This is a genomic window from Bacillus sp. OTU530 (assembly GCF_038440375.1).
Genome location: NZ_JASATP010000049.1, coordinates 1 through 42,251 on the forward strand (window position 1 = coordinate 1; position 42,251 = coordinate 42,251).

Sequence of the window (42,251 nt, forward strand, 5' to 3'; positions counted from 1 at the left end):
GTATAATAGTATATTTTTTGATAAAAAATAAGCTTGTACATTTTGACTATTCAATTATGTTTAAACGTACAATTTATCAAAAGGTTTCAATATCTAAAGTAGATATTAGACGACTACCGATAACACCGATTGTGTGAACATGAAAGCCCTCCATCTAAGCGCAATCTGGAGGGCTTTTTTATAGGTTACTAAATACAGTGACTACCGGTAATAAGGGATTATGTTAACTTGACATGTATATGATATACAATAATTTATCCCCAACTTAATAAGCTAAATGACAGCTAAAGTTAGGGGATAAGTTTTATTTACTGAAACAAAAAAACAGTTTCGAGTTATCTTTTAATCCGAAAGAATACATTCACAAGGTATTATTCTTTATATCGAATCAGTCTGAATAAATTGCAGCATTAAAGCTTTCTGGACCTACTCGTGTAGTTCCTACTACACTAGCACTTATAAATACTGTGTAAACTACTTGGTTACTAGCCGGAATAGGAACATTGAAATCAGAAGCAGCAAATGATAATACTTGAGGTCCTGCAACAGATACGTCAAGAGATTCACGTACTGAATAAATACTTAGATCAGATAAAGTAGTTCCTCTTACAATAGTCACGGTAATAGACGTAGCAACTGGTATACCAGGTAATTGAACAGCTACTGTTCCAACCATTTCAGTACGTACAAGTCCTGTAGCACCCCCTGCACTAAGAGTAAGCTGTGCAAAAAGTACTGGCGTAGTCGATACAGGAATAGAAATAGAGTTTGCATAACTCGCATTTTGTGAAGTTCTAGCATCGAGTAACTTAACCATCGTTTATTCCCCCTTTCTTAAAAAATTAAGATAGTTGTCCAATTTTTTGAATAAAAGAGTAATAACAGCAAAATAACCAAAAACTCAAAGAATTCTTAGCTTCCTTAACAGTACCCTTTCCATAAAAAAGACACTTCATTGATAAATTATGAAATATAAATTTAAAATGCTTGTCCTATTGTCTATAAAAACAAAAAAATTACTAGATTTTGGTTTAACTATCGATAATTTATGTCATGTATAAAAAACATCAGGAGGGATCTCAATCCTCCTGATGTAGACTCAAATTACTAGATGCTCTATAAAATATTCATACTATGTAGGAAACGATTGGACGATTTACTATCAATAACAGGAATTATGTGAACAAGTAAAGCTCTCCAGATCACATTAGATGGAGGGCTTTTTTATAGGCTTCTAGATACATTGAATTCCGATAGCGCGGGATTATGTTAACTTCACATGTATATACATAAATTTTTATAGTTTTTAGAAAATTCGGAACAAGCATGGAATCCAAACTACTAATCTTTAATATAATGTTATAAAAAATAAAATGGGGATGTTGCTTTCATGGCTTTAACAACTGGCATGATTACGAATACGGGAACCACTCCTGCATCGAACGTTGTAATTAACATTGACAATACTAATCTTAGTTTTTCATCTAACGTTCTTTATCATATATACGTATGGAATAGCTTGGTGAGTAAGTCACTGATTTATGCCAATTCAGTGAATATCAATGCGAACACAAGCCAAATTCTTAATTTCAGCATCACAGGTAATACTTCTTACGAGGTTCAATTTCTAGTTACAGGAACGGTTCCAACAGATACAGTCATCAATGTATTCGGAACTGATGCATCCGGAAACGTAATTCATTATCAAAAAGTGTTGCAACAAGAACTCACTCAGATTACGCAAATTAACCCATAAGTTGAGGTGAAACAAACATGGTAAACATACAAATCTCACCAAGTGCTAGTACTCAGTTCGAACCAACCATCGCGGTAAACTGGCTAAATCCCTCCGTTATGGTTGTAGTGGCTGTAGATTTCAGGACAGGAGTACCAAATATTGGCGTGTACAGGTCAACCGATGCAGGCGCAACATGGAGTACGAAGTTACTCCCGTTACCAACCGGGTTCGTTTCCTCAGAGTCACCAAAAATAGATTATATATTTCCCACTTCATTCGTGATAGCAGTACACGCCTTTGATGCCAACGGTCTCAGTGGTTCGGTAGTGAGCTATACATCCACAGACAACGGGTCTTCGTTCGGACCGCCTGTCATTGTGAACCAAGGGTTTGGACAGTTTGTCAATGACGATCAGGTGACTGTTATCAGTGATAAGGCCGGATCCAGCCCGTTTTTTGGAAACATTTACACTGCTTATACACACGATTACAATACGCAATTTAGACCAGGAAATACAATATTCAACAATCGTTCCCAAGATGGAGGAAAGACATTCTCTGATCAAAATCTCCTCTCCTCCGTCCATGAATTTGAAGAATTCCCCGGAATCGCAATCACATTAAATGGAATTCTTATCGTAGGATGGATTACCCAACCTCCCGGTATAACCTCACTCACTACTAGTACATCACAAGACGGAGGGAAAACATTCGGAAGTGAAGCCAAGGTTGCATCGGTTGTTGTTCCACCTTCGCCACTACCAGGATACCAATTCAGGTGCCTAACATACCCCTCCATGGCAGGGGACATCTCAAACACACCCACAACGCGAGGACATGTCTACGCAGTATGGCAAGACTTTCGAAATGGTTATTCCGAGATCTTTCTCTCTATCTCCACAAACTTTGGCATAGATTGGGGTCCAGCGAAACCCATTGTAACCAGTCCGGTGGGATCCCAGAACTTTTTCCCTGCCATCACCGTTTCCCCAGCGGATGGAGCGGTGTTTGTTTCCTATTACACCAATCGAGTAAATCCACCTAATATTGACGTTTTTCTTGCTACATCCAGAGATGGAGGACAAACGTTTACAAACAAACGCATTACGACGACTTCGTTTAGTGTCGCAGGCATTGATGTAATTGGGGACTACATTGGAAATGCAATTGTCCCTCAGACAGGCCGGCTTGTAACCGTTTGGACAGACACTCGGACAGGAGTTCAAAACATCTGGTTTGGCGATAACCAATAAACTCCTACATGGTCGATGACGAAAAAGTGTATAGATGGGCTCTCAGCAACATTTTAAAATGTTGCTGAGAGCCCATGTCCATTTAAACATTCAAGTAGGCTGTTCTTAAAATTAAAAGCACGTTGTATAAGAGATGATTGGACTATTGTCTATGAAAACAAAAAAATCCATAAATTTTTAACTACCGATAACACTGATTATGTGAACACAAAAGCCCTCCAGATCAACTGGAGGGCTTTTAGTAGTCTCCTAAAGACATTGAATTCCGATAATGTGGGATTATGTAAACATCGCATGTATACGATATGTATTGGGATTTTTTTGGGAAAATAGGGACAAACATGGAACAAAACTATTAAATTTTAATATAATGTTATAAAAATTAAAAGGGAGGTGCTGCTTTCATGGCTTTAACAACTGGCATAATTGCGAATACGGGACCCAATCCAGCCCGTTTCATTCTAATGAACATTGACAATGATAATCTTAGTTTTTCATCTACCGTTATTTATCATATCTACGTATGGAATAGCTTGGTGAGTAAGTCACTGATTTATGCCGATTCACTGAATATCAATGCGAACACAAGCCTAATTCTTAATTTCAACATCACAGGTAATACTTTTTACGAGGTTCAATTTCTAGTTACAGGACAGGTTCCAACAGATACAATCATCAATGTATTCGGAATTGAGTTATCCGGAAACGTAATTCCTCATCAAAGAGTGTTGGACCAAGAACTCACTCAAATTTCGCAAATTAACCCATAAGTTGGTAAAAGAATGATAGTTTGATTTAAATCAGTACTTTTCACTTCCGAGATTGGAAGGGTGGGGTTGGTTGATCTTTTTTATTGCGATCCAACGGGCTGCCGTTGGTCGTGGGGTGGTGGGGGAGCGAAATCCCCCGCGGTCTTGCCATGCGTGCATGGCTCGGCGGAAGCCGAAAAGCCCCGCGGGGCACACGTAACTTTGCGTGCAAAGTGTAGTGTGAATACACTTTCTAAATAAAGCCTTCCCTCCAGCCATGGATAGAGGGGTGCCGTTTTGGGGGTGGTTCTGATGAGTTTTGCGATTATCCGTATGCAAAAATTTAAAGCGCCAGACGTTAAGGGAATGCAAATACATAATTACCGAGAGAAAGAGAGTCGTACGAATCCGGACATCGATGAAGACAGAACGCAATTGAACTATGATTTACTCAATGATTCACGGATTGATTTTAAACAAGTTATTCAGAGCGAAATTGATGAACGATACACAGGGAACAAGGTGATTCGAAAAGATGCTGTCATGTTATGCGAGTTTGTCGTGACGTCTGATAAAGATTTCTTTGATAGGTTGGATCCGGACCAGGAGAAACGATTCTTTGAGGAAAGTCTTTCGTTTCTTCAGGAACGCTATGGAAAGGAAAATATCTTGTATGGCATTGTCCATAAAGACGAGAAAACTCCCCATATGCATGTCGGGATGGTGCCGATCACGGATGATGGAAAACTAGCAGCGAAACAGTTTTTCGGAAAAAAAACCGAATTGCAGCAGCTGCAGGATAAATTCTATGAACATGTGACAGAAAAAGGGTTCAGCTTGGAACGTGGAGTTTCTAGCGATCGAAAGCACATCACGACTCAACGCCTGAAAGCAATGACTGTAAAAGAAGAAATTAAGAAGCTAGAACAAGAAAAGAAAGAGATTGATAGCCGCTTAAATGATTTAAAGGAGTCTCTGGACAAGGTTAAAAGCGTGGATGGGATTGAAGTGAAAGAGCGAGGGGGTCTTATGCGTCCTAAAACGGTCGAGATTGCGTTGGAAGACTTCGAGAGTATTAAATACTGGCAAGGGCCTCAGAAACGCTCAGAGACGAAAATAAGAGCCTTAGAAATGAATTTGAGAAATTGAAAGACGAGAAACATGATTTGGTGATTCAAAGTGAAGTGTTAAAAATTGAGAATAACGATTTGAAGAAAGAGAAGGATGAACTGAAAAAGGAAAATGACTTTTTGAAAAGAACGGTGGAAAAGGTTAAGGAATTTTACAAGGAAAAAGTTCCTGAACTTGCTTTCGCGTTTGGCTATCTCAAGGCTCGTATTCTAGATAAAGCAAAAGAAAAGCCGTTAACAAAGTATTTTGATAAAGATGAAATTGAGGGTGCTCAAAGATTCTTGGCAAGTAAACAAAAACAAATTGAAAAAGAGAAACTAGAAAAGCAACAAACTAGAAAGAGAGAGTGAGACCATGGACCAGAGCTTTAGAAAAAAGAGGCTGTCCCAAAAGGGAAGTAATGCCTCTTTTTGATCCGAAATGGAAAAATAGACCATAGTTGAAAACCCAGTAAAATCAAGGGTTTTCAACTATGGTCTATTTCACATACTTCCGTTAATTTTCATTATTTAAGGGCTTTTGGGTCAGCCCCTTTTTGCCTTTTGATATTTCTTAATTTCCTCTTCGAGTCTTTTGCGCTCTTCAATGAGATTTATGTCTTCAACAGAAAATTCTTGTTGCTCATTTTGTTGTTCGTCTTTCTTGAACCAATCCGGCAGCATTTCTGTTCGTTTGATGTTTCTAGTTTTACTGACTTCTTGTTTTAAGCTTTCTACGCTCACGTCATTCTTAAAGCAGTGAATAGCAAATCCAACAGGATTCGTAATGCCAGGTTCCTTGGTTGCATATTTCAGCACATCTAAAATATAGTCTACTCCCTTCGGAAGCCAAGTTTTGATGAGTTTATCTGACGCTTCCAACTGGTGCATGGCAAGGAATTCTCGTACCTTTTCAATTTTCTTTGTTTCAACGGTTTTTCTGCCTTCCAATACCGAGAACGGATTTGCTTTGCTATGTATGGTGAAGCGTAACGCAACAACTTTACGGCCTTCTTTTATTTGTTCCACTTCTAAGGAGAGGTCTGTTTTCTCGTTCAGTTCTTTCAAAGCTGGAGTGAGGACACGGAGCTTCAAGTTGCCGAATGATGTATAACTACTTTCCTCAAGACCGAGCTTTTGCAAGAGGTCATCGAGCCTGAAGGTACGTTCCTTAATTGTTTGATATTGCTTCACTAATTCATACAGACGGATTGAGTAGGAATGCTTTAACTTGATGACATTGTCAAGGGGGTAGGTCGTGAAATTACGTTTTAATTCAAGCAGGTATGGTTTTAGAAACGGGGCAAATTGTAAATCGACTGTGCCTTTGTTTTTGTTATAACGGACATACGACAGCCAAGAGACTTGTACAACATCATCTTCTAGTTGTATCTGGAATGCCTTTCTCATCAATCCAAGCGTTGTTTGACGGAGGCGAGTGTATTGATTGTTGCCAGTGATTCCTAATGATTCACAAAATTCTTTGATTGATAACGTGTAAACTTTCAATTCGTTGTCATTTACGTGTATTCTGCTTGCTAATGTCAAAACAATTTTTTGTTCTATCATACTTAAGCGATAACTTGCTTCAATGAGAGTGTTTGCTTTTTTCACCAAACTATTATTTTTCTCTGTCATTGGAATCTCTCCCTTGCCCCCTGATTCTTTGAATCTTTGAAAAAATTATCCAATAATAAATAAAAAATTACAATATATAAAGTGTAATTTTTTATGAAATTCCTAAATATTACTCTATCTTCTGCATAAAAAAAGTAATAATCCAAATTTATTTCAAATGTTTCTTTCATCCAAAATGTAATTGTTAGGACATCCAAAATGTAATTGTTCACATCCAAAATGTAATTGTTCACATCCAAAATGTAATTGTTAGGACATCCAAAATGTAATTGTTCACATCCAAAATGTAATTGTTCACATCCAAAATGTAATTGTTCACATCCAAAATGTAATATTTAAGACTCAAAAACGTTGATGTAGCAAGGCTTTAAGGCTTCCGAAAATATTTAAAAAATTTAAAAGGTTTAAAATAAAAGATGTTAAAAAACACAAAAGGAGCTGTGTGCCGTTTAATATCCAAAAAGTAATAGGAGTACCGCCAGATCATCCGTCCATTGTGTTGCTCTTTCTCTATATGCCTACACACATACGTGGTGGGATCTGCCCCCCATCCCCGGCCAACCTCTGCTCAAAAGCAAGGGAAGTACCAAAACCTTAATAAAAACAAAAAAACAGCCCTTTTAAGGCTGTCTGTTGACATAAGATTCATTAGAGGAAGTTCTACACTTTATGCTCAGGATCAAAGCTCGCATTGGCTGTATACCTAGTAGCCCACCTAAATTCAAATATGAATGAAGCAGCTTATATGAAATAGTTTTTGAATGTATATGATATACAAGACTCCGCAAGCGCCGTTACCAAAAATGTACAAGCTACATGTATTGGTAGTAACACACAATTTGTGAATCTCGTTATTTTAAGAGATATGTTTATACTTTCCTGTTCGGATTTTATAAATATAACGGTTTTTCGATAAACATTATAAAAAGGAGAGAAAAAATATTGGCCAATGGATGTAATCAAAATGCTACGGGATTATGTTCAACAGCAGAAGGAAACAACACAACCGCTAGCGGGAATTTCTCCCATTCAGAAGGATTGAACACAACAGCTAGTGGAATTGCATCCCATGCAGAGGGATTCCAAACGCTCGCGAGTTCTAATACAGCACACGCGGAAGGGAATACAACGACAGCTAGTGGAAATGCATCTCATGCAGAGGGATTCCAAACGCTCGCGAGTTCTAATACAGCACACGCGGAAGGGAATACAACGACAGCTAGTGGAAATGCATCTCATGCAGAGGGATTCCAAACGCTCGCAAGCTCTAGTACAGCACATGCAGAAGGAACTTCAACGACAGCTAGTGGATTGGCTTCACATGCGGAAGGACATAATACGGCTGCAAACGGTAATTATTCGCACGCTGAAGGATTGAACACAATAGCTAGCGGAATTGCATCTCATGCAGAGGGATTCCAAACGCTCGCGAGTTTTGATACAGCACACGCGGAAGGGAATACAACGACAGCCAGTGGAGCTGCATCTCACGCAGAGGGATTCCAAACGCTCGCGAGTTCTAATACAGCACATGCAGAAGGGACTTCAACGACAGCTAGTGGAATTGCTGCTCATGCCGAAGGATCAGGGACAACTGCAAGCGGAGGGTCTTCCCATGCGGAGGGGAACAATACAACAGCAAACGGAGTTAATTCGCATACCGAAGGAATGAATACTCAAACGACGATCACCGGTATTAATGCCCATGCCGAAGGAGAAGGAACAACGGCTAGTGGAAGGGCTTCTCACGCTGAAGGTGGAGCAGTAGATCAAGTAGGCAATTCAGCTCCAACGTTGGCGAGTGGGAATAGTGCTCACGCGGAAGGAGTTGGAACAACTGCAAGCGGATTTGCGTCTCATGCGGAAGGGGGAACTCCGGATATTACCTCGTTTCCAGCTCCGCAAGCACTAGGGGATTTTTCTCATGCAGAAGGAGTTGCTACAAATACAACAGTCAGCGGAACGGGAGCTCATGCCGAAGGATTTCAAACAACAGCGAGTGGAACTGTATCTCATGCTGAAGGATCGAACACAACCGCTAGCGGACCTGCATCCCACGCGGAAGGATTTAATACAACAGCAAGTAATGGGTCTGCCCATGCTGAGGGATCAAGAACAATAGCTAGCGGGGGATCTTCCCATGCGGAAGGTGGCGGTACAACGGCAAGTGAATCTTTTTCTCATGCCGAAGGGCAAAATACAACCGCAGGCGGGAATTCTTCGCATGCCGAGGGATTAGGAACAACCGCTAGTGGCGCTGCTTCACACTCAGAAGGAAACGGTACAACAGCAAGTGGGGATAATTCCCATGCCGAGGGAGGAACTACAACAGCAAGTGGAAATAATTCTCATGCCGAAGGATTTCAAACAACAGCAAGTGGATCTGCATCTCATGCTGAAGGGCAAAATACAGCTGCCAGTGGAGATAGATCTCATGCTGAAGGAAATTCTACACAAGCCCAAGGGGCAGATTCCCACACGGAAGGTCAAAACACGTCTACAGGACCATTGGCAGCTTCTGCTCATGCGGAAGGGTTTAATACAATAGCCAATGGATTTTCGTCACATGCCGAAGGTGCATCTTCAGTAGCAAGCGGAAGTATTTCTCATGCAGAAGGAGATACCACAACAGCAAGTGGAGTTGCTTCCCATGCGGAAGGACAAGGTACAATTGCCAGCGGAGATAGATCTCATGCCGAAGGTGGCAGTACAACGGCAAGTGGGTCTAACTCACATGCTGAAGGTAGTTCCACAACAGCAAATGGATTTGCTTCCCATGCCGAAGGTGGAAATACAAACTCAAGTGGTCAGTCTTCCCATGCGGAAGGATCGGGGACAACCGCTAGTGGAGGATCTTCCCATGCCGAAGGTGGAAATACAACAGCAAGTGGAAATAATTCTCATGCGGAAGGATCAAGTACAATTGCCAGTGGAGATAATTCCCATGCTGAGGGAAATAGTACACAAGCCCAAGGAGTAAGTTCCCACACGGAAGGTCAAAACACATCTACAGGACCATTGGCAGTCTCTGCTCATGCCGAAGGATTTAATACAATAGCCAATGGATTTTCATCACATGCCGAAGGTGTATCTTCAATAGCAAGCGGAAGTACTTCTCATGCCGAAGGAGATAGCACAACAGCAAGTGGAGATAATTCCCATGCCGAAGGACAAACTACAACCGCAAGTGGAACTATTTCACATGCTGAAGGACAAAGTACAACTGCCAGTGGAGCTATTTCACATGCTGAAGGTAACGGTACAACAGCAAGCGGAACTTCTTCCCACGCAGAAGGAACAAATACAACCGCAAGTGGAACTTCTTCCCACGCAGAAGGAACCGGTACAACAGCAAGTGGATTTGATTCTCATGCCGAAGGAACCGGTACAACTGCCAGTGGGGATTCTTCCCACGCAGAAGGTAGCGGTACAAGGGCAAGTGGATTTGCGGCCCATGCAGAAGGATCAGGTACAATTGCTAGTGGGGATTTATCTCATGCTGAAGGACTGAGTACAACAACAAATGGTTTCACAGGAGCCCATATTATGGGTAGAAATGGAGCTGTTAATGCTACAGATGGGGACCCAACTTATTCGTGGAATGTAGCTTTCGGAGCAGTAGCCTATGATGCTACAGGTCTAGTTGGAAAACTTTTGAATAACGGCAATATGTTTATAGACGGGGTATATTCATCTCCAGCAGGTGATTACGCAGAAATGTTTGAAACAGCTGATGGGAACTCGATTGATGTTGGCTATTTCGTTACTGTATCGGCAGAGGATAAAATTCGAAAAGCCACTTCAAATGATCCGTTTATTTTGGGAATAACAAGTGCAACACCAGGTTTGTTAGGAAATAGTGGATGCTTACGCTGGCAAGGAAAATATCTGACTGATGAATGGGGACGAAAAAAATATCATGAGGTTACCATTCCAGTTCAAAAAGACGAAGAAGGAAATGTAATCACTCCAGAAAGCAAAATAATGCAGCCTATACTCAATCCAGAATGGAATCCTCATGAAGAATATACCTCGCGTATAAATCGTCCAGAATGGGTAGCCGTCGGATTAATTGGTCAAGTACTGGTTCGAGATGATGGGACTTGTGAAACCCATGGATATTGTTGGTCGAATGATGATGGAATTGCAACAAAAGCGGAGAAAGGATATTTTGTATTAAAACGTACAGGTCCTAATCAAGTGTTAGTTTTAGTTTCTCCCCTTCAACAAACAATTAAAGGCACTATTGAACAACTTAGCCAACTAATTAAATTTAAGGAACAAGGTTATCTTACTGAAGAAGAGTTTAACAAACAAAAACAAATTCTATTAAATTCATAGAAGTCATTTGAAGATTACTAGTTTGAAATATATATTGAGTATCTATTACTTGATATCACTTCCGATAAAACTTGATTATGTGAACAAGGAATCCCCTCCAGCTAAGCAATCTGGAGGGGATTTTTATAGGCTCCTAGATACATTGAATTCCGATAATTAGGGATTATGTCAACTTGACATGTATAGAGTATACAATTTTTTCAGTGATTAATGTTTTTTTGTTTTATTTGGGTAAACGGACAAGCATAAGAATTACTTTTTCATAAATTATTCTAGCATTTTAAAAAGAGGTGAATAATTATGGATAATAAAAATAGCGGTAATGTAGGAAAAGACATATATGATATATCACCTATAAAAAATGGATGGGTGCAAGAAGATGGAAAATTGTACTATTATGTGAATGGACTACTCCAGATAGACCGATGGGTGCAAGATGGCGAAAACTATTACCTCTGGGATGGTCTTACACAGATAGTGCACTGGTGGGATAGTCCTACACAGAGATGGTACTGCTACTATTGGGATAGTACTAGATGGGTATCTCTATAGCAGCAGTAAAATGCCGTACAGTACAAAAAATAGGTCCCTATCAATTAGATTCTGATGGTACTGTTAATAATGTCAATAGCCAAACGCTTTCTGCATGGTATGGGTTCTCTCCCGTATTGGTGTTGGACAAGCATATGTACCACAAACAAATTATCATTACTAGATAATGATTGCTACGAGTAACTTCCAATAACGGACTTTATGTTAACTAAGGAGAAATTTTATTATTCTCCTTTTTTATTTTTCAGAACGGATTTTAGGTGAGTGTGCATCTATATACCTTGCTACGCAGGTGTTCGATGCATACTCGCTAACGCTCGACCGAAATTCAAACAAATAAAATCGAATTTATATTATTTTCCTAGTCTCGAACTGTTGCCATATTTGAAAAATCGAAAGTATAATGTTAATAGGATTATTTGTTAACGAATAAGTAATAAAGCCCTTCGAAGTGTTGCTAGCACTCGAAAGGCTTATGATTATCTATCTTTTATTTGCTTAAGGTATGAATATACTCTCTTCCTACTTATCAGAGTATATTCGGTATCCTGCATTAGCTCGTTCGGCGTTTGCGAGACGCTTAACGGGCTTTCTTCTTGTTTTAAACCTTCTATAATCGCATCGTACAATCCGTTTACTTCCTCCATGCTCACTTCTTCGTCCTTCAGGTTATAGAAACATCCATATCCTTGTATCTGCCGTCTGTTCATTAGACTGTAATAGAGCGTTTTAAACTGTCTATAATTCATCGTATCGTCATCTTCATTAGTTGCCTTTGTCATGTATTTAAACAGTTCGATAAAATCAGATTCCTTAAACTTATCTAACTGGCACGAATACCCTTTTTCTAATTGATCTATAGCCCTTTTAAATACCCGCTTCTTGTTTATAAGCAAGTACCATACCTTTTGTATCAGTATCTCTATATCAGAGAATAACCGCTCCTCACGCTTGCCTTTAAAATCCTTAGAATACACGTTTTGATGTCTTCTTATCATGCAATTATCTAATGGGTTAACCTGAAGCACTACCAATGCATGTAAATGCGGGTGATAATCGTTGGCCTTGTATGTAACCTCTAATGAGCGTATAGCTCCCTCGTATTTGAATCTCTCAAAATCAACTCCTTTTACCTTCTTTTGCCCTTCAAATAATCTATGAGCGTTGCAAACGCCTTAAATAAGCTATCTATCGTTTCACCTAATTGCTTTCCCTTCACATTCGGAACTGTTAGAGTTAGCTGATACATACTCTTCGCATACGGTCTAATGAGCGGTATAAACTTAGCCATCCTGCTTACCTGTTTTACTTTCTTACAGTTATTACAAAATTTATCTTTGCAGAGATTCGTTTTCTGGAAGTCCTTAACCTTTGCCACATCGTACCGATCTAAGAACCATAGTGCATTACAATCTTTTAGCTTGTCCCGATTCCGTAATAGCTTTTCGTCCTTTTGCTCTTTATGTAACCTACCATAATAGGTTTCTATTATCTCGTTGTACTGACGATTCTTTACAATTTTTTCAAGGAACAGTTTTTCAATTTTCACATCATCCAGCAGCAAATCTTTCGCTCCTTTCTTGGTGAAATTTTTTTCTCGTTTTTCAACGAGATTAGAAACAAGTCTAACAGCGAAAATCCTTGGTATATAAGGGTTTTCAACGTTTTTATGCTAGATTAAAATTTTCATCTGAGCCGACTTGTTTCTAATATATCAAGATAAGAAAAAACCTGATTTTACTATCGCAAAATTTAGAAAAAATCCGGTCCATAGTCTCGCTCTCTCTTTCAAGTTTGTTGCTTTTCTAGTTTCTCTTTTTCAATTTGTTTTTGTTTACTTGCTAAGAATTTTTGAGCACCTTCAATTTCGTCTTTATCAAAATACTTCGTTAACAGCTTTTCTTTTGCCTTATCTAGAATACGAGCAATTATACGAACCGAACCGCTAGATCCATCCGTTCATTGTGTTACTCTTTCTCTATATGCCTACACGCATACGTGGTGGGCTCTGCCCCCACACCCCCGACCAACCCCTGCCCAAAAGCAAGGGAAGTGCTAAAATCTTAATCACATATACACGATTATTGCCTAGTCATTCTCTTAGCTGTTTTACCATAGACTGTCGGACCAACGATACCATTGATACAATTGATCCATGTCGTTATTCAGTCGGCTCTGCCATCGATCAATGTACTCTTGGTTGTTATTCTCTTGGTCGCTATTCTCTTGGTCGTTATTCTCTTGGTTGTTATTCTCTTGATTGTTATATCCGTGGTTGTATCCGTGATTGTATCCGTGGTTGTATCCGTGATTGTATCCGTGGTTGTATCCGTGATTGTATCCTTGGTTAGATCCGTGGTTGTATCCGTGGTTGTATCCTTGGTTAGATCCGTGGTTGTATCCGTGGTTGTATCCTTGATTGTATCCTTGGTTGTTGTATCCGTGGTTGTATCCTTGATTGTATCCTTGGTTGTTGTATCCTTGATTGTATCCTTGGTTGTTGTATCCTTGATTGGATCCTTGGTTATATCCATGGTTGTATCCGTGATTGTATCCGTGATTGTATCCGTGGTTGTATCCGTGGTTGTATCCTTGGTTGTCTCCTTGGTTGTCTCCTTGATTGTATCCTTGATTGTATCCTTGGTTGTCTCCTTGGTTGTCTCCTTGATTGTATCCTTGATTGTATCCTTGGTTGTTTCCTTGATTGTTGTCTCCTTGGTTGTTTCCTTGATTGTTGTTTCCTTGGTTGTTTCCTTGATTGTTGTTTCCTTGGTTGTTTCCTTGATTGTTGTTTCCTTGGTTGTAGTTGGATCCTTGAACGTACGCATCTCTTTGGGCTATTAATTTATCATAGTATGATCCCATATTCTACCTCCTCCCTTTATAGAATGGCTTATACCATTTTTGTACGAATAGCTTGTACAAATTATGTACTACTAATAGATGCAGCTTGTCCATTTTTAGGAACGGCATTTGCGGAGCCTTGTATACCATGTACACGTCAGGTTAACAGAAGTCGACATTATCAGAAGTGGGAATCGCTAGGGATTCCCTGCAAAACCCTTGGGACATCCCCATTCTTCTTACTTTCTGTCCGGTCTATGAAATTTCACGTTATGCATATTTTTTAACAATGTAGAAATGGCAAGGGTTATATCCACCTTGCCATTTTATTTCCCGTTCTGAAATTGTGTAAATCCTGTATATTAAGATTGTGTAATTAAAATCGGAAAATTGGGAATATTTTCTTGCTACCTTACTATCTTAGTTATCTGGTACATTTAACAAGTACAAATGTGCTATAAAGACCATCTGACCACAAATAAGCTTCCCATCCCGTAAAGACGTAGGTCCTACATCTTGGACCGCTTGCTGCACTCGAGGATACAGGGAATACAAGCACAAGCATACTTAAAACTAAGATACTTAAAAAAGCTTTAAGGATTTTTTGTTTCATAAACAACCTCCTCGTTTTTGTTGAACTGGATGGTTTAATATATTGTCAAAAGGCAACTAAGTTGTGTGCAGAATTTTTTATTTTTGTGTGTGATATTGTGTGAAAGAACTGGAGGGAAGCGATTTTCAAAGAAAATCGCTTCCTGAATTTCAGGAGAAAAAAGCTTAAAAGTGCCCATTTGGTAAGAGTTTGAACTACTTATATTAATTTTTGAAAAAAACGCTGAAAACGTTGATATAACTGAGTTTTTAAATGGGCAAAATTTGATAACAATACTTTTATCATTCGCGGTGGTTTTTTCTTGCTTGTTTGTCTTAACCTCTAACTAACTGAATGAGGGGTGTTTTTATTTGTTAAGGAGTTCATTGCTTTTTCCAAAAGTGCCACCACTTTTTTTGTTGTGTGGCTGCTGTTAAACGTTTTGTTTATTGTATCTCCCGAACAGTTTCTATTAATGCTTTGTCTCTTCGCTCTAAACTTTCCTGGATATATTGCTGTTGCTTTTGTAGCTGTTGCAATAACTCACGATTGAAAGCCATTTGTTGTTCTTTAAACTCTCCAAACTCTCTCAAAATCTCTTCTTTAGAGCGCTCTAAATCTGTTTGTAGCGCTCCATCAGTCGGAGCGCTTAGCGCTATATCATCACTATTAATCCACGTCATGACTGCATTTGCAGCGCGCTCCAGCGTCATGTCCTCTTGGTTTTTAAACGAAATTAATTTACGAAACGCTATGATGTCACGATCCACGTATCCTCTTTGATTCTTCTCATTTTAAGAAATGTGTAGCCATGCTCTTCTAGAATTTTAGCATAATTCCGCAAAGTGACAGGCTCTACATTCAAAAGGCCTGCTACTTCCTTTGGAGAATACACTGTCTGATTTTTCTCATCCATAGCGCTATCACCTCGCTATAGCATTCGCTATGTAAATAACCCTCTCCTTCTAGCTGCTGTGTAAGTAGTTTGTCCTATGCTATCTAAAGTAGCACGCTAAGTATCATTTTTTAAATCCTTGTATATACTATGTATATACAAGGAAAATTAGAGGTGCTATGATGGAAAGAGACCAACATAAACCAAATGAAGGAGTGATACATGTGACTACAACGGTGCAAAAATGGGGCAATAGTCTTGCTGTTCGCATCCCTACCCGTATTGCTGAAGCTATCTCGATTGAACAAGGTTCAGAAATAGAATTAAGTGTTGAAAATCAGGTCATCACATTAAAACCAAAAAAGAAAAAACCAACATTAGAGGAACTTTTGGCGCAAGTAACGCCAGAAAATCGTCATGTTGAAGTTGACTTTGGGGTGGAAGGGAATGAATTAATGTAATGTCAGCACCCGAACGTGGCGATCTTGTTTATGTAAACTTCAATCCTCAAGCAGGACACGAACAAGCAGGGACACGACCAGGTATTGTCCTATCGCCGAAAGCATTTAATCAAGTCACAGGGTTTGCCGTGGTATGTCCCATTACTCGGCAACAGAAAGGATATCCCTTCGAAGTAGCCTTGCCAAGTGGCTTGGCTATTGAAGGGGTTATTTTAACAGATCAGGTGAAGAGTTTAGATTGGAGAGCCCGACATTTTCAAATCAAAGGACAGGCTCCTAATGAAGTAATTACAGGTTGTTTGGATCTGATACATACTTTTTTATAAGTTGTTAAACAATGGAGTGATAGCAGCCACACAGCAAAAAAAGTGGTGGAACTTTTGGAACCGATAACAAGAAAAAACCGTGCTTATGGTAAGCACGGTTTTTTGGTTATATCCAGACTGGGCATAGGACTAAATATAACCTATAAGTAAATCGTCACAGCATAGTTAATATAACATGGTTAGTACATTCGCTTATACTAGCAATTGTAACAAATATGTATGCAAGATTTTATGCAAAAAGTAGGGAGACTTGTCAAAGGATCGGGAGGTTAAAAGCCGCACCACTAGGGCATTGCATAAAATCCTGCATACTTGATAATTTCAGAGATTACGAGAAACCCAGTGTTGGCGCGGATGCCCTGGGCATGGCTACTTCGGATAATGCCGTGTTATATAAACCTCACATGAATAACGTATACAAGAAAATGTGAAAAATTTTTCACGCATTTTTTACACAATTAAAAGATGAGACCACTCACTATGAGTGGTTTTTTTTCCATGTTGGTATTTTTATATGTACATGTTAATAAGAATAGAGCAAACGAAGTATGTACTGAGGGGGGTAAGGATGAATAGAGATGAAGCCTCATTACATCCTGATACGGGTGTTACATCTGGAGTGTTTGTCGAGCGATCATTAAATGAAATACGTTTTTGGTCTAGAATCATGAAAGAGCATTCTTTATTTCTTCGATTGGGTTTTAGAGCAGAGGATACTCAACTAATCCAAGAGGCTAATCAATTTTACCAATTGTTTGAACACATCGAACAAATCGCACATTCCTATACAAATCAAACAGATCCTGAGCAAATAAGAAGATTTAATTCAGAAGTACAACAGGCTGCAACCAATATTTTCGCATTTAAACGAAAAGTACTAGGACTAATTCTCACCTGTAAATTGCCAGGGGCAAATAATTTTCCACTGTTAGTTGATCATACAAGTAGAGAAGCTAATTATTTTAGAAAACGTTTAATGGAATTAAATGAGGGTAAATTAAAAGCTCTTCCTGAAGCCATTATTAAAGAAAATGTCTTCTTCTTAAGGATTATGGCAGACCATGCTAAATTTATTGGTCATCTTCTTGATCCATCGGAAAGAAAACTTGTAGATTTGGCCCAGAATTTCAGCAATGATTTTGATCAATTGTTGTATCAAGCAAGAGATTTAGAATCTATGAGGCCACAATCTCAAACAGTTCCTCTTTTAGATCAATTCCTGGATCAAAATCGCGTGTCGGTCTCATCCCTTCGGGACTTCAAGAAAACGGCGCGTGATTTAATTGAGCAATGTAAAATAAAGAGTATCATTCATCCACTATTAGCAGACCATGTTTTCCGTGAAGCTGATAGATTCCTTGAAATAATCGATATGTTTGATTCTCATCTTACAAGTGGTAAATCATAATCTAGATAAAAGGTACGGGTAGGAATTGACCGCCAGTAACACTTGATTATGTAAACATGCCCCCTCCAGATCACTTTACTGGAGGGGGTTTTTATAAGTTTCTAGATAGAACGTAAAATTTTTTATAAAGGTAGGCTATTTCATCATTTATCCATGATATGTACCAAAATACAACTGAAAAGAATACAATGAAATACCCTAGGTGAAAGGTCATAGTTGAACCTCCTTCCTAAATATCAAGGAGGGAAATATGTATGAGTAATTTTGATTGTGGATGTGGACATGGGGTTAGATGTGAATGCGGACATGGACATAGACATAGACATGGTAATGAATTCGCGCTAATCATTGTTCTCTTTATCTTACTTATTATTATTGGTGCAGTAGTCTGCTGTGGCGGTTATGGCGGCTACGGCGGTTATGGCCACTGCGGTTACGGCTGTTACTAAAAACTATAACAAGGAGATCCCACATAATATCTTTGTGGGATCTTCTTGTTATAGTTTTCTTCAAAAAATACCGTTGTGTTTTAGAGGAATATTACTGCCAGTAACGGAGATTATGTAAAGAAGCCTGTTCAATTGAGTAGGTTTCTTTTGTTCTTAACCATAAAAATCCGTAAAAATCTACTTTTATAAACGGAGGAACTTCCGATAATGACATATTTACAGGACAAGCCACGACCATGCAGAGTATAATTCATTAAGATTCAAGTGTTATGGATAGCACCAACACAGCACCAGGATAACGCTAATATAGCACCAACACAGCACTAGGATAACGCTAATATAGCACCAACACAGCACTAGGACAACGCTAATATAGCACCAACACAGCACCAGGATAACGCTAATATAGCACCAACACAGCACCGGGATAACGCTAATATAGCACCAACACAGCACCAGGATAACGCTAATATAGCACCAACACAGCACCAGGATAACGCTAATATAGCACCAACACAGCACTAGGATAACACTAATACAGCACCAACACAGCACCAGGATAACGCTAATATAGCGCCAACACAGCACTCCAAGGAGAGGAGCATAACACATGTACACCATACAAACCGTATTAGAACAACTAAAAGAACACAATGTTAAAGAAGTAAGCAAAGATTTAGCAATAAGCGATAAGAGGTTAAGAGCGGCACTACAAGCAGCTGGTTACCAATACAGCCAAAGCGCAAAAGCATGGGACTATATAGGAGAAGAACAAGAGCCATTAAATCGTGAGTTAATAGAGTTTATGTCAACAAACAAACCGCAAGCAGCCAGGACAGCGCCAAAAAGCAGACAGAAGGCAGACACCACCACACCAATAGACAGCCTAACGGCAGATGAAATAGCAGCAATACGCAGCATGTTAGCAGCATACAAGCAACAAGAGGGCGTTATGGAGGCAGCATCCACAGCACTAGAACAATACACAGACAGCACCAACAGTGCAGAGCAATTGATTATGCGGACTCGTACTGAAATACAGCCGGAGGAAAAGACCCGCAAAAGCGTGTATTTTAATAAGTCGATTAGCACAAAATTAGATCAGTTTTCTGAGATATATAGGATACAGAAACAAGACATTATAGAATTAGCTTTACGAGATTTTTTCAAACGATACAAAGAGTAAAACAGCCTATACAGCTATTTTTAATAGTATCCAAAAATTTACATTTAACTATCCGTCACCTACTCGCTAACACTCCTTGAGGTGGGGGTGTTCTCGCCTATTTTTTGATAAAAAAAGAGCTGGTACGAAACCCACTCTTACTGTTTATTAAACTTATTGATCTGCGGATAGTATTTATAATTGATTTCTCCGTAGCTTGCGCTCAGGACATAAAAACCAGATATAAACGCTCCTCCAGTTTCTCCTTTAATTTTGGAAATTCCCTGCTAATAAATCAGTATTAAATAGCGGGGTTTTTTGTTTTTCTGTATTTTTGTAGCTCCTCCTCAAGACGTTTACGTTGCTCGATAAGGTCCGCGGTGTCATCAGAAAACCCTTGCTCCGCAGTTTGTTCACCCTTTTGGAACCATTCTGGCAGAATTTCTGTTCGCGTTGTTTGTTTTCCTTCACGAACAGTATGTTTCAGATGTTCGATTTGCAGATTGTGTTTAATCGCGTATGTTGCGAAACCGAGTGGGTTTTGTATCGACCCTTCCGTCATAGCAAAGGTGAGAATATCTGTAATATATACTGCTGTATGGTGTTTTAGTCACCCAGAAATGATTTCATCACTCACAGTTAGACTCAATCTCTTCAACACATCCTGTACTTCTTCAAATCCTCTTTCTATCTTTATTTCGACTGAAGGCGAAGGTACAATCAGTTTTTCCTTAGAACGAATCACAAAACGAACGGATTCGACTTTCCTACTTTTCTTGATTTCAATGATATCAAAAGAGAGATCTGTTTTTTCTGCCAGTTCCTTTTGTGCCGGCTTTAACACCTTAAGCTTTAAGTTAGAGTATGCCGTGTAGCTAGAGTTCTCAAGTCCAAGCTTTTGCAAAAGCTCATCGAGTGTAAAGGTCCGTTCTCCAATCCTCTGGTACTGTTTCAGCAATTCGTACATGCGTATCGAGTAAGAACGTTTCAGTTTGGCGACGTTTGAGAGGGGGTATGATGTAAAATTCCTTTTGAGTTCGAGCAGATACGGTTTCAGAAAAGGAGCAAATTGCATGTCCACTGTTCCCTGATTTTCGTTATAACTGACATACGAAAGCCAGGACACCTGTACGACACGTTTTTCTAATTGGACTTGAAATGCTTTTTTCATCAAGTTTAGTGTGATCCGGCGAAGTTCTGTGTATTTGCTTGTGCCTTTTACGCCTAGCGTCTCGCAAAATTCTTTAATCGAAAGCGTGTAGGTCTTAAACTCCGAATCATTTTGCCGAATCTGACTTGCAAGTGTCAGAATGACTTTTTGCTCTAGTGCGGACAATTTAAAACTTGCTTCAACTAGTGAATTTGCTTTTTTCACAAGTGCTGTTTGTTTTGTATCATCCATACCATTCACTCTCCCTTTTTCTCTGAATCCATTGTCTCATAGTCCTCTAAATCTTACCATTATTTTTAGGTAATAGTTCGCATTGAAAAAGTAATAGTTAGTCGCTTAAAACCCTTGCCCCGCAAGGGTTTTAAGCGCCCGAAAAGATTTAAAAGATTTAAAAATATGTGTTATAAAAACACACAAGTCCCTTGTGTGTTTGAAACATCGAAAAAGTAAGACTTAGATTCCATGTTTCTAGTGCAAAAGAGATTTGGATTAATGATTGGTTGGATGTAGCGAAATATGGGATAGGAACAGCCGTGTTTGTTGTTCCTATGTATCTATTATTCAAGTGATTGTTTAAAATATTGGGAGTTGAAATGCCATAAAAAGATGTTTTTTTCCTGTTCTAAAAAGGAAAAGAATGTTAGTTAAAATACTAGCATTCTTTAAAGGCTTTATAAGTCATATTACCGAATTGACGTTATTACTCTATGGTGATATCTAATACGCTTTCTAAAGCCCCTATCTCCCTTTCTGAGCGTTCTTTTCATAGTTAGGTGGGTTATATTGGTTGTTAGTTAAAAAACGCTCAGATAGACGAATATGGCTATAATTTACGATCTTTTATACTGTTTAAGTTCTTCCTCTAAACGACGACGCTCTTCTTCAAGTGTAAGCTGTTCCTCCGTGGATGGAGCCTTTTTTTCTTCACGAATACTTTCAGCTAGGTCTTCTTTACGTGTAGTACGTTTACCATGCTTAACCTTCTTTTGTTGCTTTAGCGCTACCTGTTGCTGTCTAAAGTTATCTTCATATCGCTCAATGTCTTCAATCGTCTGACATTCTGCAGCAACCCATTTAGAAACTGTTGATTTTATATACGCGATAGGTTTATTTGCTTCACCGGAAACAGCACGTTTGATAGCCTCTGTTACTAATATTTCGCTAGCTGCATCTACTAGCTTGGTCAGCTCTATAGATGCGTATTTCGTCATATTGAATTGAGATAAATATAATTCAAGCGAAGCGCTACCTACATACTTACTTTCTAAATTATTTAAAGAATTCTTTTGTATAGAAATCTTTGGTATAGGTAGGGACAAAATGTCCCTATCGATAGGGACATTTTGTCCCTTTGGCTGTTCATGCGGGTTTGAAGGCTCTGCATTCTCTTTCGTACCATTTGAACCCTTGCTATTACTCATAGGGACATTTTGTCCCTTCGGTTTTAAAAGTAACTGCATTTTCTTTTCTTTATGTAAACTGCCTTCTTCCTCAAAATAGTTCCGTTCCGGCAGATTCACTAACAATTCATAGTCGATTCGGTACCACTTTGTTTTATCATAGGCTTTTACGTTTAAGTCTGTTCGTCCGATCAGTACACCTACTTCTTCTAACGATTTAATCATACGTTTGATTTTTTTCTCGTTCCAAAACGGAAAAAATTCCTGCCAGCCCCACCAAGTATTGTAGACCCACACATTTCCCTCTTTGAATGTACTAAAATCACTTCCCGATTGTTTACCTACAATCAAATAGTGGAGCTGCTGGATAAATAGAGCTTCGTCTACTCCTAATTTCATAGCAAGTTTCCGTTGTACAATTAGTGGGCTTTCATCAAATAATAGCTTCCCTGTGTTTTCCATAGCAAAAAGACCTCTTTTCCATTTTTAGAGTTGCGAAAAATGGTAAGAAGTCACGAAAGGATATAGTTGTAGCCCAAATAAACATATGCTAAAATTGCAGTAACATATGTTTTTAAAAAGGGTACAGTACACCCTTAGGTGACTGTGGAAGCCTTTATTCTCAAACTTTGGTCGGGGAGAGAATAAGGGCTTTGTCATTTTTTCGCACTATTTATTTCCTCAATCTTAGCATTGTTTTCCAGGCTAGTTCAATTAAAATATGAGGAAGGAGCTGCTAGAATAGCAACCCCCTCATCGATCTTACTCCTCTTCCCCTGTATACTCGTTAATCCCCTTTTTCGAGGGGATGGAAAAATAAGGTTTTGAAAGGTGATAATTCATTAGTGATCAATTGACTTATGGAATTGATCTACGATAATACGATAAGATTAAACAAATTTAATACTTCAAAGGGGAGTAGCTGTACAACAATAGTCGTCATTACGAAACGTTATGTTTCCGGCTTTGTTGGCAATATTAATTGTTAGCAAGACCTTTGCCTAAGTTTTTAGTTAGGTAAAAGTCTGTTTTTGTACATCCAACGCTTTTATCTACAAAAAAGATAAAAGCGTTTTTTGTTTTGTCATAGATTTAAAAATATTACGAGGAGTGATTAAATCATGTTCAAGAAACTATTTGATTCACTAACGAATAATAAACATAAGCATTATAGTAGCAGTGATTATAAGGGGAGAAGATCACATTCTTACAAGAGTTCTAGCAGCAGCGATGGTTATAGAAAAAGTCATGGTGACCATGGAAGTTATGGGCATCACCACTATAAGAGAAAAGGAAAGAGTGGAAGCTTTTTCAGTAGTTAAACAAGATAACTTCAAACAGCCCTTCAAAAGGGCTGTTTGGTAAGAATGTTTATGGGGCATGTACAGATTTGATATGAGTAAGATTCAAATGCATGGTTTCACCATTTGCAGCTATCAACTCAATTAGATTATTCTCTATTTTTTTTAGTAACCCTATTTTATCTGACTCCTCTCCCATATCAAAGACTACGAAGTTATTTTCTAATTTCTTTAATTGTTCTTTCCATGAAGCGGATGCGATAGTAAGAGAAGGCTTGACAGGTAAGAGTTCTTTATTGAGGGTATATGGAGTAATATTTTGATTGCATGGGGTTAACCATTTTAAATGATCTAAGGAAATATACATTGTTTTATATATAGGTGAATAAAAAACAAAATAATCATTTAACACATCTGTGATATAACCATGCAATGATTGGTTTCCTAATACATGAATTTCAATAAAAAGCATTTTTGCATTTGTTAAAATAGTGTGATATGAAATAGATTCTGTTTGTTTAGGTAATAAAAATCCAGTAGGCTCACCAATTTCCTCATCGCTTCTACTAAGCTTGATTTTATGGACATGTACCAAGGGGATATAAAGATATCTTTGTCCATCAAATAATACTACAATATCATCTCCTATATCAGTGAGTATTCCGTCAAAACAAATTTCTGGGGTTATTTTCACATGAATTTTTTTATTCAATAACTGTTTTAAGTTGTCCAAAAAAAGCTCCTCCGTACACTAATTATTGTCTAATTGTTTTCTTAGATGTTTTTCCCATAAGCTGTCATACCAACGCCACCATTGATCCATATTGTTCTCCCGTTGGCTGTTATTCTCTTGATCATTATTCTCTTGATCATTATTCTCTTGATCATTATTCTCTTGATCATTATTCTCTTGATCATTATTCTCTTGATCATTATTCTCTTGATTGTTATTCCCTTGATCATTATTCTCTTGATTGTTATTCTCTTGATTGTTATTCTCTTGATTGTTGGTACTACTGCTGTTTTTATTATTATCGTTGTTTTTGTCATCTTTGGAATCGTCGGGACTTTGTTGGTTATTGTTCGAATTGCAATAGTCCCAGCACATATTTTGAATGTGGAATTTAGAGACGTACAACACTTCATCGTTAACCTCAAGTATAATATGCTTTGTATCACGTCCAACTACAGTTCCTTTTATCTTGCCTGGTCCTTTGTTAAATTGAACTTTCTGCCCTTTTAAGCGGTCAATAACATCAACGAAACGTCTGCCTGGTACAACAATTGGATATTTTAAATTTTTGTTGTTGTCGTTATTTTCATTTCCATTATCCTCTGTATTGCTATTTTCTTCGGAATTGTCATCTTTCTGGATAAGTGTATAGCCTTTGATATGATGCAATGGATAATAGTATACTTCTTTATTGCATTGCAATACACAATAGTCTAAACCTACTTTAAGAAGTATTCCCTCTCCTTTCTCGGGTCCTCCAAAGTTACATTGCACTGTTGAACCAATCATGGATTTTAGATTTTTTGTGTATTTATTTATGTGATTGTCAGCTTGTTGATAAAACAAGATAACTTCCTCCTTAAGGAAAAAATTTACTATATTACTGTTTATATAAGATATTCATCATCTTAGGACAAGATGTAGGGTAATTGACCAATAAAAAAAATACGCGAATAAAAACATTTCTGCAGGTATTACAAGAAAATGTTAAAATTTGCGTGCTATCTCTTATACATCAATTTTGATAATACAAGTTTTGTTTTTCTTGTTAGTTTTACTGAGCCATAGAAAAACCCCTGTATGAGCGAGCATACAGGGGTTTTAGATATCTAATATTTTTTCGGATTTACCAACGGCCAACGAAAGCAGTACCTACTATAATTAATAGGATAAATAATACGACGATTAGTGCAAATCCTCCAGCATAACCACCGCAGCCGCCGTAACCACCACAGCCGCCGTAACCACCGTAACCGAAACCATAACCATACATATATATATGCCCCCTTTTCCTTTTTATAAGGAGGAAAAACTCTTTGTCACGGATATAGAATATTGTATGTTTTAGGGGATTCTTGGAGCCAGTCTATACTGTAAATAAAGTATTTTAATCATGTTAGAGGAATAGAAATTTTTCCTTTGTTCTACCCAGGAATCTTTGCTAATGACCTAAACGAAATACTCCGGAATGATTCGGTCCATGTTTTATTAAGAAAATAGTTACGGCTTCTACTAAGAACAAGGAATGCGCGTTTTTGCGTAGCAAAACATTCCAATGCTGCACTTCCTCCTTTAGAGATGAACCGTTGGGCGAATCGTCGCTAAAGGCAGTCTTTTTGTTCTTTGACAACCTAAGATATGAGGTTGGTTGCAGGAATACGTTGCAACCGTAAAATCTTAGACGTAACTCGTCTGCCTAGTACGTGTGGAAATTGGAGTACTGCTACTAGGCGATGCCGTACATAACGGTTGATATTTAAGCATGTCGCTTGTAGTAGAGCGACCGTCAGTACTGCTGGTCACTCGCAAGCCCCCACTTCAAGCGTAGCTAAGTGGTGGGTAGTTGACGATGAATACCCTATACATGTCAAGTTAACATAACTCCACATTATCGGAATTCAATGTATCTAGAATCCTATAAAAAAGCCCTCCAGTAAAGCAATCCGGAGGGCTTTTGTGTTCATTTAATCCTAGTATTCTTTATACTTCTCTTCCTTATAATCCCAATATACCTTTTTATACAAGTCTTTCCAGTGCTTTTTATCCTCGTCTTTCTCGTCTTTCTTATGATCACAACAATTTACATGCACATTTATTATATTAACATTCTTATTAGTTTGTTCTTGTTCCTGTTCTTGTTCCTGTTCTTGTTCCTGTTCTTGTTTTTGTTTATCATCATTAGCCATATTTTTTCCTCCTTTAATTTATAATAGCATTATATTAAAAATTAGTATTTTTGATTCCATGCTTGTCCCTCATTTTCTAAAAGCTCTAAAAATTTATGTATATACATGTGAAATTAACATAGTCCCGCATTATCGGGAGTCAATGTATCTAGAAATCTATAAAAATACCCTCCAGTAACGAAATCCTGGGGGCTTTTGTGTTCATTTAATCCTAGTATTCTTTCCAGTGTTTTTTATCATCGTCTTTCTTATGATCACAACAATTTACCTGTATATTTATTATATTAATATTCCTATTTTTTTGTTCTTGTTCCTGTTCTTGTTCTTGTTTTTGTTTATCATCATTAGCCATATTTTTTCCTCCTTTAATTTATAATAGCATTATATTAAAGATTAGTATTTTTGATTCCATGCTTGTCCCTATTTTTCTAAGAATTCTAAAAATTTATGTATATACATGTGAAGTTAATATAATCCGGCATTATCGGGAGTCAATGTATCTAGAAATCTATAAAAATACCCTCCAGTTAAGTGATCTGAAGGGAGCGCATTAACATAATCTTTGAAAGCGGTAGTTCAGCTTTAACGTATCGCTCCATTTCTAGCTTCTCTTTAGCAGCTGTCATAAGTTTTCAATCGAGTCTGGAGAGGATGTTCCAGAACACGGTATTACGGTACTTGGTACCTTGAAATTTCTGGAGATACGTTGTCCAGCGCTAACGAAAAGAAGGTTAATGATATTTACTGAAGGTGAAAAAGTAACAATGTAGTTCCCTGGTGGGCGTCCCCCCAAAATCCCCATACCTGCTACTTGTAGTTGATTAGTTACAGGAGTATAAGTTACATGATCAAAACTCGTCGCTGTAAATGCTCCTCCAAAAAGAACTAAAGAACTATTTTCGAGTACACATCCTGGACATATATTTGCATTTACGTCGACTCCAGTTGCCCTTGCTTGAGCAGCGCATCTGGTTGCCCCCACTTTAGAAGAGCTACAATCACACCCTCCTTTTTTTCTTATTTTGATAGCTTCTTGCCCACCTTGTTCATCATTTCCTTTTCCAGCAATTCCACTCCTTCCATTTCCATTTGCGAACTGTGAGTCATTATTTGCGCTCTGGCTACCATTTATAGCGTTCTGTCCGCCTTGATTTGCGTTCGTCCCAACATTCTTATTGATTTGTCCGCCACCTTCGGCTCTTTGTTCAATGTTGCCAGCATGACTGCTTTTATTCGCAAAATTATTATTGTTGTATATATTAATGTTGATTGTATAACCGTCTTTATCATGTTCGAAATGAATTCCTTCTTTTAATTCATTCTCATCATTCATAGAATTTTTCCTCTTTTCTTTTTTGACTTCGTGTTCATTGTTATCAATATATTAAATTTTGTTATTTTTTCTTGTATGCTTGTCTGTACTTGTCTAACAAAATTGATGATGAATACCCTATACATGTCAAGTTTACATAACATGGCATTAGCGGAAGTGGGATTCCCTTGGGCATCCGCACCAATACTGGATTTCTCTCATTCTCAGACAAAAGAAAATATGCAGGATTTTATGCAATACGTATGTATGCTATTGTTCTCATATACTCATCAAAAATCGTGTTATATCAACGTTTAGAATGTTAACGACAAACCGATGACGAAAGTTAATGTTATAATGACGACGAGACGAGCGGTAACGACGACGAATAGCCATGACGAGCGCGGCCACGGCGAAGAATCCTACAAGCGAACGTACTCCCTTGCGGATATAGCCCGGAAATTAGGACGCCCACGAACGACTCTACAGGCATGGAGGGATTCCTATAAGCCTTACATACCAACAGTAAGCGGTACGAAGGGTCGCGCTACCCGCCACGATGAAAATTCGATACGAATCCTCGAACTTATCATGCGTGTCAACTACCCACCACTTAGCTACGCTTAAAGTGGTGGGTAGTTGACTGTGGCCGAGTCCATATTTTCTCATGTATTCCCTAAAAGTAGACTTTAAGGGAATGATACTAAAGTCCTTATTTCATTGGGTTTAATGGTTCCCTAATTGAATTCCCTAAATTAAATGCGTATATTGAGAATAGAGACATACATAATTATGGAGATTCGGGAAAGGGGATCGGCTGGAATGACTGTATACGGATATGCTCGAGTGAGTACAAAGGAGCAGAACCTAGATACACAAATTGAACAGTTAAAAGCGCGAAAGTGTGACACAATCATTGAAGAAAAGGCAACGGGTAAAACATTCAAGCGTCCAGAGCTGGAAAAGCTCCTTTCTGAGGCTGAAGAAGGGGATACAATCATAGTTACCCGCGTTGATCGCCTGGGACGGAATACAAAGCAGCTCTTAGAACTAGTTGAGGATCTGATCCAGCGAAACATTACTTTGTACATTGTGGAATTAGGTATGGAAGCAACACATAGAAACGGGAAGCTATTTTTAACAATCCTTTCAGCGCTAGCAGAGAATGAGCGCGAACTACTTGAAGAAAAGCGGCAAGCCGGTATTGCCAATGCTAAGAATAAAGGTGTAAAGCTGGGTAGAAGAGGCAAGGAGAAAGGGCAAGTTGCTATGGCTGTTAAGCTGTGGCAGGAAAGAGAAACTAATAAGATGAGCATTAGAGAGATCGAGGAGGCAACCGGTGTAAGTAAATCCATTTTGTATAGAGAGATCGAGAAGATAAAGATAAAAGAGGCTACGACTTAATGTAGTCTCTTTCTTTTTTGTTCTGGGATCAGTGACATTGTACATTTTGGTACGGATATTTGGGTAAATATTACAGAATATCACTACTCTTATGTGAATGAGCATAAGGCTTCCGGTATTCTGTTTTTCGTCGTGTTAACTGTAATGAGAATGGTAGAATTAGGATTACAAATAGAGCCGAGAAATGCAAAACGGCTTATCGTGTGTGAAGTTTGGCGACCCACCACGATAAACCGTTCCCAGGAAACTAGATAAGGACCAGTCTGTAACCAGACAAGTACCTTGCTTAAGATATTTGATTCTAGTTTATCAAATTCTTCTAGGGCAGGACGTGCTCTTATTAGAAAAAATTAAGAAGTTTCAGAGCGAAGGAAGCAAGCTAGAGAATGCCATTGAGCAAGCATTGAGCGAAAGAAAGTACCAAGTAAACACCCCCCGCTCACCAGAACTAGACCTTAAAGCTGAACGAGGGAAGCTAAAACAAGAACTGTTGCAAGAGATTAAGCAAGAGCTGCTTGGTACTGAGCAACGTATCCTGGAACGCTTAGAAAAGCGAGATCAATTACTCATACAGCATGTTCGTGAGATCCAAGAAACCAAAAGAATGATTGCTGCAGCACAACAAAAAAAATGGTGGGAATTTTGGAAAAAGTAATGAATTCCTTATCAAACAAAAACACCCCTCATTCCGCTGAATCAGAGGGGTGTTTTTGTTTGGGTAGGTGATGAACAAATATCCTGTTCTCTTTCACTTGTATTCTTTAGATAACAGAATATGCAGGATTTTATACAATTTCAGCGCGGGAAATAAAATGGCAAATTTGCCATAATCCTTGCCATTTGGGCATCGCTTGGGCATTGCATAAAATCCTGCATATGTAATAAATTCGGAGATTGCAAGAAACCCAGTGTTGGCGCGGATGCCCTGGGCATGGCTACTTCGGATAATGATGTGTTATGTTAACCTGACATGTATGGAATATACATTACTTCTTGTTCAACTAAATAAGCAGTAATTTAGACTACAAATAAGCTTCACAAAAGAACAGTACAATATACTAATACACGTGTTCTTAAAAACTATAATTTTCAAGGGCGATGCTTAAATAAGGGCATCGCCTTTACAATCTAGACTGGCTCCAATAATCCCCTAAAACATACAATATCCTGTATCCGTTACAAAGAGTTTTTTTCCTCCTTATAAAAAGGAAAAGGAGACATATATATGTATGGTTATGGTTATGGTTATGGTGGCTACGGCGGCTACGGAGGTGGCTGTGGCTATGGCGGCGGCTGTGGTGGTTTTGCTGGAGGATTTGCACTAATCGTCGTATTATTTATCCTATTAATTATAGTAGGTGCTGCTTGCTTTAGCTTCCATTAAATCCAAAAAAACTATTAGATATCGAAAACCCCTGTATGCTCATATAGGGGTTTTTCTATGTAGAAGTACATTAACTACTGATAATGCGGGAAATAGAGTTTATCAATACTTAATGACAGGAAACAAATGCCCTTACTGCAGCAAAGGCATTTTCTTTTCAGTTATTGTAGTAGACTGAGACTTTTTATAAAGTCCAAGATACATTGAATTCCGATAATGTCGCGTTATGTAAACCTGACATGTATAGAGTATACAAAAAACACTGATGAATTAACACCTTTCTTCTGTTTGAATACATTATAGGAGCAATGGAGAGTAGGAGAAAAACTATGAAATGTTATACAATTAAATTACCTAAGTTTCTTGGCAGACTTGTACACACTATGCTGAATAGATTTAAAAAGGATTAAAAAGAGAACCATTTGACACACTACCCATAAGTCATCTTATGTAAATAAGCAGCCTTTTTAGGCTGCTTTCTATTTTTTCTTTAGTACACTCTTTAAGAATCATATTACCTTAAAGATCATCAGGTAAGGAATAAGAAAAATTTACTTCCGCTTTCGAATGTTATATAAGTTAAAACTAGCACTTAATCGGCCTTCCTTGTTTTGCCGTCAATAAAAAAGACAGACACTCTATAAAAAAGCATACTGTCTACACCATTAAAAATTATTGAACTTGTCTTATTTGACCACGAATTTCTCCATCTGGATATCTTTCCGTATGAGCGTTCACGTAAGTATTGCCTGCATTCATCTGTTTTGCTAATTCAAATAAAGACATTCCTTGTAAGGGACCGACAAGATCATCTTCTGTAATTGTTCCAGTTACCACTCCAGTATTGACACTGATGCCGCGAGTTACTGGTCCAAAAAGGAATGTAACAACTGGCCCATTTTGGCCTCTCATTCCTAAATGAATATGAGCAGCAATAAACTCTTCTAAATCATTCACAACTAATCTAAAACGAAGTCTTGTAAAATCATCGTTGAATACAAAATTTGCTGAACCAAAAGCATCCGTGTTAACAGGCGGTACTTGCTGCCCTCCTGTTAACCTAGCAAAAAAACGTACAACCATAAATCAATTCACTTCCTTATTAACTTTGATATAATAGTATATTTTTTGATAAAAAATAAGCTTGTATATTTTGACTATTCAATTATGTTTAAACGTACAATTTATCAAAAGGTTTCAGTATCTAAAGTAGATATTAGACGACTTCCGATAACACTGATTATGTGAACGCGAATCCCCTCCAGATTGCTTAGCTGGAGGGGATTTTTATAGGCTCCTAGATACATTGAATTCCGATAATAAGGGATTATGTTAACTTCACATGTATATACATAAATTTTTAAAGTTTTTAGAAAATGCGGGACAAGCATGGAATCCGAACTACTCATTTTTAATATGATGATATTATAAATCCAAGGGGGAAAAAATATGGCTGATGATGATAAACAAAAACAGGAACAAGAACAGGAACAAGAACAAAAAAATAAGAATGTTAATATAATAAAAATACGGATAAATGGTTGTGATTGTGATAATGAGAAAGACGATGATAAAAAACACTGGAAAGAATACTAGGATTAAATGAACACAAAAGCCCTCCGGATTGCTTTACTGGAGGGTATTTTTATAGGTTTCTAGATACATTGACTCCCGATAACGAATGTTATGTAAACTAACAATAGTTAAAGAGGGACCCAAAAAGCCCCCTCTTTCTTGATGTTTTTTGTTTTTACATTAATAGCCACCAGGATATCCATAGTGATGATGATATGGATAATAACCCACATGCTGGTATGGATAATGATGGTGGTGATATGGATAATAACCTACATGCTGGTATGGATAATGATGGTGATGATATGGATAATAACTCACCGGGTATGGCTGATGATAAGGGTATTGTCTTTCCATGTGTACGCCCTCCCTTTCCTCTAAAATTCTTAATTAAGATATGCATCCAATATCTAAAAAGAAATAAGATAAATACCTATCTGAGATAATTAAACCGTAACAAACCAAAAATCATATTACTCAAAAAGTAAGAGCTGTTTTGCCAAGATATTATGAACCAACTACCGCTAACAGGAATTATGTAAACATGAACCTCCTTCAGATCACTGAAGGGGGTTTTTAGCATCCTAGATTACATTCTCGGTATATGGTAAATCATCACTTTAATTGGCGTTATATGGATAATTTTACTTAAATAGTCTATTGTAAACGGTGTTGTAAATATATTCTATATGTAATAAAAAAAGGGGGGAACGTAATGGGTCTACGTTTTTTGAAAATTGCAGTTGTTTACTTCTTTATAGCTGTTTGTCTTGGGTTAGTCATGGGTATAATTCATAATTTTGCATTTGCATCTGTTCATGCTCATTTAAACTTATTGGGCTGGGTATCTATGGCGATATTCGGAATCATTTATTCTATCTATCCAAAGGCGGCAGAAACGAAATTAGCAAAGATTCATTTTTGGTTACATAATATCGGCGTACCATTAATGCAAGGTTCATTGTTTGTTATGATCCTTACAGGAAGTGAATCACTCCTACCTGTTGCAATTATCTCATCGTTACTGGTGATTGTGGGTGTACTTTTATTTAGCATTAATGTCTTTAAGATTAAAGCGAATCAGTCCGTTGTATCAAAACAGGATGTTTCATTGTAAGTAAATAGGTAAAAACAGCTTCCTAAATTTAGGGGGCTTTTATTATGTCTGATAATGTAGCCGCTAGAATACTAGCACCACAGGTTCATGCAATTATAGAGAATTGGCATGATTTTTACGCTAGTGAAACGAAAAAAGCGGGATATATAGCAACGTTAAAGCCAGTAAACGGTACTCAACGTTTCTGGGGATTGAATGACATTCCCGATATGCTGAAGTATGCCGCACGGAACAAGAAAGATGATATGTACCTTTCGTTAAATGCCTTCGAGTATGGCAGTAGGGAAGCGGGGAAGCTCAAACAAATTAGAAATCTAGGCGTTGATATAGATTGCCACGCTCTAAAAATTACACCTAATGACGCGCTGGAGAAGCTACAAAGCTATATTTTCAGCGGGCATATTCCGAATCCTAACCTAGTTATTTTTAGTGGCCGTGGCTTACAGATATTTTTCTCTATTGCTAATGGTGCAGCGCCTCGAATGGCATATTTAGCACAGTACATAACCCTTCAATACATTAGTAAACTAAGAGATATAGAAGCAGACCCGCGCGCGTGTGATCTACCGCGTGTCCTACGTTTTCCGGGTACAACGAATACTAAAAACAATGCTGCTGTTAATGTTGAAGTATGGCGGCAATTAGAATACAGTTTGCAAGAGTTATATGAATTCTGTACACCGTTAGAGCAGGCTAGGAAGCGCGGAAAGCAGCGTAAAGGCAACGTAGCAGTATTTATAGACAAAGTGGGTGCAAAGACGCTGTACAGCCTTAATGCGGCCCGTGTGAATGACTTGCAGAGGCTAGTAGAAATTAGAAACGGAAATTTAACAGGATGCCGTAACACATTCATTTACATTTACTCTTTTACCGTGTGTCTGTTCTTAAAGAGCCGGGGTGATACAGAGGATTTTATCCAGCCGACAATAGGACGGATATACTCTACAGCTGATAAGCCGATGAAGAAGGGCGAGATTAACGCCACAATAAAAAGTGCCTGTAATGATGCTATTGAATTCATGGAAGCATTCGCCGTAAATGATTTCAGCATGAGGGGACTTTCTCGCACTCTAATAAAGCCGATGAAGAATGCTACTGTCATAGAGAAGCTAAACATTACAGAGGCGGAAATGAAGGCTATGCGCACGATTATAGGCGTTACTGTAAAGCGTGAGCGAAATACAGAGAGCAAGCGAAATAAGCGCCGGGAAGCCGGTATGCGTCCAATGGAAGAGTATAATGAAGAGCGTAAGGAACAAACAGAAGATAAGCTATGGCAAATACAAAAGGCATTAGAACGTTATCCAAGAGCGTCTATAAGAAAACTAGCAGAGTATACAGGACTATCAAAGTCAGTTGTATCAAGGCTGATAAAAAAATTATAAAAGTGTCCCACCATGTGTCCCTTTAAACAGATTATATGGACTGGCCTTATTCGTGTTTTTAGAAAGATTTTTAATAGTCCCTTTTTAGGGGCTTTTTCTTTTGAGCTTTTGGGTGGAGTTTTCTCAATATTTTAAGTAAGCGCCCGTGCTCAGGCCAGCTGCGCTCTTTTTTTTAAAAATTTGATAAGCCAGGCTAAGACTATTCTCAGAATACGGCTCTGGCTTACGAGAATCGTTTGTACAGGGAGGTTTTAATTGATTGGTATATTTCTGCTAAGAGGACAGAGGAAGCGATACAGGCGATTTTAGGGCGTTGTTTAGAATGTTGTAGATCCTGGAAACTATAAAGGGGATCACTTCTGTATTGCCGAATGTATGAATGCGGAAAGGAGGTTGAATACATATGAAAGAAACAGAACGTATGCTAATTGAATGGAGACAGGAAATACAACAGGAACTTACTAATTTTAGTGAAGAGTTAAGCTTAAAAGAACAACAGCTTTCGGCTTTAGATGTCAAATTAGATGTAATAACAAGTGTGGCTAGAAACCACAAGGAAATGCTGCATCAGAACATATTAAATTTAAAGATAAAGGAATTCAAATCCCAATCTGAGAAGTTAAAAGAAGAGATTAGACAGCTTAAAAGGAAACTTGCTATTCATAAGGACATTTCAAATGGACTTTTAGAAAAGATTGATGAATACTTAGGTGTTGGAGCATCCTCTTGAAGGGTGCTTTTTTAGTGCCCAAAAATTAAAAAAGCTGAAGAGCATAAGGGATTTCTGTCCCCAACTAGGTTGTGGAGTCCGGCAATGCCTGACGAACTCGTGGGGACAGGAAAAATGCCGACATGTCCCCATTGTGTGCCCCTTTTTTCGACTAATGTCTCCCTCGTGGTCCCATAGGTTTTATACAATGGCCCCCTCGTGTCCCCATCTTGTTTTATGTGTAGATCTCTTTATAGTAACTTTTTGACATACAAATCCTTAATTATTTCAAGTAGATAACTATTAAAAATCCGCTAGATTCTCAGAAGTTTCTGGCAGTTAGGGTAATAACTAATCCCATAATGTATGCCAGACTTTCTAGAATCATTTTTAAGCGTTTATTTTTATAGATTGGTAGAATCTTTAAGTTTTAATTAACCCTCTTTAGATGGCTTTACAGGCCTTTTAAGATTCAGTGTATGTATATTCAGTTTCTGAATGTATTGGCAGGTTGTCATAGAGTTGTAAATGGTTTGTTCTAGACTATCTAATTCAACCTGGAGTATCGAAAATACACAGATCAAAGGGAGTTAAACAAAAGATTAGGATAGGAAAAGAGTAAGTAAGAATCAAATAGAGTAGAGAGAAAAAAGCAACCACTAAAAGTGGAAGAAAATCTCGTCCTTTATAAGAAAAATGAATGGGCGTTAAGAACATAAAAACAATCAATTGAGAGATTTAACATCCATTAAAAATATAAGGTTTTAGAAAAAAATGATGGGGACGTGAGGGGGACATAGTTTACTTTCTATGGGGACACGATAGGGACATCCCTCAAAAATAGGGGAACACAATGGAGACATTCAAACACTTTTATTGATATCACGTTTGCCTAGTCTATCACACTATGTGATAGCAGAAATCCCTTATGCTCTTCTACCTCTCTGAAAAACGGCACCCAAAATGTTTCTAGATATACCTAACATGTCGTATTAGTAGTTCAAATGGAATAATTATTCGCTTTCATTTTCATTGTTTCCGTTACCATGAATAGATAGCCGATTTGCTAAAAAAACATAAAAAATATACAGTGTAATCAATTACATTAAGGGGGTAAATCAAATGAAAAAACTTTCAAATTTCGTCGCTTCAGTAGTGGAAAGCTATGTAAAATCAATGGAAGCATACGGAAACGCTCGAATTCGTAATAAATAAACTTCTTCACTTAAGACATCAAAAATGAGAAATGAGGAGTAAATCATAATGACTTCTTTCTATCATAAGATTCACTAGCCGATTCATGAAAATAAAAACGTGAGTCGGTTTTTTTGTGTAAAAATACTTCTATCAACTCCATCCATTACAAAAATAAAAAAAGATATCCATAATCTAGAAATGTTTTCGAGACAATGGAACTTTTTAGGTGTGACGAAAGCATAACACCCTAAAAACCCTAACAAACTTAGTAATATCAAGGTTTTAACACATCTTCAGTTGACTCTCTCTTATTATCACTATCTTTAAAGGCTAAAAATTCCGCAAGGAACGATTCGTTTTTTACATAGTCGTTCTTATAGGTAGCAGAGTGATTCAATATTTCTCCAAATATATTACATTTATTCCAGATTATTGAAAATATTCAGACTTTTTAGAATATTATAAATATTTTCTTTACAAATAAATAATTTTTTTATATTATAATTACAAGCAATAGCTAGTATCTTTTCTGCATCACACTCCCATCCTTTTTTAACACGCGATTTAGAAAGAGAAAGGGTTTTTGGTTAGCAAGTGAAGAAATAGTGTAAGCGACCTTGTGATTCCTAAGAGGATGATCGAGGTCGCTTACTGTTGTTTTAAGCATATAACAGGCTTGTCCGATTAGGAATGAGCTAACCGAATTTCACATTAAATATCTGACTCTATGATTACTCACTAGGGCCTGTACCGATAGATGCTGTAAGCTAGGCATGACAAGGATGCTGTTGGAACGGGTATGATTGGAGTACGACTACCAGGCACGAAATATGCAAGAGTTGGGACACCGTTATGGGTTGTCCAAAGTAACATTTGGCATAATCCCGCAGTATTAAAATCATTACTTATGGCGATCAATTCTTGAAGGGTTATTAGGGTAAATCCAAATGTTGCATTACACTGTTGGATGGCCTCAGCAAAAGTTACCTGATTATTAAAAAAGTAATACATAAGATTGAAGTCAAAACGCAATTGAGGATTAGTAGCTTGGAACGCTGCTCTTCGTTGTTCACATATCGGAGGCTCATTTGGTAGTGTCGGAGACGGGCATGTAACTAGTGGTGGTTGAGGGGGGCAAATAGACGGAATATATTTACAGTAACAACAGTAACAACAGTAACAACAGTAACAATTTTCCTCGCGTTTTTGCTTTGAAATAGGATCCGGAAAACATGGATACAAAATAGCAACCTCCTTTTTTTTTTGGAATATAGTGTAATTATATATATTCTAATATGATAATTTCGTGTCTACTCATCCAAAAAAAGAATGCATGTCATATTCACGTCAAGGTTACATAATCGCCAATTATCGAAAGTGGGAATCCTTTGGGGTATCTGTATTCCTATTAAAATATGCCCAGTCCATGAAATTTCACGCCATGCATGTTTTTTACAAAGTAGAAATGGCAAGATAGCTAGAAATCTTGCCATTTTATTTCCTGCCCTGAATTTGTATAAAATCTTGCCTATTTACTTCCAAAATTGCCACCATCTTTTTTGTTGAGTAGCTGCTGTTAAAAGTTTTGTTTCTTGTATCTCTCGAACAGTTTCCAGTAGTGTTTTATCCCTTCGTTCTAAACTTTCTTGGATATATTGTTGTTGTTTTTGAAGTTGATGTAAAAGCTCCTGATTAAAGGCTTCCTGTCTCTTATTATGTTCTTCTAGTCGTATCAAGCGTTCTATCATATCGTTATAACGTTCGTCTGTTGGTTGTAACGGTGCTTCAGTCGGAACGCTGACCGTGATATCTTCTTCAGAAACCCATGTCATTACAGCTTTTGCAGACCGTTCCAACGTCATATCGGGTTGTTTGCTAAACTCCAATAATTTGCGTAGCGTGATGACATCTTTATCAAAATAACCTCTGTGTCCACGTTCATTTTTTAGAAAGTGATAACCATTCTTTTCTAGTAGAATGGCATATTTCCTTAATGTACTGCTGTCGATTCCAAGTAACTCTTGAATATCAGTGGGAGAATACACTCTATCACGTTCTGACGTCATAACGTTACACCTCCGCTATAGTTTTCGTGATATTTGTGTTGTACTCCTTTTTTGAAGCTTATAGGGACACTCAAAATCAGAAGTGTAGTAGATTTTGGGCAGAGCCCCCACATTGGTGTGTTGGCATAAGTCGAAAAAGGGAAAAGAGATTATCTCTATATCCCTTCCTCCTTCTATTGACCCCGTTAGAAAACTTGATTGTGAGCTTTCTTGCTTAATCCTCATTTTCAATGTTTACGCGTACATTGACAGTGGAATTTCCGCTATTTCGTACAGTAGCAGTATTAGTATTACGATCAGAAAGTCTGTTTGTGTTATCGTTGTCAGAGCGCACAAATGTCTCTTGTTCAAAATCAAAGTCAAAGTTGTTTTCTCTTCTATTGTTATTTCTATTCATTCTATTTATTCAACTCCTCTCAATTGATATTCTTTATAGTATATGTAAAATCTATTAAAAAGATTGGATAAACTATCAATTATGATAGAATACAAGAAAAATTTTTTTCACAATATAGAATTACTTAAATCAAGATTTTCAGACATCAAAATCGAATGAAAATATGCAGGATTTTATGCAGAAAGTAGGGAGACTTGTCAAAAGGTCGGGAGGTCAAAAGCCGCGCCACTAGGGTATTGCATAAAATCCTGTATACTTGATAAATCGAGAGATTGCGAGAAAGCCAGTACCCACGCGGATGCCCTGGGCATGGCTACTTCGGATAATGACGTGTTATGTAAACCTGACATGTATAGGATATACAATGCATTCCTAAGTTCATTTACTACCAAGACCATGTCTAGCAAGAAAAGGGAGCTAACGGCATATGTTTTCCCGAAAGGGGTTGGTTAAGTTATGGGACAGAGAAAATGGGGAATTGGAGGCGTAGTCTTTGTGGGCTGCATGTTTATAGGCGGGGGAGTAGGATCCTTATTAGGGCATCCCCAACAAGGATGGCTTATAGGAATGGGCATTGGATTTCTTGGGATGGGCGTAACAAGATTAATAGGCAAATGAAAAGTTTATTCTCGGAACTTCCGCTTTCGAATGTTATGTAAACAGGCAGCCTCAAAAGGGCTGTCTTTTGCTTGTATTAAGGTTTTGGCACTGCCCTTGCTTTTGGGGAAAGCCCGCCACATAAGTAGGCTATTTCATCATTTATCCGTGATATGTACCCAAACACAAATAAGAAGAATACAATGAAAAGCCATAGTTAAGCCTTCTTCCTCAATATCAAGGAGGGAAATATGTATGAGTAATTTTGAAACTGTTTGTGAATGTGGATCTGGATGTCAATGCGGACATGGACATCAACATAAACATAAACATAGACATGGTAATGAATTCGTGCTAATCATTGTTCTCTTTATCTTACTTATTATTGTTGGTGCAGTAGTCTGCTGTGGCGGTTATGACGGCTATGGCCACGGCGGTTACGGCTGCTACTAAAAACTATAACAAGAAGACCCCACAAAGATATTATGTGGGGTCTTCTTGTTATAGTTTTCTTCAAAAAATATCGTTGTGTTTTAGCGAAATATTACTGCCAATAACGAGAATTATGTGAACAAGAAATGCCCTCCAGATTAACTTAGCTGGAGGGCATTTTTATAGGCTTCTAGATACATTGACTCCCGATAATGTGGGATTATGTTAACCTGACATGAATGCAATATACATAAACCAAAAGCCCCTCATGGCGGGAGGGGCTTTTTCATACCTAAGAAAGAAGGTTTAACATGGTCATATTATAATAATATGATATATTGTCTGTTTTTGTACCAACCCATTGATTCATATCCTTATAATAGTTTATTATGTTAAATTTATATTTATATGATATGCATTAAAAAAGACCCGACCGTTTTTTGGTCAAGCCCTGTATTAAATTACAAACTATTTCCCTTTAAGCACCAGGAACAGTTGGAATCAAATTCTGAACGACGTTGATAAGGTTATTTGCGATACCTTGTTGTTGGGATGTAAGTGCACCGGAGCCATCAGTGAATACTGTAACACAGATTGGACAAGCTTCGACATGAATACCCAATAGGTTAATAGCTAGACCACCCGGTATATCTACAGTAAGAATCGATGTAGAACCTTCAGGAGGAGTACAGGTCTTACAGTTAGTTTCAAGAGCCATAGAGTTGCCTTCTTTCTTAATAGAGTTAATATATAAATATGTTCCAAGATACTCAAAGGACAACGGTATTTGTACAAGCCTCGAAAATTGTGCTAGTGACTCAGATTCACCCCCAATGAACTCAGAAGATCCTTCAGGAGATGTTACAATTGTGGGATTAGTGTGGGTATCGTGTACAATGAAAATTCCGCCAAGCTTGACGAATTCATCGACGATTCCCCCTGGTTGCATCATTGCCATGACGTCCAGATCAGTGATATTCCCTTGAACTCCGGCCCAAACACACCAGTAATCCGCTGCCAGTTGTTCACCTGTCGTGTATTGATCTCTGATAATTGATGGAGATATCTGCACAGCAGTAGATTTAGTAAGTGACCAAAGTTGTTTGGCAAAATCGTAGGAAGCAACATCATTCTCAAGCAGTAAGATGCCCTTACCAAAGCCAGAAGTTTTGCGGGGACAATTCATACTAGTTGTCTCAACGGTGAGAGAACTATCCGAACTCATGATTCCGTCTAATCTTGCAAAAATTTGGGCTTCCCCAGTATCAATTGCTGTAGTCAAACCTTTTGTTTCTTCCTCATTTGAAACTGTTGCACTTGAAGGATTGTTAGAGTACCACTCGACAAGATTTGTAATGTCTCTAGTTGATTTGTCAGAATACGTACCTGTCGCAGTAAACTGATGGCTCAAACCTGAACAAAGAGATAAAGTCTTAGGATATATATTGATGGAAACCAGGACAGATTTTCTTATTTTTTGTACCATCATTGTTCTTTGGTAACAGGCATAATTGAGGTTAAACTGATGGGAAGTGTTCACTTGTGTTAGCCTCACTTTCTGTATCAATACATCCAATCAATATATGTTGCATACAGAACTCGGTTTGGGCTAGATTCGATGGCTTGATCGTTCTCTTGATTATAGAAGGTAGTTCCAGTTCATGTTAATCTGAAACTATTCACTTCCGGTAACGAGTCTTATGTAAACAAGCAGCCTTTTCTAGGCTGCTTTCTATTTTTTCTTTAGTACACTCTTTAAGAATCATATTACCTTAAAGATCATCAGGTAAGGAATAAGAAAAATTTACTTCTGCTTTCGAATGTTATATTAAGTTAAAACTAGCACTTAATCGGCTTTCCTTGTTTTGCCGTCAATAAAAAAGACAGACACTCTATAAAAAAGCATACTGTCTACACCATTAAAAATTATTGAACTTGTCTTATTTGACCACGAATTTCTCCATCTGGATATCTTTCCGTATGAGCGTTCACGTAAGTATTGCCTGCATTCATCTGTTTTGCTAATTCAAATAAAGACATTCCTTGTAAGGGACCGACAAGATCATCTTCTGTAATTGTTCCAGTTACCACTCCAGTATTGACACTGATGCCGCGAGTTACTGGTCCAAAAAGGAATGTAACAACTGGCCCATTTTGGCCTCTCATTCCTAAATGAATATGAGCAGCAATAAACTCTTCTAAATCATTCACAACTAATCTAAAACGAAGTCTTGTAAAATCATCGTTGAATACAAAATTTGCTGAACCAAAAGCATCCGTGTTAACAGGCGGTACTTGCTGCCCTCCTGTTAACCTAGCAAAAAAACGTACAACCATAAATCAATTCACTTCCTTATTAACTTTG

General features: G+C 37.9%; 44 protein-coding genes and 2 pseudogenes. 23 read left to right on the plus strand and 23 right to left on the minus strand.

The window, feature by feature from the left end:
• Positions 1–388: 388 nt before the first annotated feature.
• Positions 389–817, minus strand: a complete 429-nt coding sequence (locus tag AAHB12_RS24920) for a hypothetical protein (protein ID WP_342047791.1) — start codon at positions 815–817, stop codon at positions 389–391.
• Positions 818–1,522: 705 nt separating this feature from the next.
• Between AAHB12_RS24920 and AAHB12_RS24925 the strand changes: the two genes are divergently transcribed.
• From AAHB12_RS24925 to AAHB12_RS24945, 5 genes are all read left to right on the plus strand, one after another.
• Positions 1,523–1,756 (plus strand): hypothetical protein, encoded by a 234-nt coding sequence (locus AAHB12_RS24925; protein WP_342047793.1) that lies wholly within the window; start codon positions 1,523–1,525, stop codon positions 1,754–1,756.
• Between the two features lie 146 nt (positions 1,757–1,902).
• On the plus strand, positions 1,903–2,991 hold the full coding sequence (locus AAHB12_RS24930; protein WP_342047795.1) for a sialidase family protein: 1,089 nt from the start codon (positions 1,903–1,905) through the stop codon (positions 2,989–2,991).
• 404 nt (positions 2,992–3,395) lie between these two features.
• Entirely contained in the window at positions 3,396–3,761 is a 366-nt protein-coding gene (locus tag AAHB12_RS24935) for a hypothetical protein (protein ID WP_342047796.1), read from the plus strand.
• A 291-nt stretch (positions 3,762–4,052) separates the two neighbouring features.
• Complete coding sequence (mobV, locus tag AAHB12_RS24940) at positions 4,053–4,889, plus strand: MobV family relaxase (RefSeq protein ID WP_342047797.1); 837 nt, start codon at positions 4,053–4,055, stop codon at positions 4,887–4,889.
• Between the two features lie 17 nt (positions 4,890–4,906).
• Entirely contained in the window at positions 4,907–5,221 is a 315-nt protein-coding gene (locus AAHB12_RS24945) for a hypothetical protein (RefSeq protein WP_342047798.1), read from the plus strand.
• Positions 5,222–5,395: 174 nt separating this feature from the next.
• On the opposite strand, the gene AAHB12_RS24950 is transcribed toward AAHB12_RS24945, so the two are convergent.
• Positions 5,396–6,487, minus strand: coding sequence for a replication initiation protein (locus AAHB12_RS24950; RefSeq protein WP_342047800.1), 1,092 nt, complete (start codon positions 6,485–6,487; stop codon positions 5,396–5,398).
• 942 nt (positions 6,488–7,429) lie between these two features.
• On the opposite strand from AAHB12_RS24950, the gene AAHB12_RS24955 reads away from it, so the two are divergent.
• Positions 7,430–10,828 carry a peptidase G2 autoproteolytic cleavage domain-containing protein gene (locus AAHB12_RS24955; protein WP_342047801.1) on the plus strand — a complete coding sequence of 1,133 codons (3,399 nt, stop codon included), beginning with the start codon at positions 7,430–7,432 and terminating at the stop codon, positions 10,826–10,828.
• 1,031 nt (positions 10,829–11,859) lie between these two features.
• On the opposite strand, the gene AAHB12_RS24960 is transcribed toward AAHB12_RS24955, so the two are convergent.
• The 6 genes and pseudogenes from AAHB12_RS24960 to AAHB12_RS24980 all read right to left on the minus strand — a co-directional run bounded on the left by AAHB12_RS24960 (position 11,860) and on the right by AAHB12_RS24980 (position 15,732).
• Positions 11,860–12,357, minus strand: coding sequence for a hypothetical protein (locus AAHB12_RS24960; protein WP_342047802.1), 498 nt, complete (start codon positions 12,355–12,357; stop codon positions 11,860–11,862).
• Positions 12,358–12,509: 152 nt separating this feature from the next.
• Positions 12,510–12,944 carry a protein rep gene (locus AAHB12_RS24965; protein WP_342047804.1) on the minus strand — a complete coding sequence of 145 codons (435 nt, stop codon included), beginning with the start codon at positions 12,942–12,944 and terminating at the stop codon, positions 12,510–12,512.
• A 601-nt stretch (positions 12,945–13,545) separates the two neighbouring features.
• Complete coding sequence (locus AAHB12_RS24970; RefSeq protein ID WP_342047806.1) at positions 13,546–14,208, minus strand: hypothetical protein; 663 nt, start codon at positions 14,206–14,208, stop codon at positions 13,546–13,548.
• A gap of 991 nt (positions 14,209–15,199) precedes the next feature.
• Positions 15,200–15,262: pseudogene (locus AAHB12_RS31940) on the minus strand (DUF3967 domain-containing protein); the annotation flags it as partial.
• Entirely contained in the window at positions 15,263–15,586 is a 324-nt protein-coding gene (locus AAHB12_RS24975; RefSeq protein ID WP_342047808.1) for a hypothetical protein, read from the minus strand.
• The gene (locus AAHB12_RS24980; RefSeq protein WP_342047809.1) at positions 15,568–15,732 is read right to left on the minus strand and encodes a hypothetical protein; all 165 of its coding nucleotides are present in this window, start codon (positions 15,730–15,732) and stop codon (positions 15,568–15,570) included. The genes AAHB12_RS24975 and AAHB12_RS24980 overlap by 19 nt, the downstream gene beginning before the upstream one ends.
• Before the next feature lie 161 nt (positions 15,733–15,893).
• Between AAHB12_RS24980 and AAHB12_RS24985 the strand changes: the two genes are divergently transcribed.
• From AAHB12_RS24985 to AAHB12_RS25005, 6 genes are all read left to right on the plus strand, one after another.
• Positions 15,894–16,172 (plus strand): AbrB/MazE/SpoVT family DNA-binding domain-containing protein, encoded by a 279-nt coding sequence (locus tag AAHB12_RS24985; protein WP_342047852.1) that lies wholly within the window; start codon positions 15,894–15,896, stop codon positions 16,170–16,172.
• The gene (locus AAHB12_RS24990) at positions 16,172–16,498 is read left to right on the plus strand and encodes a type II toxin-antitoxin system PemK/MazF family toxin (protein WP_342047811.1); all 327 of its coding nucleotides are present in this window, start codon (positions 16,172–16,174) and stop codon (positions 16,496–16,498) included. The genes AAHB12_RS24985 and AAHB12_RS24990 overlap by 1 nt, the downstream gene beginning before the upstream one ends.
• A gap of 16 nt (positions 16,499–16,514) precedes the next feature.
• On the plus strand, positions 16,515–16,565 hold the full coding sequence (locus AAHB12_RS31945; RefSeq protein ID WP_446715612.1) for a DUF3967 domain-containing protein: 51 nt from the start codon (positions 16,515–16,517) through the stop codon (positions 16,563–16,565).
• A gap of 501 nt (positions 16,566–17,066) precedes the next feature.
• The gene (locus AAHB12_RS24995; RefSeq protein WP_129731463.1) at positions 17,067–17,906 is read left to right on the plus strand and encodes a DUF2935 domain-containing protein; all 840 of its coding nucleotides are present in this window, start codon (positions 17,067–17,069) and stop codon (positions 17,904–17,906) included.
• A gap of 254 nt (positions 17,907–18,160) precedes the next feature.
• Entirely contained in the window at positions 18,161–18,355 is a 195-nt protein-coding gene (locus tag AAHB12_RS25000) for a YjcZ family sporulation protein (RefSeq protein ID WP_342047812.1), read from the plus strand.
• Between the two features lie 610 nt (positions 18,356–18,965).
• Entirely contained in the window at positions 18,966–19,541 is a 576-nt protein-coding gene (locus AAHB12_RS25005) for a hypothetical protein (RefSeq protein ID WP_342047814.1), read from the plus strand.
• Positions 19,542–19,821: 280 nt separating this feature from the next.
• Here AAHB12_RS25005 and AAHB12_RS25010 read toward each other — a convergent pair whose 3' ends face one another.
• The 3 genes from AAHB12_RS25010 to AAHB12_RS25020 all read right to left on the minus strand — a co-directional run bounded on the left by AAHB12_RS25010 (position 19,822) and on the right by AAHB12_RS25020 (position 22,553).
• The gene (locus AAHB12_RS25010; protein WP_342047815.1) at positions 19,822–20,082 is read right to left on the minus strand and encodes a hypothetical protein; all 261 of its coding nucleotides are present in this window, start codon (positions 20,080–20,082) and stop codon (positions 19,822–19,824) included.
• A gap of 48 nt (positions 20,083–20,130) precedes the next feature.
• The gene (locus AAHB12_RS25015) at positions 20,131–20,922 is read right to left on the minus strand and encodes a replication initiation protein (protein WP_342047817.1); all 792 of its coding nucleotides are present in this window, start codon (positions 20,920–20,922) and stop codon (positions 20,131–20,133) included.
• A gap of 599 nt (positions 20,923–21,521) precedes the next feature.
• Positions 21,522–22,553 (minus strand): DnaD domain protein, encoded by a 1,032-nt coding sequence (locus tag AAHB12_RS25020; RefSeq protein ID WP_342047819.1) that lies wholly within the window; start codon positions 22,551–22,553, stop codon positions 21,522–21,524.
• Between the two features lie 659 nt (positions 22,554–23,212).
• On the opposite strand from AAHB12_RS25020, the gene AAHB12_RS25025 reads away from it, so the two are divergent.
• On the plus strand, positions 23,213–23,413 hold the full coding sequence (locus tag AAHB12_RS25025; protein WP_129731473.1) for a hypothetical protein: 201 nt from the start codon (positions 23,213–23,215) through the stop codon (positions 23,411–23,413).
• Positions 23,414–23,462: 49 nt separating this feature from the next.
• Here the strand turns inward: AAHB12_RS25025 and AAHB12_RS25030 are convergent, their stop codons facing one another.
• The 6 genes from AAHB12_RS25030 to AAHB12_RS25055 form a co-directional block, all read right to left on the minus strand.
• A complete protein-coding gene (locus AAHB12_RS25030; RefSeq protein ID WP_342047821.1) occupies positions 23,463–24,125 on the minus strand; it encodes a DUF2642 domain-containing protein in 663 nt (220 codons plus the stop codon).
• Between the two features lie 18 nt (positions 24,126–24,143).
• Positions 24,144–24,971, minus strand: a complete 828-nt coding sequence (locus AAHB12_RS25035; protein ID WP_342047823.1) for a hypothetical protein — start codon at positions 24,969–24,971, stop codon at positions 24,144–24,146.
• A 280-nt stretch (positions 24,972–25,251) separates the two neighbouring features.
• Complete coding sequence (locus AAHB12_RS25040; RefSeq protein ID WP_342047825.1) at positions 25,252–25,398, minus strand: YjcZ family sporulation protein; 147 nt, start codon at positions 25,396–25,398, stop codon at positions 25,252–25,254.
• Positions 25,399–26,095: 697 nt separating this feature from the next.
• Positions 26,096–26,311, minus strand: coding sequence for a hypothetical protein (locus tag AAHB12_RS25045; protein ID WP_342047827.1), 216 nt, complete (start codon positions 26,309–26,311; stop codon positions 26,096–26,098).
• Positions 26,312–26,522: 211 nt separating this feature from the next.
• Positions 26,523–26,663, minus strand: coding sequence for a hypothetical protein (locus tag AAHB12_RS25050; protein ID WP_342047828.1), 141 nt, complete (start codon positions 26,661–26,663; stop codon positions 26,523–26,525).
• A 270-nt stretch (positions 26,664–26,933) separates the two neighbouring features.
• Positions 26,934–27,644, minus strand: a complete 711-nt coding sequence (locus AAHB12_RS25055) for a hypothetical protein (RefSeq protein ID WP_342047831.1) — start codon at positions 27,642–27,644, stop codon at positions 26,934–26,936.
• Between the two features lie 801 nt (positions 27,645–28,445).
• Here AAHB12_RS25055 and AAHB12_RS25060 point away from each other — a divergent pair.
• From AAHB12_RS25060 to spoVM, 4 genes are all read left to right on the plus strand, one after another.
• Positions 28,446–29,027 carry a recombinase family protein gene (locus tag AAHB12_RS25060; protein ID WP_129731459.1) on the plus strand — a complete coding sequence of 194 codons (582 nt, stop codon included), beginning with the start codon at positions 28,446–28,448 and terminating at the stop codon, positions 29,025–29,027.
• A gap of 331 nt (positions 29,028–29,358) precedes the next feature.
• On the plus strand, positions 29,359–29,682 hold the full coding sequence (locus AAHB12_RS25065) for a DUF3967 domain-containing protein (protein ID WP_342047832.1): 324 nt from the start codon (positions 29,359–29,361) through the stop codon (positions 29,680–29,682).
• 570 nt (positions 29,683–30,252) lie between these two features.
• Entirely contained in the window at positions 30,253–30,411 is a 159-nt protein-coding gene (locus tag AAHB12_RS25070; RefSeq protein ID WP_342047834.1) for a YjcZ family sporulation protein, read from the plus strand.
• A 329-nt stretch (positions 30,412–30,740) separates the two neighbouring features.
• The gene (gene spoVM / locus AAHB12_RS31950; RefSeq protein ID WP_129731670.1) at positions 30,741–30,821 is read left to right on the plus strand and encodes a stage V sporulation protein SpoVM; all 81 of its coding nucleotides are present in this window, start codon (positions 30,741–30,743) and stop codon (positions 30,819–30,821) included.
• 262 nt (positions 30,822–31,083) lie between these two features.
• On the opposite strand, the gene AAHB12_RS25075 is transcribed toward spoVM, so the two are convergent.
• Positions 31,084–31,494: a CHRD domain-containing protein gene (locus AAHB12_RS25075; RefSeq protein WP_342047836.1), complete on the minus strand. Its 411-nt coding sequence runs from the start codon at positions 31,492–31,494 to the stop codon at positions 31,084–31,086.
• Between the two features lie 366 nt (positions 31,495–31,860).
• Between AAHB12_RS25075 and AAHB12_RS25080 the strand changes: the two genes are divergently transcribed.
• The gene (locus AAHB12_RS25080; protein ID WP_342047837.1) at positions 31,861–32,007 is read left to right on the plus strand and encodes a hypothetical protein; all 147 of its coding nucleotides are present in this window, start codon (positions 31,861–31,863) and stop codon (positions 32,005–32,007) included.
• Between the two features lie 159 nt (positions 32,008–32,166).
• Here AAHB12_RS25080 and AAHB12_RS25085 read toward each other — a convergent pair whose 3' ends face one another.
• Complete coding sequence (locus AAHB12_RS25085; protein WP_342047838.1) at positions 32,167–32,343, minus strand: hypothetical protein; 177 nt, start codon at positions 32,341–32,343, stop codon at positions 32,167–32,169.
• Positions 32,344–32,701: 358 nt separating this feature from the next.
• Between AAHB12_RS25085 and AAHB12_RS25090 the strand changes: the two genes are divergently transcribed.
• The 3 genes from AAHB12_RS25090 to AAHB12_RS25100 all read left to right on the plus strand — a co-directional run bounded on the left by AAHB12_RS25090 (position 32,702) and on the right by AAHB12_RS25100 (position 35,218).
• A complete protein-coding gene (locus AAHB12_RS25090; protein WP_342047841.1) occupies positions 32,702–33,103 on the plus strand; it encodes a cytochrome-c oxidase in 402 nt (133 codons plus the stop codon).
• A gap of 44 nt (positions 33,104–33,147) precedes the next feature.
• Positions 33,148–34,488: a MarR family transcriptional regulator gene (locus tag AAHB12_RS25095; RefSeq protein ID WP_342047842.1), complete on the plus strand. Its 1,341-nt coding sequence runs from the start codon at positions 33,148–33,150 to the stop codon at positions 34,486–34,488.
• A gap of 403 nt (positions 34,489–34,891) precedes the next feature.
• Positions 34,892–35,218, plus strand: coding sequence for a hypothetical protein (locus AAHB12_RS25100; protein WP_129731443.1), 327 nt, complete (start codon positions 34,892–34,894; stop codon positions 35,216–35,218).
• Positions 35,219–37,926: 2,708 nt separating this feature from the next.
• Here the strand turns inward: AAHB12_RS25100 and AAHB12_RS25105 are convergent.
• Entirely contained in the window at positions 37,927–38,460 is a 534-nt protein-coding gene (locus AAHB12_RS25105) for a DUF3967 domain-containing protein (protein WP_342047845.1), read from the minus strand.
• 214 nt (positions 38,461–38,674) lie between these two features.
• Entirely contained in the window at positions 38,675–38,857 is a 183-nt protein-coding gene (locus AAHB12_RS25110; RefSeq protein WP_342047847.1) for a hypothetical protein, read from the minus strand.
• A 456-nt stretch (positions 38,858–39,313) separates the two neighbouring features.
• Here AAHB12_RS25110 and AAHB12_RS25115 point away from each other — a divergent pair, with 456 nt between their 5' ends.
• Together AAHB12_RS25115 and AAHB12_RS31955 are read left to right on the plus strand one after the other, a co-directional pair.
• The gene (locus AAHB12_RS25115) at positions 39,314–39,475 is read left to right on the plus strand and encodes a hypothetical protein (RefSeq protein WP_342047849.1); all 162 of its coding nucleotides are present in this window, start codon (positions 39,314–39,316) and stop codon (positions 39,473–39,475) included.
• 315 nt (positions 39,476–39,790) lie between these two features.
• Positions 39,791–39,850: pseudogene (locus AAHB12_RS31955) on the plus strand (YjcZ family sporulation protein); the annotation flags it as partial.
• Positions 39,851–40,364: 514 nt separating this feature from the next.
• Here AAHB12_RS31955 and AAHB12_RS25125 read toward each other — a convergent pair.
• Positions 40,365–41,426 carry an Ig-like domain-containing protein gene (locus AAHB12_RS25125; RefSeq protein ID WP_342047850.1) on the minus strand — a complete coding sequence of 354 codons (1,062 nt, stop codon included), beginning with the start codon at positions 41,424–41,426 and terminating at the stop codon, positions 40,365–40,367.
• Positions 41,427–41,812: 386 nt separating this feature from the next.
• A complete protein-coding gene (locus tag AAHB12_RS25130; RefSeq protein WP_342047836.1) occupies positions 41,813–42,223 on the minus strand; it encodes a CHRD domain-containing protein in 411 nt (136 codons plus the stop codon).
• Positions 42,224–42,251: the final 28 nt, after the last annotated feature.

Bases quoted from the DNA above. Each gene is read 5' to 3' on its own strand.
- AAHB12_RS25010 (WP_342047815.1), bottom strand. From the start codon at position 20,082: ATGACGGAAGGGTCGATACAAAACCCACTCGGTTTCGCAACATACGCG.
- AAHB12_RS24985 (WP_342047852.1), top strand. From the start codon at position 15,894: ATGGAAAGAGACCAACATAAACCAAATGAAGGAGTGATACATGTGACT.
- AAHB12_RS24935 (WP_342047796.1), top strand. From the start codon at position 3,396: ATGGCTTTAACAACTGGCATAATTGCGAATACGGGACCCAATCCAGCC.
- AAHB12_RS25095 (WP_342047842.1), top strand. From the start codon at position 33,148: ATGTCTGATAATGTAGCCGCTAGAATACTAGCACCACAGGTTCATGCA.
- AAHB12_RS25025 (WP_129731473.1), top strand. From the start codon at position 23,213: ATGTTCAAGAAACTATTTGATTCACTAACGAATAATAAACATAAGCAT.
- AAHB12_RS25005 (WP_342047814.1), top strand. From the start codon at position 18,966: ATGTACACCATACAAACCGTATTAGAACAACTAAAAGAACACAATGTT.
- AAHB12_RS25100 (WP_129731443.1), top strand. From the start codon at position 34,892: ATGAAAGAAACAGAACGTATGCTAATTGAATGGAGACAGGAAATACAA.
- AAHB12_RS24920 (WP_342047791.1), bottom strand. From the start codon at position 817: ATGGTTAAGTTACTCGATGCTAGAACTTCACAAAATGCGAGTTATGCA.
- AAHB12_RS24995 (WP_129731463.1), top strand. From the start codon at position 17,067: ATGAATAGAGATGAAGCCTCATTACATCCTGATACGGGTGTTACATCT.
- AAHB12_RS25085 (WP_342047838.1), bottom strand. From the start codon at position 32,343: ATGGAAAGACAATACCCTTATCATCAGCCATACCCGGTGAGTTATTAT.
- spoVM (WP_129731670.1), top strand. From the start codon at position 30,741: ATGAAATGTTATACAATTAAATTACCTAAGTTTCTTGGCAGACTTGTA.
- AAHB12_RS25020 (WP_342047819.1), bottom strand. From the start codon at position 22,553: ATGGAAAACACAGGGAAGCTATTATTTGATGAAAGCCCACTAATTGTA.
- AAHB12_RS24970 (WP_342047806.1), bottom strand. From the start codon at position 14,208: ATGCGTACGTTCAAGGATCCAACTACAACCAAGGAAACAACAATCAAG.
- AAHB12_RS25130 (WP_342047836.1), bottom strand. From the start codon at position 42,223: ATGGTTGTACGTTTTTTTGCTAGGTTAACAGGAGGGCAGCAAGTACCG.
- AAHB12_RS25070 (WP_342047834.1), top strand. From the start codon at position 30,253: ATGTATGGTTATGGTTATGGTTATGGTGGCTACGGCGGCTACGGAGGT.
- AAHB12_RS25015 (WP_342047817.1), bottom strand. From the start codon at position 20,922: ATGGATGATACAAAACAAACAGCACTTGTGAAAAAAGCAAATTCACTA.
- AAHB12_RS25000 (WP_342047812.1), top strand. From the start codon at position 18,161: ATGAGTAATTTTGATTGTGGATGTGGACATGGGGTTAGATGTGAATGC.
- AAHB12_RS24980 (WP_342047809.1), bottom strand. From the start codon at position 15,732: ATGGATGAGAAAAATCAGACAGTGTATTCTCCAAAGGAAGTAGCAGGC.
- AAHB12_RS25040 (WP_342047825.1), bottom strand. From the start codon at position 25,398: ATGTATGGTTATGGTTTCGGTTACGGTGGTTACGGCGGCTGTGGTGGT.
- AAHB12_RS25115 (WP_342047849.1), top strand. From the start codon at position 39,314: ATGGGACAGAGAAAATGGGGAATTGGAGGCGTAGTCTTTGTGGGCTGC.
- AAHB12_RS24950 (WP_342047800.1), bottom strand. From the start codon at position 6,487: ATGACAGAGAAAAATAATAGTTTGGTGAAAAAAGCAAACACTCTCATT.
- AAHB12_RS25045 (WP_342047827.1), bottom strand. From the start codon at position 26,311: ATGGCTAATGATGATAAACAAAAACAAGAACAGGAACAAGAACAGGAA.
- AAHB12_RS25075 (WP_342047836.1), bottom strand. From the start codon at position 31,494: ATGGTTGTACGTTTTTTTGCTAGGTTAACAGGAGGGCAGCAAGTACCG.
- AAHB12_RS25090 (WP_342047841.1), top strand. From the start codon at position 32,702: ATGGGTCTACGTTTTTTGAAAATTGCAGTTGTTTACTTCTTTATAGCT.
- AAHB12_RS24990 (WP_342047811.1), top strand. From the start codon at position 16,172: ATGTCAGCACCCGAACGTGGCGATCTTGTTTATGTAAACTTCAATCCT.
- AAHB12_RS25055 (WP_342047831.1), bottom strand. From the start codon at position 27,644: ATGAATGATGAGAATGAATTAAAAGAAGGAATTCATTTCGAACATGAT.
- mobV (WP_342047797.1), top strand. From the start codon at position 4,053: ATGAGTTTTGCGATTATCCGTATGCAAAAATTTAAAGCGCCAGACGTT.
- AAHB12_RS25105 (WP_342047845.1), bottom strand. From the start codon at position 38,460: ATGACGTCAGAACGTGATAGAGTGTATTCTCCCACTGATATTCAAGAG.
- AAHB12_RS25060 (WP_129731459.1), top strand. From the start codon at position 28,446: ATGACTGTATACGGATATGCTCGAGTGAGTACAAAGGAGCAGAACCTA.
- AAHB12_RS25050 (WP_342047828.1), bottom strand. From the start codon at position 26,663: ATGGCTAATGATGATAAACAAAAACAAGAACAAGAACAGGAACAAGAA.
- AAHB12_RS25080 (WP_342047837.1), top strand. From the start codon at position 31,861: ATGGCTGATGATGATAAACAAAAACAGGAACAAGAACAGGAACAAGAA.
- AAHB12_RS25110 (WP_342047847.1), bottom strand. From the start codon at position 38,857: ATGAATAGAAATAACAATAGAAGAGAAAACAACTTTGACTTTGATTTT.